The 55,795-nt window shown below is 59.9% G+C and carries 56 protein-coding genes and 1 tRNA gene (2 of these 57 running past the window's edge); 29 read left to right on the top strand and 28 right to left on the bottom strand.

Annotated elements, in window-relative coordinates; translation table 11 throughout:
* The 5 genes from AFIDRAFT_RS18830 to AFIDRAFT_RS18810 all read left to right on the top strand — a co-directional run.
* Positions 1-1,152: the 3' portion of a murein hydrolase activator EnvC family protein gene (locus tag AFIDRAFT_RS18830; RefSeq protein ID WP_009341269.1), read on the top strand. It extends 180 nt beyond the left edge of the window; the window shows 1,152 of its 1,332 coding nt (coding positions 181-1,332); its start codon lies off the left edge, out of view; the stop codon is at positions 1,150-1,152.
* Positions 1,149-2,495 carry a S41 family peptidase gene (locus AFIDRAFT_RS18825; protein WP_009341268.1) on the top strand — a complete coding sequence of 449 codons (1,347 nt, stop codon included), beginning with the start codon at positions 1,149-1,151 and terminating at the stop codon, positions 2,493-2,495. Before AFIDRAFT_RS18830 ends, AFIDRAFT_RS18825 begins: the two co-directional genes overlap by 4 nt.
* A gap of 91 nt (positions 2,496-2,586) precedes the next feature.
* Positions 2,587-3,141 (top strand): sugar O-acetyltransferase, encoded by a 555-nt coding sequence (locus tag AFIDRAFT_RS18820; RefSeq protein WP_009341267.1) that lies wholly within the window; start codon positions 2,587-2,589, stop codon positions 3,139-3,141.
* 73 nt (positions 3,142-3,214) lie between these two features.
* Positions 3,215-4,393, top strand: a complete 1,179-nt coding sequence (locus AFIDRAFT_RS18815) for a divergent polysaccharide deacetylase family protein (RefSeq protein WP_009341266.1) — start codon at positions 3,215-3,217, stop codon at positions 4,391-4,393.
* 63 nt (positions 4,394-4,456) lie between these two features.
* Positions 4,457-4,957 carry an RNA pyrophosphohydrolase gene (locus AFIDRAFT_RS18810; RefSeq protein ID WP_009341265.1) on the top strand — a complete coding sequence of 167 codons (501 nt, stop codon included), beginning with the start codon at positions 4,457-4,459 and terminating at the stop codon, positions 4,955-4,957.
* Positions 4,958-5,028: 71 nt separating this feature from the next.
* Here the strand turns inward: AFIDRAFT_RS18810 and AFIDRAFT_RS18805 are convergent, their stop codons facing one another.
* From AFIDRAFT_RS18805 to AFIDRAFT_RS18780, 6 genes are all read right to left on the bottom strand, one after another.
* On the bottom strand, positions 5,029-5,442 hold the full coding sequence (locus AFIDRAFT_RS18805) for a F0F1 ATP synthase subunit epsilon (RefSeq protein WP_009341264.1): 414 nt from the start codon (positions 5,440-5,442) through the stop codon (positions 5,029-5,031).
* A 5-nt stretch (positions 5,443-5,447) separates the two neighbouring features.
* Positions 5,448-6,878, bottom strand: a complete 1,431-nt coding sequence (gene atpD / locus AFIDRAFT_RS18800; protein WP_009341263.1) for a F0F1 ATP synthase subunit beta — start codon at positions 6,876-6,878, stop codon at positions 5,448-5,450.
* Between the two features lie 21 nt (positions 6,879-6,899).
* Entirely contained in the window at positions 6,900-7,304 is a 405-nt protein-coding gene (locus AFIDRAFT_RS18795; protein ID WP_009341262.1) for an organic hydroperoxide resistance protein, read from the bottom strand.
* An 11-nt stretch (positions 7,305-7,315) separates the two neighbouring features.
* Positions 7,316-8,197, bottom strand: a complete 882-nt coding sequence (locus AFIDRAFT_RS18790; protein ID WP_009341261.1) for a F0F1 ATP synthase subunit gamma — start codon at positions 8,195-8,197, stop codon at positions 7,316-7,318.
* A 97-nt stretch (positions 8,198-8,294) separates the two neighbouring features.
* Positions 8,295-9,827 carry a F0F1 ATP synthase subunit alpha gene (gene atpA, locus AFIDRAFT_RS18785; RefSeq protein ID WP_009341260.1) on the bottom strand — a complete coding sequence of 511 codons (1,533 nt, stop codon included), beginning with the start codon at positions 9,825-9,827 and terminating at the stop codon, positions 8,295-8,297.
* Positions 9,827-10,387, bottom strand: coding sequence for a F0F1 ATP synthase subunit delta (locus AFIDRAFT_RS18780; RefSeq protein ID WP_009341259.1), 561 nt, complete (start codon positions 10,385-10,387; stop codon positions 9,827-9,829). Before AFIDRAFT_RS18780 ends, atpA begins: the two co-directional genes overlap by 1 nt.
* A gap of 621 nt (positions 10,388-11,008) precedes the next feature.
* On the opposite strand from AFIDRAFT_RS18780, the gene AFIDRAFT_RS18775 reads away from it, so the two are divergent.
* Entirely contained in the window at positions 11,009-11,473 is a 465-nt protein-coding gene (locus tag AFIDRAFT_RS18775; protein WP_009341258.1) for a septal ring lytic transglycosylase RlpA family protein, read from the top strand.
* A gap of 156 nt (positions 11,474-11,629) precedes the next feature.
* On the opposite strand, the gene AFIDRAFT_RS18770 is transcribed toward AFIDRAFT_RS18775, so the two are convergent.
* The gene (locus AFIDRAFT_RS18770) at positions 11,630-13,804 is read right to left on the bottom strand and encodes a primosomal protein N' (RefSeq protein WP_009341257.1); all 2,175 of its coding nucleotides are present in this window, start codon (positions 13,802-13,804) and stop codon (positions 11,630-11,632) included.
* A gap of 151 nt (positions 13,805-13,955) precedes the next feature.
* On the opposite strand from AFIDRAFT_RS18770, the gene AFIDRAFT_RS18765 reads away from it, so the two are divergent.
* A complete protein-coding gene (locus AFIDRAFT_RS18765; RefSeq protein ID WP_197083282.1) occupies positions 13,956-14,921 on the top strand; it encodes a tyrosine recombinase XerC in 966 nt (321 codons plus the stop codon).
* A 134-nt stretch (positions 14,922-15,055) separates the two neighbouring features.
* Positions 15,056-15,646, top strand: coding sequence for a DUF4337 domain-containing protein (locus tag AFIDRAFT_RS18760; protein WP_009341255.1), 591 nt, complete (start codon positions 15,056-15,058; stop codon positions 15,644-15,646).
* A 68-nt stretch (positions 15,647-15,714) separates the two neighbouring features.
* On the opposite strand, the gene lpdA is transcribed toward AFIDRAFT_RS18760, so the two are convergent.
* The 7 genes from lpdA to AFIDRAFT_RS18725 form a co-directional block, all read right to left on the bottom strand.
* The gene (lpdA, locus tag AFIDRAFT_RS18755) at positions 15,715-17,115 is read right to left on the bottom strand and encodes a dihydrolipoyl dehydrogenase (protein ID WP_009341254.1); all 1,401 of its coding nucleotides are present in this window, start codon (positions 17,113-17,115) and stop codon (positions 15,715-15,717) included.
* Positions 17,116-17,222: 107 nt separating this feature from the next.
* Complete coding sequence (gene odhB / locus AFIDRAFT_RS18750; RefSeq protein WP_009341253.1) at positions 17,223-18,458, bottom strand: 2-oxoglutarate dehydrogenase complex dihydrolipoyllysine-residue succinyltransferase; 1,236 nt, start codon at positions 18,456-18,458, stop codon at positions 17,223-17,225.
* Positions 18,459-18,552: 94 nt separating this feature from the next.
* The gene (locus tag AFIDRAFT_RS18745; RefSeq protein WP_009341252.1) at positions 18,553-21,495 is read right to left on the bottom strand and encodes a 2-oxoglutarate dehydrogenase E1 component; all 2,943 of its coding nucleotides are present in this window, start codon (positions 21,493-21,495) and stop codon (positions 18,553-18,555) included.
* Between the two features lie 276 nt (positions 21,496-21,771).
* The gene (gene mdh, locus AFIDRAFT_RS18740; RefSeq protein WP_009341251.1) at positions 21,772-22,740 is read right to left on the bottom strand and encodes a malate dehydrogenase; all 969 of its coding nucleotides are present in this window, start codon (positions 22,738-22,740) and stop codon (positions 21,772-21,774) included.
* 120 nt (positions 22,741-22,860) lie between these two features.
* The gene (zapE, locus tag AFIDRAFT_RS18735) at positions 22,861-24,039 is read right to left on the bottom strand and encodes a cell division protein ZapE (RefSeq protein WP_009341250.1); all 1,179 of its coding nucleotides are present in this window, start codon (positions 24,037-24,039) and stop codon (positions 22,861-22,863) included.
* 59 nt (positions 24,040-24,098) lie between these two features.
* Positions 24,099-24,677: an RNA 2',3'-cyclic phosphodiesterase gene (thpR, locus tag AFIDRAFT_RS18730; RefSeq protein WP_009341249.1), complete on the bottom strand. Its 579-nt coding sequence runs from the start codon at positions 24,675-24,677 to the stop codon at positions 24,099-24,101.
* Positions 24,678-24,830: 153 nt separating this feature from the next.
* Positions 24,831-25,604 (bottom strand): arylesterase, encoded by a 774-nt coding sequence (locus tag AFIDRAFT_RS18725; RefSeq protein ID WP_009341248.1) that lies wholly within the window; start codon positions 25,602-25,604, stop codon positions 24,831-24,833.
* On the opposite strand from AFIDRAFT_RS18725, the gene AFIDRAFT_RS18720 reads away from it, so the two are divergent.
* The 4 genes from AFIDRAFT_RS18720 to AFIDRAFT_RS18705 all read left to right on the top strand — a co-directional run bounded on the left by AFIDRAFT_RS18720 (position 25,537) and on the right by AFIDRAFT_RS18705 (position 30,423).
* The gene (locus AFIDRAFT_RS18720; RefSeq protein WP_040298823.1) at positions 25,537-26,244 is read left to right on the top strand and encodes an ABC transporter ATP-binding protein; all 708 of its coding nucleotides are present in this window, start codon (positions 25,537-25,539) and stop codon (positions 26,242-26,244) included. The genes AFIDRAFT_RS18725 and AFIDRAFT_RS18720 overlap by 68 nt on opposite strands.
* On the top strand, positions 26,237-28,774 hold the full coding sequence (locus tag AFIDRAFT_RS18715) for an ABC transporter permease (protein WP_009341246.1): 2,538 nt from the start codon (positions 26,237-26,239) through the stop codon (positions 28,772-28,774). The genes AFIDRAFT_RS18720 and AFIDRAFT_RS18715 overlap by 8 nt, the downstream gene beginning before the upstream one ends.
* Before the next feature lie 205 nt (positions 28,775-28,979).
* Positions 28,980-29,771, top strand: coding sequence for a Bax inhibitor-1/YccA family protein (locus tag AFIDRAFT_RS18710; protein WP_009341245.1), 792 nt, complete (start codon positions 28,980-28,982; stop codon positions 29,769-29,771).
* A gap of 121 nt (positions 29,772-29,892) precedes the next feature.
* Positions 29,893-30,423, top strand: coding sequence for a GNAT family N-acetyltransferase (locus AFIDRAFT_RS18705; protein ID WP_009341244.1), 531 nt, complete (start codon positions 29,893-29,895; stop codon positions 30,421-30,423).
* 17 nt (positions 30,424-30,440) lie between these two features.
* On the opposite strand, the gene AFIDRAFT_RS18700 is transcribed toward AFIDRAFT_RS18705, so the two are convergent.
* The 3 genes from AFIDRAFT_RS18700 to acnA form a co-directional block, all read right to left on the bottom strand.
* Complete coding sequence (locus AFIDRAFT_RS18700; RefSeq protein ID WP_009341243.1) at positions 30,441-30,806, bottom strand: DUF2794 domain-containing protein; 366 nt, start codon at positions 30,804-30,806, stop codon at positions 30,441-30,443.
* Between the two features lie 403 nt (positions 30,807-31,209).
* On the bottom strand, positions 31,210-31,935 hold the full coding sequence (locus AFIDRAFT_RS18695; protein ID WP_433994121.1) for a DUF1223 domain-containing protein: 726 nt from the start codon (positions 31,933-31,935) through the stop codon (positions 31,210-31,212).
* Between the two features lie 172 nt (positions 31,936-32,107).
* A complete protein-coding gene (gene acnA, locus AFIDRAFT_RS18690; protein WP_009341241.1) occupies positions 32,108-34,828 on the bottom strand; it encodes an aconitate hydratase AcnA in 2,721 nt (906 codons plus the stop codon).
* Positions 34,829-35,046: 218 nt separating this feature from the next.
* Here acnA and ccmA point away from each other — a divergent pair, with 218 nt between their 5' ends.
* The 7 genes from ccmA (at position 35,047) to AFIDRAFT_RS18655 (ending at position 38,703) form a co-directional block, all read left to right on the top strand.
* Positions 35,047-35,649 (top strand): heme ABC exporter ATP-binding protein CcmA, encoded by a 603-nt coding sequence (gene ccmA / locus AFIDRAFT_RS18685; protein ID WP_009341240.1) that lies wholly within the window; start codon positions 35,047-35,049, stop codon positions 35,647-35,649.
* Entirely contained in the window at positions 35,646-36,314 is a 669-nt protein-coding gene (gene ccmB / locus AFIDRAFT_RS18680) for a heme exporter protein CcmB (RefSeq protein WP_009341239.1), read from the top strand. Before ccmA ends, ccmB begins: the two co-directional genes overlap by 4 nt.
* Positions 36,315-36,397: 83 nt before the next feature.
* Positions 36,398-37,129, top strand: coding sequence for a heme ABC transporter permease (locus AFIDRAFT_RS18675; RefSeq protein WP_009341238.1), 732 nt, complete (start codon positions 36,398-36,400; stop codon positions 37,127-37,129).
* Positions 37,126-37,305, top strand: a complete 180-nt coding sequence (gene ccmD / locus AFIDRAFT_RS18670; protein WP_009341237.1) for a heme exporter protein CcmD — start codon at positions 37,126-37,128, stop codon at positions 37,303-37,305. The genes AFIDRAFT_RS18675 and ccmD overlap by 4 nt, the downstream gene beginning before the upstream one ends.
* Positions 37,302-37,892, top strand: a complete 591-nt coding sequence (locus AFIDRAFT_RS18665; RefSeq protein ID WP_009341235.1) for a DsbE family thiol:disulfide interchange protein — start codon at positions 37,302-37,304, stop codon at positions 37,890-37,892. The genes ccmD and AFIDRAFT_RS18665 overlap by 4 nt, the downstream gene beginning before the upstream one ends.
* Positions 37,893-38,041: 149 nt before the next feature.
* Positions 38,042-38,407 carry a ComEA family DNA-binding protein gene (locus AFIDRAFT_RS18660; protein WP_009341233.1) on the top strand — a complete coding sequence of 122 codons (366 nt, stop codon included), beginning with the start codon at positions 38,042-38,044 and terminating at the stop codon, positions 38,405-38,407.
* Between the two features lie 206 nt (positions 38,408-38,613).
* Positions 38,614-38,703: transfer RNA gene (locus AFIDRAFT_RS18655), tRNA-Ser, on the top strand.
* Positions 38,704-38,735: 32 nt separating this feature from the next.
* Here AFIDRAFT_RS18655 and AFIDRAFT_RS19910 read toward each other — a convergent pair.
* A complete protein-coding gene (locus AFIDRAFT_RS19910) occupies positions 38,736-39,569 on the bottom strand; it encodes a regulator of G-protein signaling domain-containing protein (protein WP_009341232.1) in 834 nt (277 codons plus the stop codon).
* Between the two features lie 547 nt (positions 39,570-40,116).
* Between AFIDRAFT_RS19910 and AFIDRAFT_RS19905 the strand changes: the two genes are divergently transcribed.
* Positions 40,117-40,656: a hypothetical protein gene (locus AFIDRAFT_RS19905; RefSeq protein ID WP_009341231.1), complete on the top strand. Its 540-nt coding sequence runs from the start codon at positions 40,117-40,119 to the stop codon at positions 40,654-40,656.
* A 181-nt stretch (positions 40,657-40,837) separates the two neighbouring features.
* Positions 40,838-42,100: a HEPN domain-containing protein gene (locus AFIDRAFT_RS18650; protein WP_009341230.1), complete on the top strand. Its 1,263-nt coding sequence runs from the start codon at positions 40,838-40,840 to the stop codon at positions 42,098-42,100.
* A 78-nt stretch (positions 42,101-42,178) separates the two neighbouring features.
* Here the strand turns inward: AFIDRAFT_RS18650 and AFIDRAFT_RS18645 are convergent, their stop codons facing one another.
* Complete coding sequence (locus AFIDRAFT_RS18645; RefSeq protein WP_245258205.1) at positions 42,179-42,655, bottom strand: DUF6641 family protein; 477 nt, start codon at positions 42,653-42,655, stop codon at positions 42,179-42,181.
* 163 nt (positions 42,656-42,818) lie between these two features.
* On the opposite strand from AFIDRAFT_RS18645, the gene AFIDRAFT_RS18640 reads away from it, so the two are divergent.
* From AFIDRAFT_RS18640 to AFIDRAFT_RS18620, 5 genes are all read left to right on the top strand, one after another.
* Positions 42,819-43,337, top strand: coding sequence for a DUF305 domain-containing protein (locus AFIDRAFT_RS18640; RefSeq protein ID WP_083801670.1), 519 nt, complete (start codon positions 42,819-42,821; stop codon positions 43,335-43,337).
* Between the two features lie 10 nt (positions 43,338-43,347).
* Positions 43,348-44,802 carry a YncE family protein gene (locus AFIDRAFT_RS18635; RefSeq protein WP_009341227.1) on the top strand — a complete coding sequence of 485 codons (1,455 nt, stop codon included), beginning with the start codon at positions 43,348-43,350 and terminating at the stop codon, positions 44,800-44,802.
* A gap of 59 nt (positions 44,803-44,861) precedes the next feature.
* A complete protein-coding gene (locus AFIDRAFT_RS18630; protein WP_198007838.1) occupies positions 44,862-45,386 on the top strand; it encodes a sigma-70 family RNA polymerase sigma factor in 525 nt (174 codons plus the stop codon).
* A complete protein-coding gene (locus tag AFIDRAFT_RS18625; protein ID WP_009341224.1) occupies positions 45,383-46,156 on the top strand; it encodes an anti-sigma factor family protein in 774 nt (257 codons plus the stop codon). The genes AFIDRAFT_RS18630 and AFIDRAFT_RS18625 overlap by 4 nt, the downstream gene beginning before the upstream one ends.
* Before the next feature lie 197 nt (positions 46,157-46,353).
* The gene (locus AFIDRAFT_RS18620) at positions 46,354-46,926 is read left to right on the top strand and encodes a recombinase family protein (protein ID WP_009341223.1); all 573 of its coding nucleotides are present in this window, start codon (positions 46,354-46,356) and stop codon (positions 46,924-46,926) included.
* 190 nt (positions 46,927-47,116) lie between these two features.
* Here the strand turns inward: AFIDRAFT_RS18620 and AFIDRAFT_RS18615 are convergent, their stop codons facing one another.
* Together AFIDRAFT_RS18615 and AFIDRAFT_RS18610 are read right to left on the bottom strand one after the other, a co-directional pair.
* Positions 47,117-48,145, bottom strand: a complete 1,029-nt coding sequence (locus AFIDRAFT_RS18615; RefSeq protein WP_009341222.1) for a 3-keto-5-aminohexanoate cleavage protein — start codon at positions 48,143-48,145, stop codon at positions 47,117-47,119.
* A gap of 36 nt (positions 48,146-48,181) precedes the next feature.
* Positions 48,182-49,240, bottom strand: a complete 1,059-nt coding sequence (locus AFIDRAFT_RS18610; protein ID WP_009341221.1) for an ABC transporter substrate-binding protein — start codon at positions 49,238-49,240, stop codon at positions 48,182-48,184.
* Between the two features lie 171 nt (positions 49,241-49,411).
* Here AFIDRAFT_RS18610 and AFIDRAFT_RS18605 point away from each other — a divergent pair, with 171 nt between their 5' ends.
* Positions 49,412-50,176 carry an IclR family transcriptional regulator gene (locus AFIDRAFT_RS18605; protein ID WP_009341220.1) on the top strand — a complete coding sequence of 255 codons (765 nt, stop codon included), beginning with the start codon at positions 49,412-49,414 and terminating at the stop codon, positions 50,174-50,176.
* Positions 50,177-50,309: 133 nt separating this feature from the next.
* Here AFIDRAFT_RS18605 and AFIDRAFT_RS18600 read toward each other — a convergent pair whose 3' ends face one another.
* Positions 50,310-50,663 carry a zinc ribbon domain-containing protein YjdM gene (locus AFIDRAFT_RS18600; protein WP_009341219.1) on the bottom strand — a complete coding sequence of 118 codons (354 nt, stop codon included), beginning with the start codon at positions 50,661-50,663 and terminating at the stop codon, positions 50,310-50,312.
* Between the two features lie 45 nt (positions 50,664-50,708).
* Positions 50,709-50,942 (bottom strand): helix-turn-helix domain-containing protein, encoded by a 234-nt coding sequence (locus AFIDRAFT_RS18595; RefSeq protein WP_040298818.1) that lies wholly within the window; start codon positions 50,940-50,942, stop codon positions 50,709-50,711.
* 189 nt (positions 50,943-51,131) lie between these two features.
* Between AFIDRAFT_RS18595 and AFIDRAFT_RS18590 the strand changes: the two genes are divergently transcribed.
* Together AFIDRAFT_RS18590 and AFIDRAFT_RS18585 are read left to right on the top strand one after the other, a co-directional pair.
* Positions 51,132-51,641, top strand: a complete 510-nt coding sequence (locus tag AFIDRAFT_RS18590; RefSeq protein WP_009341218.1) for a hypothetical protein — start codon at positions 51,132-51,134, stop codon at positions 51,639-51,641.
* A gap of 33 nt (positions 51,642-51,674) precedes the next feature.
* On the top strand, positions 51,675-52,148 hold the full coding sequence (locus AFIDRAFT_RS18585) for a PH domain-containing protein (RefSeq protein WP_009341217.1): 474 nt from the start codon (positions 51,675-51,677) through the stop codon (positions 52,146-52,148).
* A gap of 405 nt (positions 52,149-52,553) precedes the next feature.
* Here the strand turns inward: AFIDRAFT_RS18585 and AFIDRAFT_RS18580 are convergent, their stop codons facing one another.
* The 5 genes from AFIDRAFT_RS18580 to AFIDRAFT_RS18560 all read right to left on the bottom strand — a co-directional run.
* A complete protein-coding gene (locus tag AFIDRAFT_RS18580; RefSeq protein ID WP_009341216.1) occupies positions 52,554-53,273 on the bottom strand; it encodes a DUF3631 domain-containing protein in 720 nt (239 codons plus the stop codon).
* A complete protein-coding gene (locus tag AFIDRAFT_RS18575; protein WP_040298814.1) occupies positions 53,267-54,373 on the bottom strand; it encodes a hypothetical protein in 1,107 nt (368 codons plus the stop codon). The genes AFIDRAFT_RS18580 and AFIDRAFT_RS18575 overlap by 7 nt, the downstream gene beginning before the upstream one ends.
* Positions 54,374-54,494: 121 nt before the next feature.
* Positions 54,495-54,740, bottom strand: a complete 246-nt coding sequence (locus AFIDRAFT_RS18570; RefSeq protein ID WP_009341214.1) for a helix-turn-helix domain-containing protein — start codon at positions 54,738-54,740, stop codon at positions 54,495-54,497.
* 92 nt (positions 54,741-54,832) lie between these two features.
* Complete coding sequence (locus tag AFIDRAFT_RS18565; protein WP_009341213.1) at positions 54,833-55,546, bottom strand: hypothetical protein; 714 nt, start codon at positions 55,544-55,546, stop codon at positions 54,833-54,835.
* Positions 55,543-55,795, bottom strand: partial view of a tyrosine-type recombinase/integrase gene (locus AFIDRAFT_RS18560; protein ID WP_009341212.1) — the end only. Its footprint extends 917 nt past the window's final position; only the last 253 of its 1,170 coding nucleotides appear in the window; its start codon lies off the right edge, out of view; it ends in the stop codon at positions 55,543-55,545. Before AFIDRAFT_RS18560 ends, AFIDRAFT_RS18565 begins: the two co-directional genes overlap by 4 nt.

Genomic DNA, 55,795 nt, shown 5'->3' with positions numbered 1-55,795 from the left:
GAAGCGGCGGACGCGCAGCAACGCCTCAAGGACGAGATCGCCGCGATCGGGCAGGACCGCACCAAGCTCAACCAGCAACTGATCGACACCGCCGCGCGCATCCGCGCCATCGAGGCCAATATCAGCGACAGCGAGGGCCGTATCCGCCCGCTCGACGCGCGCGAAGCGGAGATCAGGCTGTCGCTCGAAACCCGGCGCGACCGGATCGGCGAAGTGCTCGCGGCCCTGCAGCGCGCGGGACGCCGCGCGCCGCCAGCTTTGCTGGTGACGCCAGAGGATTCGCTGCAATCGCTGCACACCGCGATGCTGCTCGGCGCGGCCGTGCCGGAAATGCGCGCCCGCGCACTCAAGCTCGCAAACGACCTCGGCGAGCTCATTCAGGTGCGCAAGAATATCTCGGCAGAACGCGACCGCCTCGCGGCCGAACGCGACAAGCTCACGACCGACAGCACCCGACTCGCAGCCCTCGTCGATGAGCGGCAGAAGAAGCAGTCGGATGCCGAACGTGACATGGCAGCAGAAAAGAGCCGTGCCACTGAATTGGCCAGGCAAGCCGGCAGCCTGCAGGACCTGATTGCCAAAATGGAACAGGACATCAAGAGTGCTGCCCGGGCGGCGGCGGCGGCGGAATTGAAAGGAACCCCCCCCTCCGTCAACGGAAAGCCTAATTTGCGCGGCATGCAGGACCCAGCGCGCCTCAGTCCGGCGATTGCCTTTGCTGCGGCAAAGGGGTTGTTGCCTCTTCCGGTCAACGGCACGAAGATTCGCAATTACGGCGGGCCGGATGGCAATGGCGGGCAGGAAAAGGGCATTTCAATCGCGACGCGCCCCGGCGCACAGGTCACAACTCCGTGTGATGGCTGGGTGGTTTATGCGGGACCGTTCAGGAGCTATGGACAACTCTTGATCCTCAATGCGGGCGGCGGGTATCATGTCCTGATCGCTGGAATGGACCGTATTTCGGTCAATATTGGCCAGTTTGTACTGACGGGGGAGCCGGTGGCGACGATGGGATCACAGTCTCAGGTCGCCTCCATTCTGGCAGCGCCATCGAGCCAACCCGTACTCTATATCGAGTTCCGGAAAGACGGAGCTCCGATCGATCCAGGCCCATGGTGGGCCGCAAAGGAAGGCGAAAAGGTTCGCGGATGATGCGCAAGACTTCTCTCATTCTTCTCAGCGCCGCAGCCGGCGCTGCCGCGACCCTTCTGGTGACCCAGCCCCGAGCTTCGCTGATGGGCACCTCGGCGCGCGCCGCGGCCGCCGACACCTACCGCCAGCTCAATTTGTTCGGCGACGTGTTCGACCGCGTCCGCAGCGACTATGTCGAGAAGCCGGACGACAAGAAGCTGATCGAGAGCGCCATCAGCGGCATGCTGACCGGTCTCGACCCGCACTCCAGCTACATGGACGCGAAGAGCTTCAAGGACATGCAGGTGCAGACCCGCGGCGAATTCGGCGGACTTGGCATCGAAGTCACGATGGAAGACGGCCTCATCAAGGTGGTGTCGCCGATCGACGACACGCCGGCCTCGAAGGCGGGTATCCTCGCCAACGACATCATCACCAATCTCGACGATGAAGCCGTGCAGGGCCTCACCCTCAATCAGGCCGTCGACAAGATGCGTGGCCCAGTCAACACCAAGATCAAGCTGAAGATCATCCGCAAGGGTCAGGACAAGCCGATCGAGGTCACGCTGACACGCGACAACATCCGCGTCCGTGCAGTCCGCGCGAAAGTGGAGGATGGCGATATCGCCTACATCCGCATTACCTCCTTCAACGAGCAGACCACCGAAGGCCTGAAGAAGGAGATGGCCAATCTCCAGCAGCAGATCGGTACCGACAAGGTGAAGGGCTACATCCTCGACCTGCGCAACAATCCTGGCGGCTTGCTTGAAGAAGCTGTCTCCGTATCCGACGCCTTCCTCGATCGCGGCGAGATCGTCTCGACGCGCGGCCGCAACGCCGAGGAAACCCAGCGCCGCACCGCCAAGCCCGGCGACCTCGCCAAGGGCAAGCCGGTGATCGTGCTGATCAACGGCGGCTCCGCTTCCGCTTCCGAAATCGTCGCGGGCGCACTGCAGGACCAGAAGCGTTCGACCACCATCGGCACCCGCTCGTTCGGCAAGGGCTCGGTGCAGACCATCATCCCGCTCGGCTCGGGCAACGGCGCGTTGCGGCTCACCACCGCGCGCTACTTTACCCCGTCGGGCAAGTCGATCCAGGCCAAGGGCATCACCCCCGACATCGAAGTGATGCAAGACGTCCCTGACGATCTGAAGGCCAAGACCGACACCAAGGGCGAAGCCTCGCTGCGCGGCCACCTCAAGGCCGACGGCCAGGAAGAAACCGGTTCGCAGTCCTACGTGCCGCCGGATGAAAAGAATGACAAGGCGCTGCACACCGCCATCGATCTTCTGCATGGCATCAAGCACAACGCCGCCAACACGACGACCCCGCCGCCGGCCGACAAGGCCAAGGCTGCGAACTAAGAAGGCAGCGAACTAAAGTCTTTACCTCACGATCACAAAAGGCGGCCCCTGCGGCCGCCTTTTTTATTTCCGGCGATCCATCGGAGACGTCATGACCAGCGAAAAGCAGAAGATGATCGCGGGCGAATTGTACCTGCCCGGTGATCCCGAGATTCAGGTCGACATCTCCGCCAACCAGCAATGGCTCGCGCGCTACAACGCCATGCTCAGCCAATCCGCCGCCGAGCGGCTCGCGGTGCTGCGCGAGCGGATCGCAGCAGGCGATTCCTGCGACCTGCGGCCGCCATTCCACTGCGATTACGGCTTCAACATCCGCCTCGGGGCCGGCGTGTTCATGAACTTCAACTGCGTCATCCTCGATGTGACCCACGTCACCATCGGCGACCGCACCCAGATTGGCCCCGCGGTGCAGATCTACGCCGCCGACCATCCGCGCGACCCGGTCCAGCGCCGCGATGGGTTCGAGTTCGCGCGGCAGGTGGCGATCGGTTCCGATGTCTGGATCGGCGGCGGCGCGATCATCCTGCCCGGCGTCACCGTTGGCGATAACGCCATCATCGGCGCGGGCAGCGTAGTGACCCGCGACGTTGCCCCGGGCGCCACAGTCGTCGGCAATCCCGCACGGACGACACCCCGGAAGGCCTGAAGGCTGCGGCCGGGCGAGGCTATCCCATCCTGTCATGGTAGGATTCCGCGGATGATTCGCGGGATCCCTTGTCGTGACCGATGACCTGAGCGCGCCGCTGGGGCAGACCACGCCGCGCAAGCGCCGCTTCCGCCTGCCCTTCACCGCGCCGCAGGCGATCGCCACGGTCTGCGGCCTGTTTTTACTGGCGTTCCTGGGCTTCGCCATTTTCGGCCGCGACCCGATGGGCGGCGAACCGGTTGTCGTCGCCAAATACGACCCGGCCAAACTGCCGGGCGCAGACCACTCCGCGATCCCCTCCGCCGCCCCAGTTGCCCCTGCCGCCGCACCGAGCGGCCAGAAGACCGTCACCATCATCGACGGCTCGAGCGGCGAACGGCGCGAAATGAAGGTCGGAGACGACGGCACGCCCGCAGGGCTCGATGCCGACACGCCGGCGATGATGAGCGGCATCAACCAGCGGCTTCTGGAGAATTCCCGCTACGGCATGGTGCCGATCGCAGCCGATGGGCTGAAGCCGTGGCGGGTCTATGCCTCCGGAACCGACCTGCAGCGTGCCCGCGCCGCCACCACGCCGACGATCTCCATCGTGATCGGCGGGCTCGGCGTTGGCGCCGCCAAGACCAACGATGCGATCGTGAAGCTGCCCGCCGCGGTGACGCTGGCCTTCACGCCTTATGGCTCCGATCCCGGCAAGCTCGTCGAGCGCGCCCGCGCCCGGAAGCACGAAGTGCTGCTGCAACTCCCCATGGAGCCTTACGACTATCCGGACAACGATCCCGGCCCGCAGACCCTCCTCGCCACCGCGGGCCCCGAGCAGAACGTAGACCGGCTGATGTGGCTGATGAGCCGCTTCCAGGGTTATGTCGGGCTCACGAATTTCATGGGCTCGCGCTTCCTCGTTACCGATTCCGCGATGCAGCCGATCATCCAGCAGGCGGCCAAGCGCGGCCTCGCCTGGCTTGACGACGGCAGCGTGCCGCGCAGTCTGGCTGGCCAGCTCGCGGGCGCGCAGGGCGTACCTACCGCGACGGCGGATGCCGTGCTCGATCAGGTTCCAACCGCCGCCGAGATCGACAAGAGTCTCATGAAGCTTGAGACGCTGGCACGCGAGCGCGGCAGCGCGGTCGGCATGGCCTCCGCATTGCCGATTTCAATCGAGCGGATCGGGGCATGGGCACAACGCCTTGAGAGCCGGGGCATCCTTTTGGTGCCGTTGACAACGACCCTGATGAAATCAAAATCCAGCTAATCTCCCGATTTGTCGCAGGCTTGCGCGGCAAACCGGCCACGGAACCAACTGAAGGCCTGTACGATGTCGCGTTACGATGATCTGCCCTACCGGAGTTGCGTCGGCATCATGCTTCTGAATGCGAAGGGACTGGTCTTTATCGGGCGGCGCGTCGGCGGTCCCGAGCATGTCGATCAGGCGCATGGCTGGCAAATGCCGCAGGGCGGCATCGATCCCGGCGAGGATCATTGGGAAGCCGCACGTCGCGAGCTTTTTGAGGAGACCAACGCGCGCTCGGTGGAAAAACTCGCCGAGGCCTCCGACTGGCTGACCTACGACATTCCACGCACCATCGCAGGGCGTGCCTGGAAGGGCCGCTTTCGCGGGCAGCGGCAGAAGTGGTTCGCGATCCGCTTCACTGGCGAGGATAGCGAGATCAACGTCGTCTCGCCTGCCGGACACAAGCCCGAATTCATCGACTGGCGCTGGGAGCCGATGGAGAACCTTCCCGGCCTCGTCGTCCCTTTCAAGCGCCCGGTCTATGAGCGCGTGGTGCAGGAATTTTCGCGGTTCGCCGGCAAGTAAGATCCCGGCCATGACAGGGATACAAAAAAGCCCCGCCAAAGCGGGGCTTTTTGATTCTCAAAACGCAAGCCTCAGTGCATTCCGGTCGAGGTGATGCGCTGCTGGATGACCTTGAAGTGGTCGAGCCGCGCAATCGCGCGATCGAGCGCGCTGCCCGGCTCCTTGTCCTTCAGGTTTTCTTCCATCTCCTCGATCTGCTTGGCGAACGCCACGCGATCCAGTTCAGCAAGCGACGTCGCTGTGTCGGCCAGCACCGTCAGGCCCTTGTCGGACACTTCCGCAAGGCCGCCGAGCACGATGATCTTCTCGTTCTTGCCGCCGACGGTCACCGTGAGGATGCCAGGACGAATGCTCGCCACCAGCGGCGAATGACCCGCCAGCACGCCGAAGTCGCCCTCGACGCCCGGAACGTCGACCTGCTCGACTTCGCCGGAGAAGGCGATCTTCTCCGGCGAGACGAGATCGAAGTGGAAGGTGTTGGCCATCGCGATTACGCCGCTTCCGCTGCGAGCTTCTTGCCCTTCTCGACGGCCTCTTCGATGGTGCCGACCATGTAGAAGGCCGCTTCCGGCAGGTGATCGTACTTGCCTTCGCAAAGGCCCTTGAAGCCCTTGATGGTGTCGGCGAGCTCGACGAACTTGCCCGGCGAGCCGGTGAAGATTTCAGCGACATGGAACGGCTGCGACAGGAAGCGCTCGATCTTGCGGGCGCGCGCGACCGTAACCTTGTCGTCTTCCGAAAGCTCGTCCATGCCGAGAATGGCGATGATGTCCTGCAGCGCCTTGTAGCGCTGAAGGATCTGCTGCACCTGACGGGCCACCGCGTAGTGCTCGTCACCAACAACCAGCGGCGACAGCATGCGCGAGGTCGAGTCGAGCGGGTCCACCGCCGGGTAAATGCCCTTTTCAGCGATCGAACGGTTCAGCGTCGTGGTCGCGTCCAAGTGGGCGAACGAGGTGGCCGGCGCAGGGTCGGTCAAGTCGTCGGCCGGGACGTAAATCGCCTGGATCGAGGTGATCGAGCCCTTGGTGGTGGTGGTGATGCGTTCCTGCAGCGCGCCCATGTCGGTCGCGAGCGTCGGCTGATAACCCACGGCCGAAGGAATACGGCCGAGAAGCGCCGACACTTCCGAACCCGCCTGCGTGAAGCGGAAGATGTTGTCGACGAAGAACAGCACGTCCTGGCCCTTGTCGCGGAAATCTTCCGCGATGGTGAGACCGGAGAGAGCGACGCGGGCGCGGGCGCCCGGCGGCTCGTTCATCTGGCCATACACGAGAGCGCACTTCGAGCCTTCGCCGCCGCCCTTCTTGTTGACGCCGGATTCGATGAACTCGTGATAGAGGTCGTTGCCTTCGCGGGTGCGCTCGCCGACGCCGGCGAACACCGAGTAACCGCCGTGGGCCTTCGCGACGTTGTTGATCAGTTCCTGAATGAGCACGGTCTTGCCGACGCCGGCGCCGCCGAACAGGCCGATCTTGCCGCCCTTCGCATACGGAGCCAGCAGGTCGACGACCTTGATGCCGGTGACGAGAATTTCAGCGTCCGTGGACTGCTCGGTGTAGGCCGGCGCTTCCTGATGGATGGCGCGGGTGCCTTCCGCCTTGACCGGACCGCCTTCGTCCACCGGCTCGCCGATGACGTTGATGATGCGGCCGAGCGTGCCCTCGCCGACCGGCACCTTGATCGGTGCGCCGGTATCGGTGACTTCCTGGCCGCGGACCAGACCCTCGGTGGTGTCCATCGCGATCGCGCGCACGGTGGATTCGCCGAGATGCTGCGCGACTTCGAGAACGAGGCGGTTGCCCTGGTTCTTGGTTTCGATCGCATTCAGGATCGCCGGCAGATAGCCGTCGAACTGCACGTCGACGACCGCGCCGATGACCTGCGTGATGCGTCCGACCTGGTTGGCGGGTTGGGCCATGGAAACTCTCTCCTTGATAACTTAGACGGCGGTCAGCTTGACGGGCACGTTGCCCTTGGTCGCCTTCGAATACGGACAAATCGTGTGAGCATCTTCGATCAGGGCCTGAAGCTTGGCCTTGTCGGCGCCCGGCAGGGCGACTTTCAGTTCAGCGGCGAGCGAGAACGCGCCGTCGTTGATGTTAAGAGTCACGTCGCAGGTGACTTTCGCGGCCTGACCGTCGAGGCCATGCTTCTTGGCCAGAACCAGAATGGCCTGGCCGAAACAGGCCGACCAGCCAAGTGCGAACAACTGCTCGGGATTGTGCCCCTCGCCATTGCCGCCGATTTCCTTCGGCAGGGCCATCGCCAAAGCGAGGCCGCCATTATCCAGAACAGCGCGGCCGTTGCGTCCACCGGAAGTCGTAGCCTTTGTCGAATAAGACATTGCTTCTCTCCTCAGATTGCCTCGGCGCCGGAGATGATTTCGATCAGTTCCTTCGTAATCATCGCCTGTCGGGTGCGGTTGTAGATCAGGGTCTGCTTGCGGATCATGTCACCCGCGTTGCGGGTGGCGTTGTCCATCGCGCTCATCTGCGCGCCGTAGAACGAAGCGTTGTTTTCGAGAAGCGCGCGGAAGATCTGGATCGCGAGATTGCGCGGCAGGAGGTCTGCGAGAATCTCGTTCTCTTCCGGCTCGTAATCGTAAACCGCGGAAGCCGACGCAGTCGTTTCCTGCTTGGCCTCGACCACCAACGGGATCACCTGCTGCGCGGTCGGCACCTGCGCGATCACCGACTTGAACTGAGCATAGAACAGCGTGGCGACATCGAACTCGCCCGCCTCAAACATCGTGACGATCTTCTTCGCGATCTCCTCGGCGTTCTTGTAGCCGAGCACCTTCACGGAGCGCAGCTCCATGTGGCCGACGATCTGCTTTTCGAACTGGCGGCGGAGCTGCTCGTAGCCCTTGCGGCCGACGCAGAAGAACTTGACCTCCTTACCCTGGTTCATCAGGGCCAGCGCGCGCTCGCGGGCGAGACGCACGATGGAGGAGTTGAACGCGCCCGACAGGCCACGCTCGCCGGTGCAGACCAGCAGAAGCTGAACCTGATCGCGGCCAGTGCCGGTCAGCAGCAGAGGCGCGCTGTCGGAACCTGCCGCCGCGCTCGCGATGTTGGAGATCACCGCATCCATGCGCTCGGCATAAGGCCGCGCTGCTTCGGCCGCGGTCTGCGCACGGCGCAGCTTCGAGGCCGCGACCATTTGCATGGCCTTGGTGATCTTCTGCGTCGCCTTGGTCGAGGCGATGCGGACACGCATGTCCTTGAGCGAAGCCATTCTTCTATTTCACTCCGACAATCAGACCGTGGATCCGATCGTTTAGACGTCCTGCCACTTCAAAGAATGGCCGGGGCGAGCCCGGCCATAATGGGATTTACGCGAACGACTTGGCGAAGCCGTCGACCACGCTCTTCAGCTTGGCGGCGGAGTCGTCGGACAAATCCTTCGAGTCGCGGATCGCGTTGAGAAGATCGATGTGCTTACCGCGCAGCAGCGACAGCAGGCCGTCTTCGAACGCGCGCACCTTGTTGAGCGGCAGCGCATCGAGATAGCCGTTGGTGCCGGCCCAGATCACAGCGACCTGCTCTTCCATCTTCAGCGGCGAGAACTGCGGCTGCTTCAGGAGCTCGGTCAGGCGCGAACCGCGGTTCAGCAGGCGCTGGGTCGAGGCGTCGAGGTCGGAGCCGAACTGCGCGAACGCCGCCATTTCGCGGTACTGCGCGAGCTCGCCCTTGATCTTGCCGGCAACCTTCTTCATCGCCTTGGTCTGCGCCGACGATCCGACGCGCGACACCGACAGACCGACGTTCACCGCCGGGCGGATGCCCTGGAAGAACAGGTCGGTTTCAAGGAAGATCTGGCCGTCGGTGATCGAGATCACGTTGGTCGGAATGTAGGCCGACACGTCGTTCGCCTGGGTCTCAATGACCGGCAGGGCGGTCAGCGAGCCGGAGCCGAGGCTGTCGTTCAGCTTCGCCGAACGCTCGAGCAGACGGGAGTGCAGGTAGAACACGTCGCCCGGATAGGCTTCGCGGCCCGGCGGGCGGCGCAGCAGCAGCGACATCTGACGGTAGGCGACGGCCTGCTTGGACAGATCGTCATAGATGATGACGGCGTGCATGCCGTTGTCGCGGAAGTATTCGCCCATGGTGCAGCCGGTGAACGGCGCGAGATACTGCATCGGCGCCGGGTCCGAAGCGGTCGCGGCGACGATGATCGAATACTCAAGCGCGCCCTGCTCTTCGAGCACCTTAACGAACTGCGCGACTGTGGAGCGTTTCTGGCCGATCGCGACGTAGACGCAATACAGCTTCTGGCTTTCCGGAGCGCCCGCAACGTTGAGCGGCTTCTGGTTGAGGATGGTGTCGAGCGCGATCGCGGTCTTGCCGGTCTGGCGGTCGCCGATGATCAGCTCGCGCTGGCCGCGGCCGACGGGGATCAGGGCGTCAACAGCCTTGAGGCCGGTTGCCATCGGCTCGCTGACCGACTTGCGCGGAATGATGCCGGGCGCCTTGACGTCGACGCGCTTGCGCTCGGTCGCCTGGATCGGGCCCTTGCCGTCGATCGGGTTGCCGAGAGCGTCAACGACGCGGCCCAAAAGACCCTTGCCGACCGGAGTGTCCACGATGGCGCGGGTGCGCTTGACGGTCTGGCCTTCCTTGATCTCGCGGTCGGCGCCGAAAATAACGATACCGACGTTGTCGCTTTCAAGGTTCAGCGCCATGCCGCGCGTGCCGTTCTCGAACTCGACCATTTCGCCCGCCTGGACGTTGTCGAGACCGTAGACGCGGGCAATGCCGTCGCCGACGGAGAGAACCTGACCCACCTCGGAAACTTCGGCTTCCTGGCCGAAATTCTTGATCTGGTCCTTGAGGATTGCGGAAATTTCCGCGGCCCGGATGTCCATCAGCCTGCCTCTTTCATCGCGTTCTTGATCGAATTGAGTTTGGTGCGAAGCGAACTATCGACCATGCGGCTGCCGAGCTTGACGATAAGCCCGCCGATGATCGAGGGATCGACATTCACGTTGAGATCGACGTCCTTGCCTGTCACTGACTTCAGCGAAGCCTTCAGCGCGTCGAGATTCTTGTCATTGAGCGGTTCGGCGACGGTGACATCGGCCGTGGCTTCGCCACGGAACTTCGCCACCAGCACGCGGAACGCGCGGATCACGTCATTCACCACGAACAGGCGGCGATTGGCGGTCAAAACCCTCAGGAAGTTGGCGGCGATGCCGCCGATGCCGGCCTTGGCAAGCACGGCGTCAAGCGCCTTGCCCTGCTCCTGCGCGGTGAACACAGGGCTGCGCACGAGCCGCGCCAGATCGGCGCTCTCGGCGAGCAGGCCGGCAAATTTGTCGATATCGGCGCGAACCGAATCGATGGATTTCTGGTCCCGGGCCAGTTCGAACAGGGCGGTCGCGTACCGTCCGGCCACGCCTGAAACTGAGGTATCGTCAGTAGCCACGAAATGCTCTTCTGCTGTTGAAGGCCCAAGAAAAATTCCAAGAAAAATCCATCGCCATTGGACAGGCGCCATGAATTCGCGCCGAGCGATGTAAGTCCTTGAGATTCAAGCTGGACTTCGATTTCCGGCCGAACCGATATGTTCAGCATCGTGAAAACGCGCGCTTGCTAACATAGGGCGCTGGCAGGCGCAATATGACCATAACTACCAGTCGAAAATCGAAAGTCGCAGATGCGGCGTCCCTAAAGCTGATCCGGCGGGGTGGCCGAAATCGCAAGCGCAGCGCCCCCTGCCATGCAGAGCGTCCCGCTCAGCTCATGTCGATATGCAAGATTGCTATAACTGAGGCCCTAAATCCCGCTTTGCCGTTTACTGCGCGAGGCCGGATTTTAACTTCGCTATTGAGTATATATTGTCGAATGATCGTATATCTATTGTATAGATAAAGTATTCGTATAGAACTTAGGCTATTCGCCTTGCTTTCTCCCAATATGTGAAAGAGTACGGAACTTAATCAAGCGCCCCGTTTATGCCTTATTGATCGAAGAACCAGCCGTCAGACGAGCAATGGCCATCTATAGCCTGGTCGTCTGATGGATAAACAGGCATAAGGACGACTTGATGTTGAGATTTTCGAGGAAGGCGCCGCGCGCAGCCTCTGCGATTCGGAATACCTCGCTGGCCGCTTTCTCGGTGGTTTGTGTTCTCGGTCTCAGCACGCAGGCAAGCGAAGCCCGTAGCCCCAAGAAGTCCTGGCGCGAAGCCAACGCGTCCCTCGACGTCCCTTCGTCCACGCATCATTCCGGCCGCACATTTTCCGGCATGGCTTCCTATTACGGCAATGAGTCGGGCAGCCGTACCGCGTCCGGCCAGCGTTTCAACCAGAACGCGATGACCGCCGCGCACCGCACCCTGCCCTTCGGCACCCGCCTCAAGGTCACCCATGGCAGCCGCAGCGTCGTCGTCACCGTCAACGATCGCGGCCCGTTCATCCGTGGCCGCGTGCTCGACCTCTCCAAGGGTGCCGCGCATGCCATCGGCCTGACCGGCCGCGGCGTCGGCCGGGTGGTCGCAGAAGTTCAGTAAGCACGAGCATGATGCCGAAAAGTGCGAAGCGGTTTTCGGATCACATCATGCTCAATCAAACGAGTTCGTAGCGTAGCGTTGTTGCGTAAAGTCAGTTGAGTATGAGTAGAGCCGGCGCAAATGCCGGCTCTTTCATTTTGCGGTTCATTTTGCGGCTTACAAAAAACTCTGCGGATCGACATCGACTTCGAGGGTGAGGCTACCCTTGGTCTTCGGCGCCGCCGCGAGCCACGCACGCAGATAGCCCGACAGATCGAACGCCCGCGACGATTTCACCAAGAGGCGAAACCGGTAGCGCCCCTTGATGACAGCGAGCGGCGCCTCCGCCGGTCCCAGCACCACCACATGCTCATCGCGCGGCGCGAGGTTGGCGAGCCTGCGGGCAAAGCCTTCCGCATCCGGCCGGTTCGCTGCCGAGACGATCAGCGCCGCGAGCCGCCCGAACGGCGGATAGGCGGCGCGCTCACGCGCCTCGATCTCGCTGTCGTAGAACGCCTCACGGTTGGAGGCGACCAGCGCCTTCATCACCGGATGTTCCGGCTGGTGCGTTTGCAGATAACCCACACCGCGCCCCTGCTCGCGACCGGCACGCCCGATCACCTGATTGAGCAACTGGAAGGTGCGCTCGGCGGCGCGCGGATCGCCATTGCCGAGCCCGAGATCGGCATCGACCACGCCGACGAGATTGAGACGTGGGAAATTATGTCCCTTCGCCACAAGCTGCGTACCGATGATGATGTCGACACGGCCTTCCGCGATCTCGTTGAGTTCCGACCGCATGGTCTCGATGTCGGTGATGAGATCGCTGGAGAGAACCATGGTACGCGCCTCGGGAAAGAGAGTCGCGGCCTCCTCCTGCAACCGTTCCACGCCGGGGCCGATGGCGGCGAGCGATTCCTCCGCCGCGCATTGCGGGCAGACATGCGGGCGCGGCATCGAGAACCCGCAATGGTGACAAACGAGGCGCTGGCGGAAACGATGATCCACCAGCCACGCATCGCAGATGTTGCACGAAAACCTGTGGCCGCAGGCCCGGCATAATGTCAGCGGCGCATAGCCGCGGCGGTTGAGGAACAACAGCGCCTGTTCCCTGCGCTCCACCGCGAACTTCACGGCCTCCGCGAGCGGCGGCGAGATGAAACGCCCGCGCTGCGGGCCTTCGCGGCGCAAATCGATCGCCTCGATATGCGGCATGTGCTGGCCGCCGAACCGCGATGGCAGCGCGATGCGCCGATAGCGGCCGGTGCGCGCATTTACCTCCGTCTCGACCGACGGCGTCGCCGACGACAGCACCACTGGAACCTTCGCGATGTGCCCGCGCACCACCGCCATGTCGCGCGCATGATAATGCGCGCCGTCGCTCTGCTTGTAGGCCTGGTCGTGCTCCTCATCGACCACGATCAACCCAAGATCCGCGTAGGGCAAGAACAAAGCCGAACGCGCGCCGACCACGACCTGCGCTTCACCATTCGCGACCGCGAGCCAGTTGCGCGCGCGGGTACGCGGCGTCAGTTCCGAATGCCACTCGATCGGCCGCACGCCGAAGCGTTGCGCGAAGCGTTCGAGGAATTGTCCCGTAAGTGCGATTTCCGGCATCAGGATCAGCGCCTGCCGTCCCTTGCGAATGATTTCGGCGACCGCTTCGAAATACACTTCGGTCTTGCCTGAACCCGTCACGCCGTCGATTAGCGCGACGGCGAAGCCATCCTGCGCGGCGAGCTCGCGCATCTTCGCAGCGGCTTCGCTTTGCTCGGGGGAGAAATCCGGTTCGGCAAATGCAGCGTCCGGCGGCTGCATCGGTTTTTCGCGCGGCATTGTTTCGACTGCCAGCGTGCCTTCATCGACAAGCCCGTCGATCACCGAACCGCTGACGCCCGCCTCCTGCGCGGCCTCGGATTTTGCGCGCAACAATCCATCCGAAAGAAGATCGAGCACACGGGCGCGAGCCGCCGTCATGCGCTGCGGCGGCTCACCCACCAGCCGCACGCCAAGGCGCACGCGCTCGGGGCCGAGATGCTCGCCCATCCGCAGCGTCATCCGCATCACCATGCCGCGCGAGGCTAGCGTGTAGTTCGACACCCAGTCGACGAAGCGGCGCAGTTCCTCGCGCAGCGGCGGCACGTCGAGTTTTTCGCTGACATCTTTCAGCCGGTTGTGCAGGCGGGGGGCCGGATTCTGGTTTTCCGCCCAAACCACGCCGATCACTTCGCGCGCACCTAGCGGAACGCTGACCACATCGCCCGGTGCCAGTTCCTCGCCATCGGGCACGCCGTAAGAATAGGCCTGATTGAGCGCCACCGGGACGAGGACATCGACAACTCGTCTGGGCATGAGGGATTTCCGGCGTAGCGATTTAAGAAAGGATAAACGGCCCAGTGTGAGTATCGCAACCGCGCGGCAACTGCCACCCTTGGGGATCAGCCTTGCCGCGGTCCCGGCGCGCGAGTCTCGCCTTTACTTGCACATGTATATGTCAGGCAACATGCCTAAGCCAAAGCGCAACTCAGCCACGATCCTGCCCGCCAACGCCGACATTCAGGCCGAGGCGGCGCGCTGGCTCGCGCATCTGAAAAGCGAGCGGCGGCTGTCACCCAAAACGCTGGAGGCCTATGAGCGCGACCTGCGCCAGTGCCTCATGTTTCTGGCAGAGCATTGGGGCAAACCGGCCTCGCTTAAGGCCTTCGCCGCGATTGAGGCGACGGACGTACGCGCCTTCATGGCGGCGCGGCGTGCCGACGATATCGGCGGGCGTTCGCTGATGCGGGCGCTGGCGGGCTTGCGCTCGTTCGGCCGCTTTCTGGAACGCGAAGGCAAAGGCAAGGTCGGCGCGCTGTCCGCGATCCGCGCGCCGAAGATTTCAAAGACCCTGCCGAAGCCGCTGGCCGTCTCCGCCGCCCGCAATCTGACGGAGGCCGATATCCGCGCTGGCGAGGATCGTCCGCCATGGATCTGGGCGCGCGACGCCGCCGTGATGGCGCTGCTCTACGGCTCCGGCCTGCGCATTTCCGAGGCGCTTGGCCTCAACCGGCGCGACATTCCTGAGCCGGGGCGCGGCGACGTCATCACCGTCACCGGCAAAGGCAACAAGACGCGGATGGTGCCGGTGCTGCAAGGCGTGCTGGAGGCCGTGCAGGATTATATCGCCCAGTGCCCCTACCCGCTTGCGCCCGAGAAGCCCGTGTTCGTCGGCGCGCGCGGCGGGCCGCTGTCGCCCCGCATCATTCAACTGACCATGGAACGGCTGCGCGGCGCCCTCGGCCTGCCCGACAGTGCCACGCCGCACGCGCTGCGCCACTCTTTCGCAACCCACCTTCTGTCGCGCGGCGGCGATTTGCGCGCCATCCAGGAACTGCTCGGCCACGCCTCGCTTTCGACCACCCAGATCTATACCGGGATCGACGCCGAGCGGCTAATGGATGTCTACCAGAGCGCCCACCCGCGGGCCTGACAGCCCTTTTACTGAACCCACGCTGAATAACGTATCGTGCGGGCCTTTCAAAAAACCGGTGTCCATCGCGCGGCAGTCTTGCGCCGGTCACAGCCTTCGTTCAATCGTGGCACATCGACAGCGGAGAATCACCGATGAGCGCCCACGAGAGCATGGAGCACGCCGAGCATGCCGAGCATGCGTCCGGCTCGAACAAGAAGATCGCCCTTCTGATTGCGATCATCGCCTTGTGCCTTGCCCTGTCCGAGACACTCGGCAAGAGCGCGCAGACCGAGGCGATCAGCAAGAACGTCGAGGCCGCGAACCTCTGGGCCTTCTTTCAGGCCAAGAGTATCCGCCGCACTCAGGTGCAGACCGCGATCGAGCAGATGAAGGTCACGACCGACACATCCGCCGACGAGGCGCTCAAGACCGCTGCCGCCAAGCAGATCGAGATCTGGCAGAAGACCGCGGCGCGCTACCGCTCCGAGCCCGAGACCGGCGAAGGCTCCGAACAACTGGCCGCCCGCGCCAAGCATGCCGAGCATGACCGCGATCTCGCGTCCGCCCGCTATCATCATTTCGAACTGGCCTCGGCGGCGTTCCAGATTGGCATCGTGCTGGCGTCGGCCACCATCATCACCGGAATCGTCGCGCTGGCCTGGGGATCGTGTCTTCTGGCGCTGATCGGCATCGCCTTCACCGGGATCGGCCTGCTCGCGCCGCATGCCGTGCATTTGATGTAGAAAAACAAGCGGGCCGCGTCGGGAACCCCCGTCGCGGCCCGTTTCGATTTCAGGCGCTGTTCGCGCGCCTACATATGAATGGCGCGCTTGGCCACCGCCATCGCCGCTTCCTTCACGGCTTCGGAACGGGTCGGGTGTGCGTGACAGGTGCGCGCAAGGTCTTCCGCCGCGCCGCCGAACTCCATCAGCACCGCGCATTCGTGGATCATTTCGCCGGCTTCCGCGCCGATGATGTGCGCGCCTAGCACGCGGTCGGTCTTGGCATCAGCGATGATCTTCACGAAGCCATCGGTGGTCTGGTTGACCTTGGTGCGGCCGTTGGCGGTGAACGGAAACTTGCCGACGTTGTAGGCGACGCCTGCCTGCTTGAGTTCTTCCTCGGTCTTGCCGACGGACGCCACTTCCGGGAAAGTGTAGATCACGCTCGGGATCACATCGTAATTGGTATGACCGGCCTGGCCTGCGAGAATTTCCGCCACCGCCACGCCTTCGTCCTCGGCCTTGTGCGCAAGCATCGGCCCGGCGATGCAGTCGCCGATGGCGTAGATGCCTTTCACATTGGTCGCGAGATGCGCATCGGTCTTGATGCGGCCGCGCTGATCGAGTTCGACGCCCGCTTCTTTCAGGCCGAGGCCATCGGTGTAAGGCACGCGGCCGATCGCCACCAGCACCACGTCGGCCTCGATCGTTTCGCTCTTGCCGCCCGCCGCAGGTTCGATGCTCACCTTCAACGTCTTGCCGGAGGAATCGACGCCGGTGACCTTGCTGCCGAGCTTGAACTCGAAACCCTGCTTCTCGAGGATGCGCTGGAAGGATTTGGCGATCTCGCCATCCATGCCAGGAATGATGCGGTCGAGGAACTCGACCACCGTTACCTTGGCGCCGAGCCGCCGCCACACCGAGCCGAGTTCGAGCCCGATCACGCCGGCGCCGATCACCAGCATCCTTTCAGGTACCTTCTCGAGTTTCAGCGCGCCGGTGGACGACACAATGCGCTTCTCATCGATCTCGACACCCTTCAGCTTGGCGACGTCCGAACCTGTCGCAACGACGATGTTCTTCGTCTCCAGCACTTGCGTCTTGCCGTCCGCGCCCTTGACCTCGACCTTGCCGGGCCCGGCGATGCGGCCGGTGCCGATAAAGGTCTCGATCTTGTTCTTCTTGAACAGGAAGCCGACGCCCTTGACGTTGCCGTCAACGCCGTCGTCCTTGAACTTCATCAATGCGGCCATATCGAGCTTCGGCGCGCCGACGCCGACGCCCATCTTCGGCAGCATGTGGGCCGCTTCCTCGAAACGCTCGGAGGCATGCAGCAGCGCCTTGGACGGAATGCAGCCGATGTTGAGACAGGTGCCGCCGAAGGTCGGGTTCTTCTCAACCACCGCGACCTTCATGCCAAGCTGTGCCGCGCGGATCGCGCAGACGTAACCGCCGGGGCCGGTACCGATAACGACGAGATCGAAAGACATAAGAGATAACTCCGAACGAGCTTTTCATCGTCGGGGCCGGTTCGCCCCAACCATCCGCATCGAGACATGAACGCCCGGCGCGAGGCCGGACGCGATGGAAAAAGCAATTACAGGTCGAGCACGAGCCGCGCGGGATCCTCGAGGTTTTCCTTGACGCGCACGAGGAAGGTCACCGCTTCCTTGCCATCGATGACGCGGTGATCGTAGGACAGCGCCAGATACATCATCGGCCGCACCTCGATCTTGCCGCCGACCACGACCGGCCGCTCCTGGATCTTGTGCATGCCGAGAATGCCGGCCTGCGGCGCGTTGAGGATCGGCGTCGACATCAGCGAACCGTAGATGCCGCCATTGGTGATGGTGAAGGTGCCGCCCTGCATCTCGTCGATCTTGAGCTGGCCGTCGCGCGCGCGCCTGCCGAAATCGGCAATCGTCGTCTCTATCTCGGCGATCGACTTGTGGTCGCACTCACGCACCACCGGCACCACAAGGCCCTTGTCGGTGCCGACCGCGACGCCGACGTGATAGTAGTTCTTGTAGACGAGGTCGGTGCCGTCGATCTCGGCGTTGACGGCGGGGACTTCCTTCAGCGCCTGCACGCAGGCCTTCACGAAGAAGCCCATGAAGCCGAGCTTGGCGTGGTGCTTCTTCTCGAACAAATCCTTGTAGTGCGCGCGCAGCGCCATGACGTTGGTCATGTCGACCTCGTTGAAGGTCGTCAGCATCGCAGCGGTGTTCTGCACGTCCTTGAGGCGGCGCGCGATGGTCTGGCGCAGCCGCGTCATCTTCACCCGCTCCTCGCGCGCAGCATCGTCAGCCGGCGACGGCGCGCGGACCTGCAGCGAGGCCGCGGGCTGGTTGATCGGAGTGGGCGACGCGGCGGCCTTTTCGATCGCGGCCATCATGTCGCCCTTGGTGACGCGGCCATCCTTGCCGCTGCCGGGAACCGTGCCGGCATCGATGCCGCTTTCCGCCGAGAGCTTGCGAACCGACGGCGCCTGCGGTGCATCGGCAGGCGGAGATTTCTGTGCGGGAGCGGGTGCTGCGGCCGCGGCAACCGGCTTCGCCGGGACAGCTTCCGCGGGCTTTGCCGCAGCAGGCTTGCCCGCGCCTTCTGTGATCTGGCCAAGCAGCGCGCCGACCGCGACCGTCTCGCCATCCTTAGCGACGATCTCGCCGAGCGTGCCCGCGGACGGTGCCGGCACCTCGATGGTCACCTTGTCCGTTTCCAGTTCAACGAGCGGTTCGTCGACGGCGACGGCATCGCCGGTCTTCTTGAACCAGCGGCCAATGGTGGCCTCGGTGACGGATTCGCCGAGTGTCGGAACGCGGATTTCAGCCATGTCTTGCCCTTTTTGCGTTTTCGGCGGCGGGTGCCGCCAACGCGATCAAAAAAACGACAAGGCGGCGCCTTGCACGCCGCCTTCAAAAATTATCTCAGCCGAGCGCCTCGTCGAGGAACGCCTTCAACTGCGCGACATGCTTCGACATCAGGCCCGTCGCGGTCGCGGCGGCGGCGGCACGGCCGGCGTAACGCGGACGCTTGCCGGTGGCGCCGATCTGATTGAGCACCCACTCCAGATACGGCTCGATGAAGTGCCACGCGCCCATGTTGCGCGGCTCTTCCTGACACCAGACGAACTCTGCGCCCTTGAAGCGCTCCAACACCTGCACCAGCGTCTTCAGCGGCACCGGGTAAAGCTGTTCGATGCGCAGCAGGTAGACGTCGTCGATGCCGCGCTTCTCACGCTCCTCGAGAAGATCGTAATAGACCTTGCCCGAACACATGATAACGCGACGGATCTTGGCGTCCTCCACCAGCTTGATCTCGCCGCCCATCTCCGCGTCGTCGCGCAGGACGCGATGAAACGAGGTCTCTGGCCCGAAGTCCTCGAGCTTCGATACGGCCCGCTTGTGCCGCAGCAGCGACTTCGGCGTCATCAGGATCAGCGGCTTGCGGAATTCGCGCTTGAGCTGACGACGCAGCACATGGAAATAGTTCGCAGGCGTCGTGAGGTTGGCGACCTGGATGTTGTCTTCCGCGCACATCTGCAGGAAGCGCTCCAGACGTGCCGATGAATGCTCAGGCCCCTGTCCTTCATAGCCGTGCGGCAGCAGGCAGACGAGGCCGGACATGCGCAACCACTTACGCTCGGCCGAGGAGATGAACTGATCGAACACCACCTGCGCGCCGTTGGCGAAATCGCCGAACTGCGCTTCCCACGCCGTCAGCGTGTTCGGCTCGGCCAGCGAGTAGCCATACTCGAACGCGAGCACCGCTTCCTCGGACAGAGCCGAGTTGATGACCTCGTAATTGCCGACCTTGCCGCCAAGATGGTTGAGCGGCGTGTAGCGGCTTTCGTCCTGCTGATCGAACAGCACCGAGTGACGCTGCGAGAACGTGCCGCGCTCCGAATCCTGTCCCGACAGGCGGACATTGTGTCCTTCCCGCATCAGCGAGGAAAACGCCAGCGCCTCGCCGGTCGCCCAGTCGATACCTTCGCCGCTCTCGATCGCCTTGGCGCGGTTTTCGAGGAAACGCTGCACCGTGCGATGCAGGTGGAAGCCATCGGGCGCAACGGTGATCTTCTTGCCGATGTCCCTGAGCTGTTCGAGCGGTACGCCGGTCATCACGCGGCCGGGCTCGACGCCCGCCTCGGACGATTTGAAGCCGGTCCACTTGCCGTCGAGCCAGTCGGCCTTGTTCGGCTTGTAGCCTCCGCCGGCCTCAAGCTCGGCATCGAGGCGCGCGCGCCAGTCGGCCTTGGCCTTGTCGACCTCGCCTTCTGTCACCACGCCATCGGCGATCAGCCGCTTGGAATAGATATCGAGCGTCGACGGATGCGCCGCGATCTTCTGATACATCACCGGCTGGGTGAACGCGGGCTCGTCGCCCTCGTTGTGGCCGTGCCGGCGGTAGCAGAACATGTCGATCACGACCGGCTTGTGGAATTTCTGCCGGAACTCGACCGCGACCTTGGCGGCGAACACCACTGCCTCGGGATCGTCGCCGTTCACATGGAAGATCGGCGCGTCGATCATCTTCGCCACATCCGACGGATATGGCGAGGAGCGTGAATAGCGCGGATAAGTTGTGAAACCGATCTGGTTGTTGACGATGAAGTGCAATGAGCCGCCGGTGCGATAGCCCTTCAGATCCGACAGCGCGAAGCATTCCGCCACCACGCCCTGGCCCGCGAACGCCGCGTCGCCGTGCATCAGCAGCGGCAGCACCGACAGGCGCTCCGGATCGTCATTCTGATCCTGCTTGGCGCGCGTCTTGCCGAGCACCACCGGATCGACGATTTCGAGATGCGACGGGTTCGCCGTCAGCGACAGATGAACCTTGTTATTGTCAAACTCGCGGTCGGATGAGGCGCCAAGGTGATACTTGACGTCGCCCGAGCCTTCGACCTCGTCAGGATTGGCGGAGCCGCCCTTGAATTCATGGAACAGCGCGCGGTGCGGCTTGCCCATCACCTGCGTGAGAATGTTGAGGCGTCCGCGGTGCGGCATGCCGAGCACGATGTCGCGCACGCCGAGATTGCCGCCTCGCTTGATGATCTGTTCGAGTGCAGGAATCAGAGCTTCGCCACCATCGAGGCCGAACCGCTTGGTGCCGGTGAACTTGAGGTCGCAGAACTTCTCGAAGCCTTCAGCCTCGACGAGCTTCATCAGGATCGCGCGACGACCTTCGCGGGTAAAGCTGATTTCCTTGTCCGGCCCTTCGATGCGTTCCTGAATCCACGCCTTCTGCTCCGGGTTGGAGATGTGCATGAATTCGACGCCGAGCGTCTGGCAATAGGTGCGTTCGCAGATCGTGACGATCTCGCGCAACGTGCCGTATTCAAGACCGAGCACATGATCGAGGAAAATCTTGCGATCGTAATCGTCGTCCGTGAAGCCGTAGGAGCGCGGATCGAGCTCCTCGTGACCGATCTGCTCCTGAATTCCGAGCGGATCGAGATTGGCGTGGAAGTGACCGCGCATACGATACGCGCGGATCAGCATCAGGGCGCGAACCGAATCGCGCGTCGCCTGCAAAATGTCCTGCGTGTTGGCCGATGGCACGCCGGCTGCGCGCTTGGCGATCTTGTCGCCCATCACCTTTTCGACCTGCGCCCAATTGCCGTCGAGCGCGGAGGTCAGATCGTCGCTGGGCGACAGCGGCCAGTTCGGCTTTTCCCACGAAGGGCCGCGCGCGTTCTTCTCGACGTCGGCGGGAGCGTCATTGAGGCTTTTGAAGAACGACTGCCATTCGGGATCGAGCGAGGAAGGGTCCGTCTCGTAGCGGGCGTACATCTCGTCGATGTAGGTGGCGTTGGCGCCGTCGAGGAAGGAAGTAAGGGCGAAATTGGCGTTCGCGTCCTGGCGGGACATATCGCGTCCTGATGGGCTGGATGCGTCAAGAAAACTGAACCTTGCGTTCAGTTCTGCAGCATCGATGTGATCAATGCATTCTGTACTCTATTTGAGGCGAAAGTTCGCGAAGAAACGACACAAGGTGTGAATTCGAAATTCGCATTATGCGGTATCTATGTTCTGGTGTTTCAAATACCAGAGGGCAAATTTTCATAACAAAACGGCCGGGCAATGCCCGGCCGTTCGACATTCTGAAAATGCGCGGCGTGTCGCCGCACATCTGCGGTCTGCGACTTATTTTCCGAGCAGATCAGGTGCGATTTTTTTGCAGGCGTCGGTGAGTGTCTGCACGGCCTCGACCGACTTGTCGAAGGCTTCGCGATCCTTACCCGTCAGCTCGATCTCGACAACGCGCTCGACACCCTTGGCACCGATCACCACCGGCACGCCGACATAAGTGTCCTTCACGCCATACTCGCCGTTGAGATAGGCCGCACATGGCACCACGCGCTTCTTGTCGCGCAGATAGCTCTCCGCCATCGCGATGGCCGACGCGGCCGGCGCATAGAAGGCAGAACCGGTCTTGAGCAGGTTGACGATCTCGGCGCCGCCGTTGCGGGTGCGCGTGACGATCTCGTCAATGCGGGCCTGCGAAGTCCAGCCCATCTTCACGAGGTCCGGCAGCGGGATGCCTGCGACGGTGGAATAGCGCGTCAGCGGCACCATGGAATCGCCGTGGCCGCCGAGCACGAAGGCGGTAACGTCCTCGACCGAGACATTGAATTCGTCGGCGAGGAAATAACGGAAGCGCGCAGAATCCAGCACGCCCGCCATGCCGACCACCTTCTTTGCCGGAAGCTTGGAAGCCTTCTGCAGCGCCCAGACCATCGCATCGAGCGGGTTGGTGATGCAGATCACGAAAGCGTCGGGCGCGTATTTCGCGATGCCTGCGCCGACCTGTTCCATCACCTTGAGATTGATGCCCAAGAGATCGTCGCGGCTCATGCCGGGCTTGCGCGGCACGCCGGCGGTGACGATGCAGACATCCGCACCCGCCAGCGCCTCATACGAATTGGTGCCCTTCATTTCGGCATCAAACCCGCTGATCGGCGAGGACTGCGCGATGTCGAGCGATTTACCCTGCGGGATGCCCTCGGCGATGTCGAACATCACAACGTCGCCGAGCTGTTTCAGGCCGACGAGATGGGCAAGGGTGCCGCCGATCTGGCCAGAACCGATCAACGCAATCTTGTTACGTGCCATGAGAATGTCCTTGTGAAGAAGGTGACGGGAAAGTCGCAAACCCGTTAAACCTTTCGGCAGGGCCGTTCAAGTCGACCTTGGGGTCAGACGTTCCGCCGTTTTCCAGCTTTTGAAACGGGATCAGGTTTCGACCAGGCCCGTGCTGGCGCCGCTGGCGGCGGAATCGCTGCGGCCGTGCGGCAGCGCGAGGTATGAATCCGATCCCATCTCGATGATGCGCGACACGGTACGAGCGAACTCGCGCGCCTCGACGCCTTCCTCGGAACGATAGATCGAGGACGGCTCGGCCGCCGCCGAGGCCATCAGTTTCACCTTGTTGTCGTAAAGCGCATCGATCAACGAAATGAAGCGCTTGGCCGGGTTGCGTTCCTCGAACTCCATCACCGGCACATGGTCGATCAGGACCGTGTGGTAGTCGCGCGCGATGCGCAGAAAATCCGGCGGGCCGAGCGGGCGCTCGCACAGATCCTCGAAGGTAAATCGCGCGACGCCATGCGCGGAATGATCGATGTGCAGCACGCGGCCTTTCAGCGCGATATCGCGCGACGGCGCGTCCACGCTGCCGGTGAGCTTGAGCCAGGCGGTGTCGAGTTTCGCCGCGGCCGTCGTATCATCCGGCACCAGCCACATTTTGATCCCGGACAATTTTTCCATCCGGTAGTCGGTGCGCGCATCGAGCCGCAGCACCTCCATGCGCTCCTCGATCTCGGCGATGAAAGGCAGGAACAGCGCGCGGTTGAGGCCGCCTTTGTAGAGATCTTCCGGCGCCACGTTCGAGGTCGCGACGATCACGGTGCCGAGCTCGAACAGCCGTGCGAACAGCCGCCCCAAGATCATCGCGTCGGCGATGTCGGTGACGTGAAACTCGTCGAAGCACAACAGCCACGCTTCCTCGAAAATCGAGTTCGCGGTGAGATGGATCGGATCGGCATCGGCGATCTCGCGTTTGGCGATCCGCTGGCGGAAATTGAAGATGCGGTCGTGCACGTCGCTCATGAATTCGTGGAAGTGCGAGCGTCGCTTGTAGATCACGGTGCTGCTCTGGAAGAACAGATCCATCAGCATGGTCTTGCCGCGGCCCACCTCGCCATGGATATACAGCCCGCGCGGCGGCGGCGTGCCCTCGGCGAACAACCGTCCGAACAGACCCGGCTTGCGCGGCTTGTAGTGATCGAGATGCGCTTCCAGCGTTTCAAGTTTTGAAACGGCCTCGGTCTGCGCGGCATCCGGTTCGATGGCGCGCGAAGCGATGAGCTGCTCGTAACGGACGCGCAGCGGCGGCGGCGAGGAAACATCCATGCCTGCTACCGGCCCCAGCACGGCGAAAAATGCAACCGCTACAGAGGTCGAACGGCGCGTTATGAAACGGAATATCGTCTCTGGAGGCCGCGATCCGTTTCATGAGACGAAAACGCGTAGGAATCCTCGATCACATAAGGTCCGCCGCCGACGGAGGCGCGCGAGGAAAACAGCACAAAGCGGGAGGCGATGAATGTCTTCGCCGGGAAGTAGCCCCGCACCGAGAGATAATCGGCCACATCGCGGCTCGATGCATCGCGCAGCCGCGCCAGCGTGACATGTGGAATAAATTTCCGGCCCTCAGGATCAAGCCCGAAGCGCCGCATCAGCCGTTCGAGCTCCGCCTGCAGTTCCATCAGTGGGCGGCTCGGCTGGATACAGGCAACCACCGCGCGCGGCTTCTTCCCGCCGAAGCTGGAGAGCCCCTGCACCGTGACCTCGAAAGGCTTGCGATCGACACGCTCCAGCGTGTTCGCGATCTCGCGCGCGACGTAATCGTCGATGTCGCCGATGAAGCGCAGAGTGACGTGATAATTTTCGGGATCGATCCAGCGACCGCCGGGCAGGCCACCACGCAGCATCGACAGCGATTGGGAAATGTCGGGCGGGATCTCAAGTCCAGTGAATAAGCGAGGCATCGCACTCCCTCGACGCTGTGCCCCGTGCCGGTCTTTCGCCGCTGCTGGTGAAAGCCGCCGGGCGCGAATCACTCACCCGAATCAACTGTCGCATTTGTAACGCAGCTCCATGACGATGCGAAGCGAACCGGTGGACAGTCTATGGCACTCTCCTCACAACGCTGCTCGCGCGGGAGGCACTTTCTTCACGAATGTCTCCACCGCCGGCAGAATGCGTTGCACGATCGCATCGACTCCTGCCGCCGTGGGATGCAGGCCATCAGCCTGCTTCAACGCCGCATTGTCCGCCACGCCGTCAAGAAAGAACGGATAGAGCGCCACGCCGTATTTTGTCGCGAGGTCTGGATAGATGCTGTTGAAGGCCTTCCCATAGGGCTCACCGAGATTCGGCGCGGCATACATCCCGCACAACAACACGTCGATCCCGCGCGCCTTCAGCCGCTGAATGATCTGGTCGAGCGCGGCACGCGTAACCTTGGGCTCGATGCCGCGCAGCATGTCGTTGGCGCCGAGTTCGACAATCACCGCCTGCGTACCCTGCGGGATCGACCAGTCGATCCGGTCGCGGCCGCCCGACGCGGTGTCGCCCGACACGCCTGCATTGACGATCTCGGCCGCGATGCCCTTCTCCTTCAGCGCCTGTTGCAGACGCACGGGAAACGCCGCCGAAGCCGGCAGGCCGTAACCCGCGGTGAGGGAATCCCCGAGTACGGCGAGCTTCAAGGGCGCAGCATTCGAAGCTTCCGCCATCGCGGCGCCACTCGGGCCCGTAAGGGCAAGTCCCGTAAGTCCCATCAAGAGCAAAAACATCCGCGTGAGCCTCTCGACCCCGGCGATGGAACCCCCATATGGCAAACGCATGGATACTCGCACCACACCCTCACAAACGGTCCTCGCGGACCAACCCGTCATTTCACTCTCCGGCATCGACCTCTCCCTCGGGCGAGGTGCTGCGAAAGTGCACATCCTCAAGGGGATCGATCTCAGCGTCGGGGCCGGCGAGACCGTCGGGCTGATCGGCCCCTCCGGTTCTGGCAAATCGACGCTGCTCATGATCATGGCCGGCTTGGAGCGGCCTGATACGGGAGAGGTGGTGGTTCAGGGCACCTCTTTCAACGGCCTCGATGAAGACGGTCTTGCACGGTTTCGCGGCCGCGAGATCGGCATCGTGTTTCAGTCGTTCCACCTGATCCCGACCATGACCGCGCTGGAGAACGTCGCGGTGCCGCTCGAACTCGCGGGCAAGATGGATGCGACCGAGCGCGCCACGCGCGAATTGCAGGCCGTCGGCCTCGGCGAAAGATTGCATCACTATCCGGCGCAATTGTCCGGTGGCGAGCAGCAGCGCGTTGCATTGGCCCGCGCGCTCGCGCCCGATCCCGCGATCCTGCTCGCGGACGAGCCGACCGGAAATCTGGATGAAGCCACCGGCCAGCAGATCGTCGACCTGTTGTTCGCGATGCACCAGGCCCACGACACCACGCTGGTGCTGGTGACACATGACGCCTCACTGGCGCAGCGCTGTGGGCGCACCGTGAAGCTGCGCTCGGGCCGCATCGATGGGTAACGGTTTTTCTCTCGCGTTGCGCTTTGCGTTGCGCGAATGGCGCGGCGGCCTGCGCGGCTTCCATGTCTTCATCGCCTGCATTGCGCTCGGCGTGTTCGCCCTCGCAGGTATCGGTTCGATCTCCGCAAGCCTGAGTGACGGCTTGAGCCGTCAGGCGCGCGTACTGCTCGGCGGCGACGTTACCTTCGCTTTGTTCCAGCGCGAGGCGACCACTCAGGAACTGTCCTTCCTCCACAAACAGGGCGAAGTGTCGCGCGTCGCGACGCTGCGCGGCATGGCCCGCACGGCCCATGACGACTTCACGCTGATCGACATCAAGGCGGTGGACGGCCGTCACCCGCTGCTCGGCGAACTGACACTCGAACCGCAAATGCCGTTGCCGGATATTTTCGCGCAGCGTGACGGCCACTATGGCGCGGCGGTCGACCCGGTGTTGCTGGCGCGGTTGAACCTCAAGGTCGGCGACACGGTCAGCGTCGGCCAAACCACGTTCCAGATCCGCAGCAGCCTGACCACCGAGCCCGACAAGCTGCTTGGCGGCATCACGATCGGGCCGCGCGTTCTCATCAGCATCGACGCCCTGAACACCACAGGGCTATTGCAGCCCGGCGCGCTGGTGCGCTGGACCTATCGCGTCAAACTCGCCAACCCGCACGAGACGGCGGTGACGCAATTGACCGAACGCGCGCGGCAGCAATTCCCGCAGGCCGGATGGGAAATCCGCAACTCGCTCAACGCATCGCCGCAACTTGAGCGCAACGTCTCGCGCTTCACCCAGTTTCTGACACTGGTCGGGCTTGCCGCATTGCTGATCGGCGGCATCGGCGTCGTCAACGCGGTGCGAAGCCATCTGGAGCGCAAGCGCGACGTGATCGCGACCTACAAGGCGCTCGGCGCAAGCGCGAGAATGGTGTTCGCGATCTATCTGATCCAGGTGCTGCTGCTGGCGCTGCTCGGCTCATTGATCGGCGCCGCGCTGGGTGCCGCGCTGCCTTATGCGGTGCTGGTGCTGTTCGGCCATTTGCTGCCGCTACCGCTCGAAGCCAGCATTTATCCCGCCACGCTCGCGCTGGCGCTCGGCTACGGCATTCTCGCCGCGCTCGCTTTCGCGCTGTGGCCGCTTGGGCGCGTGCGTGACATCCCCGCTGCCGTGCTGTTCCGCGCCGAAGTCTCCGACGAGATGCCGCGCATGAGCCCGCGCCAGCTCGTCACACCTGCGGCTGCCATCGCGCTGCTTGCGGCGGCCGCCGTCCTGCTTGCCTATGACAGGAAAATCGCGGCGATCTTCGTCGGCGTAAGCCTTGTCGTATTCCTGCTGCTGCGCGTCGTCGCGTGGCTCACGATGGCGATCGCGCGGCGTGTGCCGCGCCCAAATAACACCATGCTGCGGCTTGCGCTCACCAACATCTACCGTCCCGGCGCGCTCACGCCATCCGTGGTGCTGTCGCTTGGCCTTGGACTCGCAGCACTCGTCACGGTGACCCAGATCGACGCCAATCTGCGCCGCCAGTTCAGCGCGGCGCTGCCCGAGCGTGCGCCGTCGTTCTACTTCCTCGACATTCCCTCGGCGCAATCGGCCAACTTCAGCCAGTTCGTCGGCACGCTCGCGCCCGACTCCAAGGTGGAAGTGGTTCCGATGCTGCGCGGACGCATCACGGCGGTGAAGGGCATCCCGGCCGAACAGCTCAAGCCGTCATCGGATGCCGAATGGGTTTTGCAGAGCGACCGCGGCATTAGCTACGCCGACAAAGTGCCAGAGGGCTCGAAGATCGTCGCGGGCAATTGGTGGGCCCCGGATTACGACGGCAAGCCGCTGGTGTCGCTGGAACAGAAGATCGCCGACGGGCTGGGTATCGGCATCGGCGACGAGATCACCGTCAATGTGCTCGGGCGCAACATCACCGCGACCGTCGGCAATCTGCGGAGCGTCGACTGGCAGAACCTCGGGATCAATTTCGTCCTGGTGTTCTCGCCCAACACCTTCGCCGGCGCGCCCCATACCGACCTCGCCACCCTGACCGCGAACCTCTCCACCCCGGCTGATGACGCAAATGTTATCCGGGAAGTTGCCCACGCCTTCCCCTCCGTCACCAGCGTCCGGGTGCGCGACGCGCTCAAGAGCATCGGCGACATCGTGACCAACCTCACCCTCGCGATCCGGGGCGCAAGCCTGGTGACCCTCATCGCCGCCCTGCTGGTCCTGGGCGGGGCGCTGGCGGCAGGCCACCGTCACCGGGTCTATGACGCCGTGATCCTGAAAACGCTGGGCGCGGTCCGGCGCCAGCTGATTGGGGCTTATGCCGCAGAATATGCCCTAATTGGGCTCGCCACCGCGGTGTTCGGGGTCGCGGCGGGGTCGGTTGCGGCCTGGCAGATCGTGACCCGGCTGATGCATCTCAGCTTCACTTGGGAGGCTACCACCGCCGCCCTGGTGGCCGCTGCTGCCCTGGCGTTAACCATCGGCCTGGGCCTTATCGGGACGTTCATGGCCCTGCGGTTGAAACCCGCCGCCGTTCTGCGCAATCTCTAGCATCTGCAATGCATTAAAAAGCTGCAATGACAGATATTTTGCGACATTCAGCCGCGCGGAACGACTTGCGTGCTATGTGTTATTCTCCCACATACGGAGCAGGTCCGGATTCGCGATAAAGCGTCGAACGATGCTTCAACGGCCGGAGACAGATTTTCCCGCCGTCACCCTTTCGGGGGCGACGGTCAACCAAGAGGTTTCGACAATGTCGGACTCGGATCGTAACTACGCCTCGCCGTTCGGCCATGTTGCCGGGCGGGTTGACGCGGCTGCCGTAGACGCCGGCCTGCGCGCGTACATGCTCAAGATTTACAACTACATGACGATCGGCCTCGCCATCACCGGCTTCGCCGCGCTCGGCGTGTATATGGGTGCCGTAACCACCGACAGCGCCGCTGCCGTTGGCCGGGTCGGCAACACGATGCTGACCTCGTTCGGCGTCGCGATGTTCGTGAGCCCGCTCAAGTGGGTCTTCATCTTCGCGCCGCTGGTGATGGTGTTCGCCATCTCCTTCGGCATCAACCGCCTGCGGCCTCAGACCGCGCAGATGCTGTTCTGGGCCTTCTCGGCGCTGATGGGCGTCTCGCTGTCGTCGATCTTCCTCGTCTACACGCACACCTCGATCGTGCGCGTGTTCTTTATCACGGCGGCCTCATTCGGTGCGTTGAGCCTCTACGGCTACACCACCAAGCGCGACATGACCGGCATGGGCTCGTTCCTGATCATGGGCCTGTTCGGCGTCATCATCGCGAGCATCGTCAACATCTTCGTGGCGAGCTCGATGCTGCAGTTCGTGGTCTCGATCGTCGGCGTGCTGGTGTTCGCGGGCCTCACCGCCTGGGATACCCAGCGGCTGAAGAACGACTACATCTATGGCTATGGCGCGATGGGCGGCGATATCGCCGAGCGCGCGGCCATCACCGGTGCGCTGTCGCTCTACCTGAACTTCATCAACCTGTTCACGCTGCTGTTGCAGCTTCTTGGACAGCGCGAGTAAGCAAGGCGACAGCCTTCCAGCGATCAAGCCCCGGCCTCGTGCCGGGGCTTTTGTTTTGGCGCTTTTTGAAGCTTTAGTTTTGCCACTTCAATTTTGACTTGCGCGAATTTATGGTCGCGCCATGCGCGATTTCACCATCCGGGCGGCGACCGCCGCCGACATCCCCGCCATTACAGCGATCTACGGCTTCGAGGTGCGGGAGAAGACCGCGAGCTTCGAGATGACGCCGCCAGACGAGGCCGAGATGATGCGCCGTTTTACGGCCATCACCGGCGGCGGCTTTCCCTATCTCGTTGCCGAGGCGGGCGGGCGCATCGCGGGCTACGCCTATGCCGGGCCGTACCGGCCGCGCCCCGCCTATCGCTACACGTTAGAGAATTCGGTCTATCTCGATCCGGCCTATTACCGTCGCGGCATTGGCAGCGCGCTGCTTAAGGAGCTGATCGCGCAATGCACCGCGCGCGGCTACCGCCAGATGATCGCGGTGATCGGAGATTCAGCCAACGCGGCCTCGATCGGCCTGCACCGAAGCGCGGGCTTCGCCATGATCGGCATTCACCCGAATGTCGGATTCAAGTTCGGGCGCTGGCTCGATTCGGTGCAGATGCAGCTTGCGCTCGGCGAAGGCGGCAGCACGACGCCGCAAGAATAGCGAAAGACCAGAAACCGTCAGACCAGCGCGAGCTTGCGGTCGATCACCAAGAGCACGCGCTCAAGTTCGTGACCGCGCCGCAGGATCTGGCCACTCGCCGAGATCACGCTATAGGCGCCCTGCTTGCGCGCGAGGCGAGGGTCCTTTTCGATCCGGTAGATTGGAACTTCCGAGGAACGGCGGAAGATCGAGAACACCGCCCGATCCTTCAGGAAATCGATGGCATAGTCCCGCCACTCACCGTCCGCGACCATGCGTCCATAAAGATTGAGGATGCGGTTGAGCTCAATGCGGTTGAAAGTAACCGTTGCGGGCGGCGCGTTCCAGCCGCGCTCAAGTGGCCGATTATCTTCGCCGTCCAAATCGCCAGAGCCGAGCCCCATTCCCATCTCCGTGTCATCGGCGTTACATGATCGGCCGCGCCGGGCTGCTTCGCAAGCCCCAATTCGCCTCACTTGTCATCTCACCTGGCTCTCACGGCAACGTTAGAAAAAATCATAATGCCGCCCGATTTCCGCCCCCCGGCCGCCGCCAGGGCTTGAGAGGCTCTGCGCATTGGTTGACCCGGTCCTTTCGGCACCGGATTCCTCAGCCCCCAGCCCCCCGGGGTCGTCAGGATCGGGTCTATTTTTCTTGGTTTCTTCCTCACCTGTGATTGGTCTCCGATCCGGGAAACGACTAAAGGGCCGCTCTCCCCGGCCCTTTTATTTTGCCTGAACGAATCGCATAGCCTCTCGCCCGCCTGGCTTCACGCCCGCGCGGCGATGGTCTCACAGTTATGGGAGATCAATTGGTGAGCGAGGTATAGGCCGCGCCGAGCATCGGGCCCGGCCTGTCGCGCGTGCCATCCTGCACATAGGCTGCCGCGGCATCGACGCCTTCACGCGAGATGTTTTCCAGCGGCACCGACCAGGTGTTGGCCGTGCCGTCCCAGTCGCCGACCTTGAGCACGTTGCGGACGACGTTGTGATAGACGATCTGGTGGCCGCTGTTTTCGCCACGGCCGATCGTGATCGGAACCGCTTTCGACACCGCGCAAATCCACACTTCGGCATGATGACCGGCGGATGCCGCCACCGAGACGTTCAGGTAGTGACCTGCCTTGGAGAGCTTCACCGGCACGCTCATGATGCCATGCTCGCCGTGGCTCCTTTCGAGCGCCGCCTCGATGCCCTTGCGGTCGCTGCCGAGCACATGCCTCACGCCATTGACCACCACTTGCGGCGTATAGACGTCGCGGTCGCCGCGCACCGCGGAATAGGCTTTCTGCCGCGCGGAGAAACGCGAGTCCGCCAGCGTGTCCTTCCAGCCGAGATAGTCCCAGTAATCGATCGGCAGGCTGAGTGCGATCAGCGAAGGGTCCTTCGCGAATTCGCCGAGGAGCTTGTCAGCGGGCGGACAGGACGAGCACCCCTGCGAGGTGAACAATTCCACCACGCCCCGAGGATCGCCGGCGTCCGCAGGGGTTGCCATCATCAGCATGCCGAGAACCACCGCGGACCCGGCGCACAATGATGCGCGCCGGAAGGCCAATGTGGCGATGGGCTCGAAAGGCGTCACCTGCAATCCTCAACCGAAGCGGCAATACCGCTGCAAATCCGCCTCGTCTTAGGCTTTCTTGCAGCCGAATCGCCACTCACGTCGCGGTGAGCCACTTCACAGTTCGTTGTGTGCCGTAAAGGCATCACGCCGCAGCGAGATTACGCAGAACGTACTGAAGGATGCCCCCGTTGCGATAATACTCGAGTTCGTCGAGCGTATCGATGCGGCAAAGCAGCGGAACCTCCTGCTTGGAGCCGTTGTTCGAGACGATCTCCGCAATGAGCTTCTGGCGCGGCTTAAGATCGCCCGCAAGGCCGCGGATCGATACTTCCTCGTCGCCCCTGAGGCCGATCGAGGCCCATGATGCGCCATCCTCGAAGGTCAGCGGCAGCACGCCCATGCCGACGAGGTTGGAGCGATGGATGCGCTCGAAGCTCTGGGTAATGACCGCGCGCACGCCGAGGAGGCGCGTGCCCTTCGCAGCCCAGTCGCGCGAGGAGCCGTTGCCGTATTCCGCGCCCGCGAACACCACCAGCGGCACGTTCTCCTGCTGGTACTTCATCGCGGCATCGTAAATCGACATCTGCTCGCCGTCTGGCCAATGCTTGGTCAGGCCGCCTTCCGGAATGTTGCCGTCGGCGCCCTTCAGCATCATGTTCTTGATGCGGATGTTGGCGAAGGTGCCGCGCATCATCACTTCATGGTTGCCGCGGCGCGTGCCGTACTGGTTGAAGTCTGCCGGGCGCACCTGATGCTCGGACAGATACTTGCCGGCAGGCGAGGTCAGCTTGATCGAGCCCGCGGGCGAGATGTGGTCGGTGGTGATCTTGTCGCCGAACATCGCCAAGATGCGTGCGTTGACGATATCGGTGGTCGGCTCCGGCTGCATCTTCATGCCTTCGAAGTAAGGCGGATTCTGCACGTAGGTGGAGCTCATGTTCCAGCGATAGGTGTCGCTCGCCGTGGTCTTGATCTTGCGCCAGTTGGTGTCGCCCTTGAACACGTCGGCGTATTTCTTCTTGAAGATCGTCGAGGTAACGAACTTCTTGATGAAGGCGTTGACCTCTTTCGTGGTCGGCCAGATGTCCTTGAGGTAGACCGGCTTGCCGTCCTTGCCGGTGCCGATCGGATCGACGGCGAGATTCTTGGTCACCGTGCCAGCCAGCGCATGGGCGACAACGAGCGGCGGCGAAGCGAGATAGTTCGCCTGCACGTCCGGCGAGACGCGGCCCTCGAAGTTGCGGTTACCCGACAGCACCGCCGAAGCAATGATGCCGTTGTCGTTGATCGACTTGGAAATATCCTCCGGCAATGGGCCGGAATTGCCGATACAGGTGGTGCAGCCGAAGCCGACGAGATTGAAGCCGACCGCGTCGAGATCCTTCTGCAGACCGGAATTGGCGAGATATTCGGCCACGACCTGGCTGCCCGGCGCGAGCGAGGTCTTCACCCATGGCTTCGCTTTCAGGCCCTTGGCCGCCGCCTTGCGTGCCAGCAGACCCGCCGCCATCAGCACGCTCGGATTCGAGGTGTTGGTGCAGGAGGTGATCGCCGCGATCACTACGTCGCCATGACCGAGATCGAACTTGCGGCCCTCGACCGGGAAACGCGCATCGGCATCCGGCTTCTTGTATTCGTTCGCCATCGCGACGGCGAAACCTTCCGCCACCGCAGGCAACGCAACGCGCCCTTCCGGACGCTTCGGGCCGGCGAGCGAGGGCACCACGTCCTTGAGATCGAGCACGAGCTTCTCGGTAAACACCGGATCTGCTGACGTGGCGGTGCGGAACAGGCCCTGCGCCTTGGCGTATTTCTCAACGAGCGCCACGTGATCGGCCTTGCGGCCCGAGGTCTTGAGATAATCGAGCGCAGCCTTGTCGACCGGGAAAAAGCCGCAGGTCGCGCCATACTCCGGCGCCATGTTGCCGATGGTTGCCTTGTCCGCGACCGAAAGATGATCGAGGCCGGGGCCGTAGAACTCGACAAACTTGCCGACCACGCCCTGCTTGCGCAGCATCTGCGTCACGGTCAGCACGAGATCGGTTGAGGTCACGCCTTCCTTCAGCTTGCCCTTGAGCTTGAAGCCCACGACGTCCGGCAGCAGCATCGACAGCGGCTGGCCGAGCATCGCGGCTTCCGCCTCGATGCCGCCGACACCCCAGCCGAGTACGGCGAGACCGTTGACCATGGTGGTGTGGGAGTCGGTACCAACCAGCGTATCGGGATAGGCGACCTCGAAGGTGCCGGTCTTCTTGCCGATGGTCAGCTTTTCCTTCCGGGTCCAGACCGTCTGCGCCAGATATTCAAGATTGACCTGATGGCAGATGCCGGTGCCGGGCGGCACCACCGAGAAATTCGAGAACGCCTGCTGGCCCCATTTCAGGAATTCGTAGCGTTCCTGGTTCTGCTTGTATTCTTCCTGGACGTTCTTGGCGAAAGCCTTGTTGTCGCCGAAGAAGTTGACGATCACCGAATGGTCGATGACTAGATCGACCGGCACCAGTGGGTTGATCTTCTGCGCATCGCCGCCGAGCGCCTTCATCGCGTTGCGCATCGCCGCGAGATCGACCACGGCGGGCACGCCAGTAAAGTCCTGCATCAGCACGCGCGCGGGGCGGAATGCGATTTCATGCTGGAGGGTTTTCTTTCGCGCCCACTTCGAGAAGGCGACGATGTCGTCTTTCTTGACGCTGCGGCCATCTTCGTTGCGCAACATATTTTCCAAGAGCACCTTCATCGAATAAGGTAATCTGGAAATGCCTTTCAGGCCGTTCTTCTCCGCCGCCGGGAGGCTATAATAAACGTAGGTCTTGCTTCCGACCTTGAGGGTTTTGCGGCTTTTGAAACTGTCGAGGGAGGGCATTAGGCGGGGTCCCGATCTAAAAGGATGACATCACGCAAACACGCTCCGCCGCCTCGGAAGAGGCATCCGCTTTCCACGGTATGGCATTGCGGGCTGCACCAGACGCGGGTTTATAGAATCTTTCCAGATTGCGCGCCACACGACATTGGTCTTTGCCTTATGCAGTTCTGTAATGGCGGCGCGCCAAATCTCCCATATTGTGGAATGGATTGTTTTTGATGGGGCTTTCCGGCCGAGACATATCGTGTACCAGAGGCAGTCGCTCGGTTTTTACCGGCGTCAGTTTTGATATTGCAGCCGGCGAGGCACTCGCCATTACCGGCGCGAACGGTGCGGGCAAATCGTCGCTGCTGCGTATCCTCGCGGGGCTGCTGCCGCTCGCCGGCGGATGCATTCATTATCAGGAAAGCGCTCCCGAAGTAACTCTCGCCGAGCAGGCGCACTATCTCGGCCACCGCGATCCCTTCAAGCCCGCGTTGAGCGCGCGTGAAAATCTCACATTCTGGCAGCACTATCTCGGCAGCCCCGCTATGGATATCGAGCAAGCCTTGATGTCGGTTGGGCTTGGAGCCATCGGCCATTTGCCGGCAGGCTTCCTGTCGGCAGGACAGAAGCGGCGGCTGTCGATTGCGCGTCTCATCGCCGTGAAGCGGCCGATCTGGCTGCTCGACGAGCCCGCGACGGCGCTCGATGCTGCAGGCCAATCGGCTTTTATCACCATCATGCAGTCACATCTCGACAGCGGCGGCCTGATTGCAGCCGCAACCCACGTCCCGCTCGGGATCGCCACACGCGAATTACGGCTGGGAGCACGCGCATGAGCGCCTTCCTCGCTCTGATCCAGCGCGATCTGCGGATTTCATGGCGGCTCGGCGGTGGCGGCCTGCTAGGCGTGCTGTTCTTCCTCAGCGTCGTCGTGCTGATGCCGTTCGCACTCGGCCCCGACGTGCCGCTCTTGAAGCGGATCGGCCCCGCCGTGCTGTGGCTTGGCGCCATGCTCGCGAGCCTGCTCACGCTCGACCGTCTTTTCACCGCCGACCAGGACGACGGCTCGCTCGACCTTTTGCTGATGAGCGAGATGCCGCTCGAGATGAGCTGCCTCGCCAAGGGCCTCGCGCACTGGCTCGCCACCGGCCTGCCGCTGATCGCCGCAACTCCGCTGCTCGGCGTGCTGCTCAATCTCGAACCCGAAACATCCCTGTTCGTGGCGCTGACGCTACTCGCCGGCACCCCCGCCCTCACATTCACCGGCATGATCGGCGCGGCACTCGCCGTGACCATGCGTCGCGGCGGCCTGTTGCTGGCGGTGCTGGTCCTGCCGCTATCGATCCCGGTGTTGATCTTCGGCGTCGCCGCCTCCAACGCCGCCATCGCGGAACAAGGCCGGTTCGGCGCACCTTTCTCTATCCTCTGTGCGCTGACGCTCGCGGGCTTCATTATCGGCCCGCTCGCGGCCGCGGCCAGCCTGCGGCAAGGGCTGGACTAAGTGCTGGATTAAATATGATCCAGATCAAAATGTTATTCATGGACCTCATTGCGCCGCTACCGCCGCATCGCTAAAACGCCGCCATGTTCCTCGCCCGGCTCGCCAATCCCTCGCGTTTTATGGCCTTCACCGCCCGCGTCCTGCCATGGCTCGCGATTGCGACCGCGCTGTTGCTGGCGCTTGGGTTGTACCAGTCATGGACCGCGCCCGATGACTACCAGCAGGGCGCGACCGTGAAGATCATGTTCATCCACGTTCCCAATGCGTGGTTGTCGATGTTCGTCTGGATGGTGATGAGCGTCTCGGCGCTCGGCACGCTGGTGTGGAAGCATCCGCTGGCCGATGTCGCCGCCAAGGCCGCAGCGCCGATCGGCGCATCCTTCACCTTTCTCGCGCTCGCCACCGGCTCGCTCTGGGGCCGGCCGATGTGGGGCACCTACTGGCAGTGGGACGCGCGGCTCACCTCCGTGCTGATCCTGTTTCTGATGTATCTCAGCCTGATCGCGCTGTGGCGCGCGGTGGAAGATCCCACCCGCGCGGCACGCGCCGCCGCCGTGCTGACGCTGGTCGGCGCGATCAACATCCCGATCATCAAGTTTTCCGTGGAGTGGTGGAATACGCTGCATCAGGGCGAATCTGTATTCCGCATGGGCGGACCAACGCTCGACCGCGCCTTCCTCATTCCACTATTCACGATGGCGATTGCCTTCACGCTGCTGTTCATCACGCTGCATCTCGCCGCCATGCGCAACGAGATCCTGCGGCGACGGGTACGAACCCTGCAGATGATGCAGGCCGACGGACGCGCCTCATGAGCGCACTCGGACCCTATGCGGTTTTTATCGGGACCTCCTACGCGCTGGTCGTGCTGGTCGTCGGCGGCCTGATTGCGGCCATTGCCGCGGATTATCGACGCCAGCAAACCGAACTGCGCCGCCTTGAAGCCAGCGGCGTGACGCGGCGATCCGGCAAGGCCTCCGAACAGACATGACATCCGAACTGAACCAGCCTCGTTCACGACGCTCCTGGCTGCTCGCTCTGCCGCTTCTGGTGTTCTGCGGGCTGGCGGTGATGTTCTGGTTCGGTCTCCGCGAAGGCGACCCCTCGCGAATTCCGTCAGCTTTAATCGGCCATCCTGCACCTCTGACGCCTTTGCCGCCGGTGGCGGAATTGGCTCGCGACGGAGTGTCCATTCCCGGACTCGATCCGGCCGCGTTCAAGCAGCGGGTGACGGTGGTGAACGTGTGGGCCTCGTGGTGCGTGCCGTGCCACGACGAAGCGCCGCTGTTGATGAGGCTCGCGCAGGACAAGCGCATCCAGCTCGTCGGCATCAACTACAAGGACGCACCCGACAACGCCCGCCGCTTTCTCGGCCGCTACGGAAATCCGTTCATGGCGGTCGGCAGCGACGGCAACGGGCGCGCGGCGATCGATTGGGGCGTCTACGGCGTGCCGGAAACTTTCGTGATTGACCGCAAGGGCACGATTGCTTTCAAGCTGATCGGCCCGATCACCCCGAACAATCTCGAAACAGTGCTCAAGCCCGAGATCGAGAAGGCACTCAACTCCGGCTCGTAGAGTCTCCGCGCGAGCGCCGCGGATATCCGCACTCTCCCCCGAAAATTATTTTCGCGATTTATCTGCCGTTCATTTCAAGGCCACAGCGCGGCCATGAATCGTCCGCTCACTCGAAGGCGTTACCAACCCCGTCCCGGAGGACGCTTTCGATGCGATACTTCAAGCCTGTTTCCCTGACCGCCGCCCTGCTCGCGCTCGGCCTCTTCGCCACGCCTTCTTTCGCCCAGTCCATGCAGCCTGCACCCGGCACGACGATGGCGCCGAAAACCGCACCCGTCTCCACGCCGAAGTCGGACAAGATGGCGCCGAAGGCCGCCGCCCAGAAAGAGCTCATCGACATCAACTCGGCGAGCGCCGACGAACTCAAGTCGCTGAAGGGCATCGGCGACGCCTATTCGGCCGCGATCATCAAGAACCGTCCCTACAAGGGCAAGGACGACCTCGTGCACAAGAAGGTCATTCCGGAAAAGACCTATGCCGCGATCAAGGGGCAGATCATCGCCAAGCAGAAATAACGGACCGGCCCTTCGCAGGAACAAATCTGGCCGGTTGTCAGAAAATCCGTAAAAGCCGCCCATGGACCTCCATGGGCGGCTTTTATCACGAATCGGACCTCAAATCTCACGGAAAACCTCAAAAACGAGGCAGCCTAACAGCTTGAGTCTCAGACGAACCTCGCCTAAAAGTCGGCCCGACCGACGGCCCCGCGCCGGACAATGCCGGAGAGGTGGCAGAGTGGTCGAATGCACCGCACTCGAAATGCGGCATAGGTGCAAGCCTATCGGGGGTTCGAATCCCTCCCTCTCCGCCAGATTATCACATAAGTATTTGAATTTACATAACTTATCTGATCATCTTGGTATAGTGCCCTAACTTCTGCCCTAACAAAAATCTTTGCTTGCCACGTACGTTGACAGCTTTCGGCGCACAATGGCCGGAGGGGTTTCGTCGGGCTACCGAGGATGCTTTCGACGATGATCTGGCACCCCGTTCTGGCGGGAACACTTGATACATATCACCCCACGCATGGCGATCATCGACTGCTTGGGCACCCTTCGAACAGTAATCGATTAAATTGAAAAGACCCTCATTCGGATCGAAATGATTGATTCGGATGTCGCCAAACTTTTTCAGGTCATCATCGAAACCGTTGAGCATGTGTCGGAGTGGCTGAATACATCGCTGGCCTTCACCTGGTCGTACAGCAACAACAGCATGTATATGAAGACGACCTGATCCAAGCAATGTTGCTCTGGATATTCGCTCGCCTCTATCACGTCGTCCTCGTGATCCTGGAAAATCGATGAACGCATAACTCAGTGGCTGGAAACGTCTCTTTCGAACGAAATTAGGTCCAAACGATTGCGTCAACAGGTATCGATTGAAGCGATCGTATGCGTCCAGATACAGATGAAGTGGTGGATTGGCCTGCCGTTGTCCTATTTGCTGTAATGATCGATTCCAGCCAGCATTCGTTGTTAGTTTAACCTGGAATGGCCTGTTGTGACTTTGATTGACCAAGCCTCGTAAATCAAAATCATTGGATTTCATCGTGACCATGAAGACATTATCGATCAACGCTTGTTCGATATCGTGCTTCGTTGATGGATGGTTTCGATAGATATCAGTGATGTGATCAACGATGCCGTCGATTTGCTGTTTATGAAGATACTGCATTGTGAGGTTGTTCCTCTTATTGTTGTTCTTGGATGAAGTTTCATCGGGGTAATCATCAGGATCAGTTGTGTTGGTTGGTTATCCTCGTTGGTGCAATCGTTCATCGTCTAGTAGCTGGCTTCATTCACGATCCTGATGTTCATTTGAATTCGAGCATACTGACACCAGACCCAAACCAAACACATTCACATACATTCACATTCAGCTCATAGAAGGACTAGCAGCGCGATCTTGCGATCAACGATGTCTTTCCGCATCCCATCAAGACAACTGGCGAACATCAGTATCGCTGCAGCGGCCGACCAAACGCTAATGGGAGAGGCTATGGCGAGAACAGTGCACTTGGTCTGCGCTGCTCCAATGATATTTATAAAGGCCGATGAGAAACTCGCCCGATAAGACAAATTTTTTGCGAAGGCAAAACGTAAGGCCTTTCGGCTGATCGACAAAGATAAGATTTGGCGATCAGAATTCTCGGGAACGTCGCCGTTGACATCACCCTGAAAATCTACGGATACGAGATGGCCTCACTGACGAGAGGTCACCGATGCCTTTGCGCCCGACGCGACGTGGATTTATCGCCGGATCATTACTTCTTCCGTTGACCCAGACAGCCGTCAGGGCTGACAGCGAACTCCCATCTCAACCGCCGAATGAAGAAGTCGCAGTCCTGTTGCGTCGTCGCGATGAACTGCTGGAGCAGCAACGGCAACTAGACGAGCGATGGAAAATCGCATACGCGCAACTGCCTGATTGGTGCAAGCTTGGCCCTAAATATCGCGACATTGAAGGCAATGAATTCGGGCCAAGGGTAGGTTGGCCACCTTTTTCGAAGCCGATCCCGGTCGAAGGTTTAGGGCTTTTAGTCCGGCCATCGCCGGATGATCTGCGACGCCTGTTTGAAGATGAAGTTCAACGCATCGGGCGGACAAAGGCGATCGATAACTATCGCGCGTCAATCACAGACCTCCGAAGCCAATTGTCCAAACGCCGACGTATTGAGCGAATAATGGGACTGCCACGAACGGCCGATTGGCTGCCGATAGACAAAGAGATCGAGAGGATCGAAGGACTACTAGTCTCATGAAGAAATGGATCGGTGGAAAACTGGCCTCGAAGTAACTGGCTTTAGGCTGTCCTCGGCAGTCACACCATGTAAGCTAGCTGCCGCTCTATTTCCGTCATTCTTTCCCAACACTGCGTGTCGTCGCCGGTCTTGTCGGGAGCAAGGATGGTGTATGCCAACGAACAGGAAGTGGCCGACCTGAATGCATATTCAAGGAAAGAAGCATCTAGCGGAAGCCTTACAGGCCCTGTCCGGAATTCCCAAAGAACATGAAGGACGGATAAGTTGGGAGAGTGGCGCTCTTGAGCGGGGCACCTTTGAACTCATCTATAATCTGACATTTACACCTTCCGTCGAGGGTCACATCAAGGACGGTGCAATTTGGCATGCTTTGAATGAGTGCGCTCGCGGCAAAGATTTTTCAGCCAAGTTCTTCATCCAAAAGATTCGAGCGTACCTAAAGGGGTTGCTGAGCAAAGAGCCAAGGTCCTTCATTGCGGTGGCACAGATCAATGCTCAGTTGGGGGCGAAATTGCCAAAGAGGATCGCATCAATCGATGGGACCATTGATATACGGGCGAGCCTGCCACCCTTGTGTGTTAAAGTAATTAGCAAATTGGACGGCTACGAGCGCAGCCGCCTGAACTTACACACTGACTTTAATTATATGACGATTAAAGTAACGAGTACTAGCGAGCGTTCGGCGGTTGATGCCGCGTATCGCAACATGAAGTACGCTCTTGGCGTCATCAATCTTGCTGCCGATGGATACGGCGTTAGTAAACGTTTCGGATTTCCGAATGCACCAATTGGAAAGTTTCTTTCGGCATCCCCGATTTTCATCATCGATACGGTAGCGGCCAAGCTGGGAAACTGGCAATCTGAAAATCACTATCCGTCGCAATGGAAGAGAAATTTTTCAGTCTGGCAATCTCAGCCAACTGACGAGATCGCGATCTGCGCAAAACATATCACATACGATCTTTCGCGCATCGATTTTAAAGAACGCCTCATCCAATCCGTGCTGCAATTTCAGGAGGGGCTGGAGACCAGCCATATTGAAACTGCACTCCTGAAATTCTGGACGGGTATCGAGCTCCTATGCTCGCGGGAAGAGAAGGAGCCGAGCGAGCGCATTGTCGAACGTGCTAGTTCGATATTTGACGATCATCGACACGCAGCGATGCGATTAAACTTCATCCAGGAATTCCGAAACCGGATCGTACATCGAGGCGAAGCAGGAGACCACGCTTTGTTGTGTGCTCAGTACGGCAGCCTTTACCTTGGTACGATGATTCGATTCTTCCTTTGGAACCGCTTTAAGTTTCGCAAACGAGAGACAATCCTAGATTACCTGTCCGCTCCCTTGGATGAGAAAAAGCTCTTGGACATCATTTTTATAAATCGAAAGAGACTGGACGCGCTCAGGCGCAGGAAAGCTCGGATCGCATCACACACAGCTTAACGTGACAGCTAAGTACTGACGAAATTCGGTGAGCAGGAACAAGGGCGCGATAATGTGTTCGCCCTTGTTCCCTAAGAATCAGCGCTTCTTGACTGGTGGTTGACGCGTAGCCTGTGCCAACTGAGCGTCAAGTTCGCCAGTTCGCGTCGCCGCAATCAATGTATCGATTACCGCAGGCAGCTTATCGAGCGACGGCACTGCAATTGCGGCTTTGCCTTTTTCAAATTCGACTGATTTGGAGCCAGATCGAATTGAGAAAAGATACGAGCCATCGATGTGCCGGCGCCACCAAGGCGTGACCCGTTGCTCGTTTTCGACTGACTTGCGTACGCCATCTACCTTCGCAAAGGACCGCACCTTGCGGACGTAGTTTGGATTGGTGAGCAAGAGCTTTTGTTCTTCAAGCCGTGTAATGGTGCGATTGCGCCGTTCGATCGCGGGATTGGTGTCCGTCTTTGGCAGTGCAGCAAAGTTCAGAGATTTCAGTGAAGTCATTTGATCCTCCATCAGGTCTGATTGAGGAAGATCAATAATAAAGCCTGTTTCCGCGATCACATACCGGTCTTTTGTCTGCTATTGATCCCGAGCGGACTTTGCTGGTTTGCCGTGTCGAATGGTGCGGGCGCCAGCAAAGATTAAAAAATCACAATGCCCGGAATAATCCTACACCCGACGAGTCTACCTCCCATGCGTCCACCAGCATGGAGGTCTAGTTTCCGTGAATTTATTCAATACAACGGCAGGAGCGCTTGTCGCAACTACCTGTTTAATCAGCGTTCCAATATTCGCCCGCGCTGAACAACCATCGACGAACCCTGCGCCATCTTCTACCAAATATCCCGAGGAGGTTCCATTCCTCACCGAGAATAATACGGCCATGGACAAGATGATGGCCGGCATGAGCGTGGAACCCACGGGTGACGTTGATGCAGATTTTGCCGCAATGATGATTCCGCATCATCAGGGCGCAATCGACATGGCAATCGCCGAATTGCGTTACGGCAAGAATGAGCAGCTTCGCCGTATTGCTCAAGAAATCATCGTCGAGCAGCAGCAAGAAATCGCAGCGATGAACTTGGCGATAGGCAAGCCATTGCCGCCGTCAAGTGCGGTGCCGACGCAAGTCTCAATAGATGAGCCGCCAATCACGTCGGGCACTGCCTCCAAAGGCAGTCCGCCGAATCCCCATAACAACATGTCGATGTCGCCCATGAACCACATGAAAAACCCGAAGTAGGATCAGAAAGATGCGAATCAATTATCTCTCGGCTCTTCTCGCAACAACATTCCTTGCGGTCGCACCCGTCGCATGGGCGGGACAGGCTCCCTTTGCGGCATCGGATAAGGATATTCCAGTAAGCAGCCACGATCGTGTCTATGCGGCCGAGCAATTCTCCAACACAGTGTCGGTGACAGACCCGGCGACCAACAAGCTTGTCGGTGTCATTCGTCTTGGCGCTCCTCAACCGAGCAATCTCAGTCCGCTGTACAGGGGGCAAGTGCTGGTACATGGCATGGGTTTCTCGCCGGACCGCAAGACCCTCGCCGTAGTCTCGATCGGTTCGAACTCGGTGACGTTTATCGATACCGCGACCAACACCGTAAAGCACACGACTTATCTCGGGCGCTCACCGCACGAAGCTTTTTTCACGCCTGACGGCGGTGAGGTGTGGGTCACTGTGCGTGGTGAAGATTATGTTCAGGTTCTCGATGGCAAAACGTTCGAGGAAAAGACTCGGATTAAAACGCCAAACGGGCCGGGCATGCAGATTTTCTCTCCTGATGGGAAATACGGCTATGTATGCTCATCGTTCAATCCTGAAACGGAAGTGATAAGTGTTGCCGACCATCAGATCATTGCCCGAGTAAAGCAGGCCAGCCCGTTCTGTCCGGACATCGCGGCTACGCCGGATGGGTCGCAGGTCTGGTTCACATTAAAAGACATCGGCAAAACTCAAGTTTTCAACGCGAAGCCGCCATTCAATGTGCTTGCGACACTGGATACCGGCCCGACCACCAACCACGTCAATTTTGCACATAATGCGAACGGCACATTTGCTTATGTGACGATCGGCGGCTTGAATGAAGTGAAGGTGTTCCGCACGGACGATTTCAAGCAGGTCGCCGCGATTCCTGTCGGAAACCTTCCGCACGGTCTCTGGCCTTCCGGCGATGGTAGTCGCATCTATGTGGGACTGGAGAACGCCGATGCGCTGGCAGCGATCGACACGCTTACCAACAAGGTGATTGCCAACGTTCCGATCGGCCAGGCGCCGCAAGCCATTACTTACGTGCCCGGTGCGGTCCCAGAAGGCGATGGAACGGCCAATCTTCAACCTCTCGGCCTCGCCGGACAAATCGCACATTTGTCATTGGCCAAGGGTGGCAAGGATGGAGAAAAGACCGCCACCAATGTGTCATTGTTCGATCAGGGACTGGTTCAGGTACTGCAGGCTTCCGTCACGGGGTTAGAACCAAAGAAGCCTTATGTTCTTGCGCTCGCGGAGAAGGCAGATGGCAAGGGAATGCTGCAGCCATTGGCGTCTTTCATGACCAATCCCGCCGGTTCCGCAATCGTTAATGCCATAGGTCCGATTCGTCAGATCGTGCAAAGTAAGAACAAAAGCGGACGGCGTTATCTCGTGATCACCGAAGGCTCAGTCACACAACCCGGCAATGTTGTGCAGTCTCAGGTGCGCTGACAAAATTGCGGGGTTGCCACCAGTAGCCCCGCAATTTCGATTGGAACAGAAATCCTGTCATGAGCGATATTCTTCAACTGATCGAACCACTGCTGCCCGCCTTGCGCCGCTATGCGCGCGCGCTGCTGCGTGACCAGGTGCGGGCCGACGATCTCGTTCAGGATGCCCTTGAGCGGGTGGTGAGTCATTGGGATCAGCGCCGAACAGATCGCGATACCCGAGCATGGGTATTTGCCATTCTTCATAATCTGGCGATGACGAGTCTGAAGCGGATAAATGCCCCTTCTCATCTATCAATTGACGAGGTTGCGGAAGACGCATTTGCGTCTGCGCCATCGCAGGAAAACGGAATGCGCTACCGAGAGCTTCTGAAAGTGCTCGTGCGCTTACCGGAAGACCAACGTGCGGTTCTTCTCCTTGTCGGCGTGGAAGACCTGTCCTACGCCGATACGGCCCGCGTTCTCGACATTCCGATTGGGACTGTCATGTCCCGTCTTTCGAGAGCTCGCGAACGCCTAGCGAATGAAATGGAGTCTGATGGCGTGTCGCGCCTGGCGAGCGGCCACCTCCGGAGAGTAAAATGAATCGGCCCATCACAGAAGACGACCTTCATGGCTTTGTCGACCACGCGCTTGATGCAAAGCGGCACGCCGAGGTTCATGCCTATCTCGACGCGCACCCCGAAGTTCTTGCGCGGATCACTCGTTATGCAGACCAGCGGGATTGGCTTCGAGCGGCACTGGCGCCGATTGCGGAAGAGCCGATACCCTCGCAATTGAATGTTTTGCGCTTGATCCGTCGACAGCGTCAGCCCTTCCGGATTTCGCATGTCGCAGCGGTTGCCGCCGCGCTGGCATTCATGGCAGTCGGAGGCATCGGTGGGTGGGTGTTCCGAGGGGCCGAATCTTCTATCCCCAAAGGCATCTTTGCGCTCGGACGAGAAGCATCGGAGAGTTATTCGGTCTTCGCGACGGATCACATTCGGCCGGTCGAAATGCGAGCCGGTGAAAGCGCGCAATTGATCAACTGGGTCTCACGCTTCCTTGGCCGCACGCTGACAATTCCTGATCTGTCTAAATCAGGATACGATTATCTTGGAGGGCGTGTGGTAGCGACATCGGAAGGACCGGCAGTTCTCCTTCTTTATGATGACGGCAGAGGATCACGCTTGGCAATGCTGGCGCGGACAATGGCGGATGCACGCGATACGCCGATGGCCGCAGTATCAGGAAAGGGTGCCCAAGGGTACGCCTGGGCTAATCAAGGCATCGGATACAGTCTTGTCGGAGCAAAAACCGAGGAGAGTTTGCATCCCATCGCTGATGAAGCTCGTCGTCAGATCAGTGGGACCTGATTGAATTGTAATACTTGTATGCACAAGTCGATCGATGACGATATCGGTGCAATGCGGTCTTCAATAAAACGTTCGTTTCTTAGAGCCGTCCTGGATTGGCTGCGACCTCCAATTTCATCGGCGAAACTAGCTCTAAAAACTATATCTGGAAATTATTCCTAAAATAACATATACTGGGCACGTTTTTCGGAGCCCTGATGAGCATCATCGGTTACGCGCGCGTCTCCACAGCAGACCAAACGCCCGATCTACAAATTGATGCTCTCAAATCAGCAGGTGCCCATCGGGTTTTCATCGAAACCGCATCTGGCGCGAAGACTGACAGACCTCAATTGGCGGCGGCACTCGATTATCTTCGCCCCGGTGACACTTTGACTGTTTGGAAGCTCGACCGCCTCGCCAGATCAATCCGACAGCTGATCATCACGATTGATAGGCTTGAGCGGTTAGGTTGCGGATTTCGCTCCCTGACCGAGGCAATCGATACAACCACCCCGACAGGAAAACTCGTGTTTCATATCTTTGGCGCGCTGACAGAATTCGAACGAAGTATCATTCGCGAACGAACGATCGCGGGGTTAGCTGCCGCGAAAGCTAGGGGGCGGCGAGGAGGACGACCGCGCGTGATGTCAGAGAATATGATCATTGCGGCAGGGGCCATGATCCGAGACGGGTCGATGACCATTAAGGAAATAGCGGATCAGCTCGGCGTGTCGGACGGAACGCTCTATAAATACATTCCGCATCCACGGGAATCGACAGAATCATAAAACATAAACCAGCGTTTATGTTTTAAAGCGAACTCAACTTCGCTTAACAGCAGGAGAATTTCTGGCTCACCTCCGCTGGTTAAATAGCGATGATGAACCAGAAACCTTCTTTTCCTCGTTAAACTAGTTCTGTTTTGCAAGCTCTAATGAGGGCAGAGGTGGAATGGAGCGTGATTGTAGCATCCTGTCCTTAGACCGATACCTCAGCCACCTTACGCGATCCCATGGGCGAGGTAAGTTTCAGCCCCAAGATCTGCCGAGCCTCGTTCGGGTCCGTCACGACGCGGCGCCCGAGACGTTCCGCGATTTCCCGAACCAGTCTTACCATCTCCGAGTTCTTCCGGATGATTTCATCCTTGTGAGGGTAAACCCAGTAGCAGTCTTCAATGCCGACTCGGATCAGTTGTGTGCCCATCAAGAGGCCCATCACCACGATCGGCAGCCAGTTTCTTCCTCCCGGATAAACTCCGATGATCGAATCAGGTTCGGTCGCCGCCACCATGTTGTAGTTGGTGATCAACTGAAGATATGACCACGGGTCTTTGTGGATCGTGTGAGAGTGATGTTTGCCGAGATGCAGGTTGAAAATAAAAGGCCGCTTTTTCGCAATGCCTTTGTCCAATATTTTGTGCTTGAAGTCCCACATCACATACGTGTCGTAGAGCTGGAAAATCGGCTTGATGTCGTGCTCTTCGAGCCATTTTACGCCATCGATTACATTTTGCGCAGGATGGAAGGTACCCGTAGCGCTGAGATGCCCGGCTCGCAGCACGACACTGCCTTGACAGTATTTGTTGCCGTTCCCCAGTTCGAGAAGCTCCTGCGTCTCACAGACGTAGTCAACCTGCTGGTGCGCTGCCCATGTATGAGACAGCGTGACGAAATCGCCGACCTCGTCAAACACTGCTCCCAGAATTTGGGCCAACAATTTTGGATTGGCCTGCGCATTTCCCGTTTTAGGATCGCGGGGATGCATGTGAACAATCGCAGCGCCTTCACGGATTGAGTCGACTGTCTCGCGAATCTGATCGTCTATGCTGATCGGAACGGCTGGAAACCGGTCCCCACCAATTTGCCAACCAGGACATGCGCTCTCGATGATGACCGGCTTGGCCATCGTCATAATTCTTTCTTCGCTGTCTACAGGGAAGTGCTGCGCCACGCGCTCCGGTGTGAACTCCGAAACGAGTTCCATTCCGGTTAGAGGAGACTTCGTCATGCCATGCTCCGATGGTTATTGGTTGGAGGGAATTGTTTAGCGCTCAGAGCGAGCAGGGGGCTTTTCCGCAAGCATCCTGAACACTTCGGGGAAAAACATATCTTCGGTGGTGGCTTGCCTCTTAAGGACGCCGATGCTGTTCAAGAATTCGGCAAACCGCTCGACGTTGTGAGGCTTCAGAGAGTAATAAAAATCAGGATCCGAGATGATGCGGTGAATCTCGGCAGCCGAGAGCTTTGACTTGGCATACTCGACATATAATTCGGCAGCCGCCAGCTTATCTCTATTCGCGATTTCGATCCCTTCATTGAGGCCAGCCAAAAAGGCTCGATAGAGCTTGGGATTGGCATCGCGGAATTGCGAGGTCGTCCAATATACAGTCGCTGTGATAGGGCCGCCCATGACTTCATATGAAGACAGGATCGTGTGTGCGCCCGGCAGTTTCTGCTCCATCTCCTGATATGGAGATACCGTGAAGTGCCCATTGATTCCCTGATTTGAGGAAATAGCAGCGAAGCCGTCCGGATGAGACAGACTGACCGTGAACCTGTCGAGCCTGGCGTATTCAGTAATTCCGTACATCTTGGCCGCAGCCATTTGCAGGAATCTCGCTTGATCCGAAACCTTGACCGCGGGCAGCGCGATCTTGTCGCCCGATCCCAGATCAGCGATCGTGCGCACCTTCTCATTTCGGATTGTCAGTTTCTCGGGCATCGTGCTCACGGCGGCAGCTAACTTTGCCGCGCCGTTTGTCTTATCCCAGAGAAGCAAAGCGGGTGAGAGGCCGCCTGCAGCAATGTCGAGCGACTGAGACAGGAGCGATGTGTTCATCGCCGAGCCGCCGCCGAGGCTTACGAACTTGACTGAAATCTCCCCGAGACCTTCATTCTGGGCATGCTTTTGAATGAGGTGGCGCCTCTCCGCGATCATCATCGGGATGTAGCCAACGCCGCTTTGTTGGGCGATGACCAGCTCGCTCTTCTCTGCGGCGGCCGCAACAGAACCAAGAACACCAGCGGCCCCTCCGATCAAACAGACCGCGATGAACCTTCCGAAGACAAATCGAACTTTTGACGCTTGCTTCCTATTTCTCATACTCAGATCCTCTCAGAGTAAGGCGGTTCATTAGACGAAACGTTAGGTTCTTCTGTCGAAACAGTGGAAGATCACTTAAAATCTGTCAATAGCCTCCTCTGTGACAATCGGGCTGGCGTTCGTTAGTGAATTTTGATCTGGTTCATCAGGTGAACCTAATGGAGGGGATAATTGGAGACACGTTCAGTAAGACGCGCGGCCGAAATTCTGATCCATATCGGCGGTGAGCCCGAGGGGCTCTCCCTCAGCGAAGCCTCGCGCAGGGTCGGACTCAGCAAAGCAACGACCTACCGGATTTTACAGACTCTGGTGGACTCGCAGTTTGCTCGGCAGGATGAACAATCCACCCGGTATTTCATCGGTGACGGTTTGTTGCGGCTGACTCGGGGAGTTGGGGCCTATGAAGAATTGGTTCGCAATGCACGGCCTGTGATGGAAACGCTCCGCGACAAGACGCGCGAGACTGTCACGCTTGTAGTCCCGAGTGGAGAACACCGTCTCACGATTGAGGTGGCTCTAGGGACGCACGAACTCAAGGCTGCGCCTGAGAAGGGAGGGACAAAGCCGCTTTACGCGGGGGCTGCTGGACGGGTTTTGCTAGCATATCTGCCTTCAGAACAGACTGCGGGCCTATTGAATAAACCTCGTTTGAGGTCCGTCACCCGAGCGACCATTACATCCACCGCCGCGCTATTGCAGAAGATGGAATCCATCCGCAAGACGGGATTGGCGATAAGCATGGAGGAGGCGGTTCTAGGTCAATTTGCGGTCGCTGCACCGATTTTTCGTGATGGGGATACCATCATCGCCGCTCTTAATCTTTGTGGCCCGACCGCCCGGATTACACCTGAAATCGTGGAGCAACTGGCAAAGACTGTGTCAGCCGCTGCGAAGAAAATCTCCCAGAAACTAAGGTCAGCATCTTTTCACAGCTGATCAGTGAATACAGGGGCTGATTGTGATCGGTGTAGAGGCAATGCGCTCCGATTGAGAACCGCCTCCCCGTGGGATTTCGGCATCGCTAGTATAAGGGGCGCAAGCGCTTGGATCGGTTAATCCGCCCTGCGGACTAAACCTTTTTCACGAATTTCGATTTTAGATTCATCGCACCGATGCCCTCGATCTTACAGGCGATATTGTGTCCATCAGACGCATCCGTCAGGCGAATATTCCTGACCTTTGTGCCTCCCTTGATGACCGATGAAGCTCCCTTGACCTTGAGGTCTTTGATTACGATGATGCTATCTCCATCCGCAAGCGCGTTGCCATGTGCATCGCGCACACTCGCTTCAAGTGATGTTTCTGCGCTTGCGCCGCCGTCCTCAACACTCCATTCATGAGCGCATTCCGGGCAAGCCCATAAGCCCCGATCCTGATAGGTATGTCCGGAATTACATTTTGGGCAGTTCATTGCATCGTCCATTATCGGTCTCGCACGCACCAGGCAGCGGATTGTTCAGCGAAACCCCTATTTAGCTGTCTTCCGCTTGCGGCCAATAGGTTGCAGGAAAGCGTCTGGCGGCACGCCCAGGACCCTTGCAAACTTCCCGATTATTTCGAGCCCAACATAGGTAACGCCTCGTTCAATTTTGCTGACATGAGCCCGGTCTACGTCCGCTCCATGGGCTAGATCCTCTTGGGACAGCCCCTTTTCGTGCCGAATACGGCGCAGGTTTGCGGCGAATAGTTGGCGAATATCCATACGCCAACCAACGACTTAACGGCTTTTCTAACCACGGCTTTAAGACCGAAATATTTCGAAAGAGGTAGCGGTCCAATGTCGCCTCCGGCAGCAAAGCCAGGAAACCAAGACTCTGCTTTAAAGCCACAATAGTATTCGCTATAATATATGCCATTGACGTGGACAAATTGATTTTAGGACATCGAGCAGATGATGAAGCGTATGGGGATGCTCGTTCTCGTTATCTTATTTGCGACGCCAGCCACTGCTGACGACCTTTCAAAGCAAATGACGTTTGAGACAGTCGCCCACTATCTTGATTTGAAGGACGCCCTCAATCTGTGCGAAATTGGGAAGTTTCTCATCTACGACGACGCTCAGAGGCGGGATCAGACAGAGTTCTTTCGTGTCGTAGTCCGTGCTGGCCAGAACATGGGAATTGATGTTGAAAACCTGCTCGACCCAAGGCGTCCGGTGAGTCTGGAGTATCGAGAACGAGAGAAGGACCTCTTCTTCGTTGAGACGCCGGGCAAGCCGTCGACCCGGCCCGGTGGCGACAAACAATCGACTCTGAATGAGGCCGAACAGGACGCTACAAAGCAAACCAAGCGAGCTCAGCTGCAACAATGGTGCTCAGGCCTCGATCGGCAGCTTCAAGCGTTAGTCGGCGGCTACATGATCGCCCAAGCGTCATTAGTGTTTAGAAGCCCGACACCCTAGTCGTGGCGCGTTTATCATTTGAAGGGGGAATCCGTGGTCACAGACGACGCTTATGGTTCGGAACAGGAAATCGTCACTCTGAAGCCGAGCACGATCCGCTGGATATTCGGAACGTTTGCGGGTTGGATGAATTTGATGGCGTGTTTCATCTTCCTCGGCTTTCTCAGCATATTCTGTGTCTGGCTAAGGAATATCTGCACGAAGTTCATCATCACGAATCAACGCGTAAAGCTCGAAACCGGCATCATCTTTCGACGGATCGACGAGGTTGAGCTGTATCGGATCAAAGACGTCAAAGTCGATTATTCCCTGCTGAACCAAGCGTTCAATATCGGGACCATCACGTTGAGGTCGAGCGACCCAACCACGCGCGACCATGCTCTGACGATCCCTTACGTCTTTGATGCACGTAAGGTTCGCGAAACACTTCGCAATGCGATTGAGCAGAGCCGTCGCCGGCGTGGCGTTCGCGAAGTGGATATCGAGCCGATGACGTATGTAGTCTAAGTCCGAAAAGGGCTGTCAGACAGATCGTGGCTTTCTCTCATGACATCGGGAGAATTTGGCGGCGATAAAAAGTGTTATCCGGACCACGCCGTATTTCTAATGGCCTTCTTATGGTCTCTGCCACCGTCCACAATGGTGAGAGAATGGCGATCATGGCGGTGACAAACTCACCACCACGTTCACCGTTAAAAATCACTCAACCGGCTGATCGCCCTTCGCTGCTGGTTTTATCCGGCGTGATCGGCCGAAATGTTCGGCAAGTTACTAGCGTCGTGCGACCAAGAGAACGACAGCGCTTACAAACCAGTCCTGGATATGCGGGTCTTGGAGACGGTAGCGCGATCATTGTCGCTTCCACCTCCCGAGCAGATACCCCATCGTGGTCGAGGCAGATGCCGCAGAACATCATTCGATGTCACCTTTGGTGCGTGCAGAAGCCGTCCCATCCGTCCCATCCGTCCCAACGAGTGCGGGAGCGAAGGAACGTTTATGGATAAAGACGTCGAACACCCTCTGGAACTGGTCCCGCGTGTAGCCCTTGCCTTGTGTCGGGGTTCGAACGTTCTTCGGCCGAATACGATACGCCCTGAGCATTTGGGACAGCTTTCGCTGGGGATTGGTCCAATCCGACCACGGCCTGTCAGGAGTTCGCCGCAGATATCGAGCCAGGTCCTCTGACTTGAAGGCGGGCAGCCCAGTGGTGGAAAAAATCTCGTGAATGTCGATGAGCAGCTGCTCGGACGGATGGACATCAAGCATCCTGGACTTTTCGAGTCCGATCGCCGCTATCTGCACCCGGTTTGCCCAATCTGATCCAGCCAGCTGTGCGATCGCGAAAAGCGGCTCCCATTTGTCGATGAGCCTTCCGGTAAATCCAGTCGGGAACGTAGGAACGACCTGGCGCAGAATAGCGGGTGCCTTCGCAGCCCACGCTTGGCACCGCCGGTTCAGAGCAGCCAGCCCTTCATCGTGACGTGATTGAAGCCGCTCGGGTGCCAGATCGGGCGGTGCACGCATCATGTCTATGACGATGCACCTGGATTCGAGCGGATCTTGTTGAATTGCCCCGATTTTCGCAATGACTTTCGGACACCACACACGGTAGGTTTTGTTGCCTCTTAACACAACGGCTCCGTCCCGTTTAACGCCCGCGTTAAAGAGTCAACGGGGGCGTTCGGCCTGTCGAGCAAATACTCAGCTTCGTCGAACAGAATTAGCTTTCCGTCCTCCGCAGCCGAATAAATGCCGGCGGACGAGGCGTTGATCGTCATTATCGATGGCGGTGACAAGCCAGATATCAAGCAAAGCAAGGTCGATTTACCGCATTCGGGCTGCGGCGAGACAGATGCGATAATTGGCGACGAATCTGCGGCTTCGAAGGCCCAGTAATGCAGCACTGACAGGGAGAGCGCTTCGGCCGCTCCCGCACCTAGATAGATGTGCCTGTTGAACCGAGCCATGAGATCATCAAGCAACAGAGCTGTTTCGTTCGCCAACGTCGGGTCGATTCCGGTTGAGGCGGTGTAGCCACTCGGTCCTGGAATAAATGCCGATGCTGTCGGATTAGCCGAAGGAAGCCAGCCGTCCGGCTCATCAAGTTCGGCTTCGCTGGTGTTCTCCGTTCGCATCCGAGATATGTGCGTGGCGAGGACAGCCAGCACCCGTGTCCAGGAGAGCCCGGCTGGCTCGATCAGCCCTTCCAGGGCTTCGCGGTATCTCAGTTTTACGCCTTCCCCTTCCACGATCCGTCGCGCACGCTCGGTCAACGCCCATTTGATCTGATCCGCAATCGACTTGTCTGTCGGGTCAGCCCAGATGCACCGGCTCGCGAGTCGAATGTCGTCGCTAACCGCTCGCGGGTGAGGGGTTGTGAGAATAAAGCCTGAACCAGCGGCGATTTTCGTTCTCACTTCATCGAGAATGTCGGGCACCGAGTCCCGGTTCTCCGCGACTAGGTTGTAGACGGGATGGCCGAGTATCTTGCGAAGCATTTCCGCCGCCGACTCGATGCCAATGTCTCGCGGGCCAGCCAGGATGATATGCGAGGCGCCTTGGCTTATTAGTTCTGGAAGACCGAAAATAAAGTCACCGGGAAGATGCAAGTCCGGGAAGTCCTTCGGCGCGTATTTCAGGGCCAACTCCTCGGCCGTAACAGCCCGGGGCAAAACTGGCTCGGTGCTCGGACTTTGCCGAAGTTCATCAATCTTGCCTTTGGGCGATTTCAAAGCCGTGCCCTTCGTCGAACGTGGCTCGGCCCGATGGCGCACACCACGAGACCTGGGAGCAGTCTTCCGAGCTGACGCACGCTTCGTCGAGTTTTTGGTCGCTACACGCGATTTGGAGGCCTTACTCATTGATAGTCTCCAACGCGTTTGGGTTGCTGTGATCGGTCTTCGTGCGCTCCTGTTCGCTCGTCGTGTCGTCTCCAAGGAAGGGCAGACGGTTGCGCCACAGCTTGGCGTCGTCGGTGTCGATTCGGGTCGCGTACCCGATCTTTCGTGCTCGCAAGCGGCCCGACTTTATCTCTTTATAACAGGTCGTGCGGCTGCATCGCGCCCACGAACAAAACTCCGCTATCGTCATCAACATCATTGTCGTCTCCATGCAGCCGGAATGGCTGTACGGAGAAAGTAGTGAGTACGCACCGACGAACATATCTCGACATGTATGCTTTTTGGCTTGGCTTATCGGCGTTCTTCAAGATACCAAGTCAGGTCGTCTTTGATGGCGGCCAGCTGCTTCCGAAACCACTTCACACGTTCTGTATCGCTTAGATTCTTGTAGTGACGGAGGTCCGTTTCGAAGGTGACCGCGTAAAGTGACCTAAGGGCCAGTGCGGTGGAAGGAGCATGTTTGGCGGTTCGTTGGCGATTATTCGTGAAGAAGTCCAGCCAGCCCTTGATCACCCGTTGCGGATAAAGGCGAACTGATTGTCGGGGATTGCCAGAGGACTTGATCTCACTGATTTCCGCTGCCAGTTCATCATAAACGCGTCGGAGTGGATTTGTTCTTGGCTCTACTTCCTTGAGCACAGCAGCGAGACGCGCGACCGGCAGGCGTTTTAGCCAGATTTCGGTCGAATCGAGCGACTTGCTCCGTCTAGCCCTCATCCGAAATAAATCGTGCGGCCTTTCATCTGCGGCGTGCTCGAATGCTTCCACGACATATCTTACAGGTTGGGTCGCACTCTCGGGAAGACCGAGCTCGTTCAAAAAGATTTCCACGATCCGCATCGTCGGCAAAAGCGTGTGTTTGACGTAATTGAGCTGTTGTCCTCGCTTGGAGGAATCATTGCTTACGACGGGATCAAAGTTTGCCAGCTGACGAAGGCTCGATTTGAGCCAGTTCAGGGGATCCTCGATTGTTTCCGGTTCGTAAATCTGTAGGGGCTCCGTCATAGCTGTCCTCGGCTGCAATATTGACTCCACGCATCCATCACCGCGCGTCGCCGTTCAAGAAGATTGCCACGACGGTACGCGGCTTCGGCTTTGTTACGGATGGTGTGTGCAAGCGCCATCTCGACAAGTTCGTTCGGAAAGTCGGTGGTCTCGGCGGCCCAGTCGCGGAACGTCGAACGGAATCCATGGGTGGTTAGGTCAGCCCGGTCCATCCGCTTCAGCAACGCCAGCATCGACATATTGGAAAGT

Source organism: Afipia sp. 1NLS2 (assembly GCF_000178995.1).
Taxonomy (GTDB): Bacteria; Pseudomonadota; Alphaproteobacteria; order Rhizobiales; family Xanthobacteraceae; genus Afipia.
Note: the sequence above shows the minus strand (reverse complement) of the source record. Positions and strands in the feature narration are given on the sequence as shown.

Bases quoted from the DNA above. Each gene is read 5' to 3' on its own strand.
- AFIDRAFT_RS18825 (WP_009341268.1), top strand. From the start codon at position 1,149: ATGATGCGCAAGACTTCTCTCATTCTTCTCAGCGCCGCAGCCGGCGCT.
- AFIDRAFT_RS18820 (WP_009341267.1), top strand. From the start codon at position 2,587: ATGACCAGCGAAAAGCAGAAGATGATCGCGGGCGAATTGTACCTGCCC.
- AFIDRAFT_RS18810 (WP_009341265.1), top strand. From the start codon at position 4,457: ATGTCGCGTTACGATGATCTGCCCTACCGGAGTTGCGTCGGCATCATG.
- AFIDRAFT_RS18805 (WP_009341264.1), bottom strand. From the start codon at position 5,442: ATGGCCAACACCTTCCACTTCGATCTCGTCTCGCCGGAGAAGATCGCC.
- atpD (WP_009341263.1), bottom strand. From the start codon at position 6,878: ATGGCCCAACCCGCCAACCAGGTCGGACGCATCACGCAGGTCATCGGC.
- AFIDRAFT_RS18795 (WP_009341262.1), bottom strand. From the start codon at position 7,304: ATGTCTTATTCGACAAAGGCTACGACTTCCGGTGGACGCAACGGCCGC.
- AFIDRAFT_RS18790 (WP_009341261.1), bottom strand. From the start codon at position 8,197: ATGGCTTCGCTCAAGGACATGCGTGTCCGCATCGCCTCGACCAAGGCG.
- atpA (WP_009341260.1), bottom strand. From the start codon at position 9,827: ATGGACATCCGGGCCGCGGAAATTTCCGCAATCCTCAAGGACCAGATC.
- AFIDRAFT_RS18775 (WP_009341258.1), top strand. From the start codon at position 11,009: ATGTTGAGATTTTCGAGGAAGGCGCCGCGCGCAGCCTCTGCGATTCGG.
- AFIDRAFT_RS18770 (WP_009341257.1), bottom strand. From the start codon at position 13,804: ATGCCCAGACGAGTTGTCGATGTCCTCGTCCCGGTGGCGCTCAATCAG.
- AFIDRAFT_RS18765 (WP_197083282.1), top strand. From the start codon at position 13,956: ATGCCTAAGCCAAAGCGCAACTCAGCCACGATCCTGCCCGCCAACGCC.
- AFIDRAFT_RS18760 (WP_009341255.1), top strand. From the start codon at position 15,056: ATGAGCGCCCACGAGAGCATGGAGCACGCCGAGCATGCCGAGCATGCG.
- lpdA (WP_009341254.1), bottom strand. From the start codon at position 17,115: ATGTCTTTCGATCTCGTCGTTATCGGTACCGGCCCCGGCGGTTACGTC.
- odhB (WP_009341253.1), bottom strand. From the start codon at position 18,458: ATGGCTGAAATCCGCGTTCCGACACTCGGCGAATCCGTCACCGAGGCC.
- AFIDRAFT_RS18745 (WP_009341252.1), bottom strand. From the start codon at position 21,495: ATGTCCCGCCAGGACGCGAACGCCAATTTCGCCCTTACTTCCTTCCTC.
- mdh (WP_009341251.1), bottom strand. From the start codon at position 22,740: ATGGCACGTAACAAGATTGCGTTGATCGGTTCTGGCCAGATCGGCGGC.
- zapE (WP_009341250.1), bottom strand. From the start codon at position 24,039: ATGGATGTTTCCTCGCCGCCGCCGCTGCGCGTCCGTTACGAGCAGCTC.
- thpR (WP_009341249.1), bottom strand. From the start codon at position 24,677: ATGCCTCGCTTATTCACTGGACTTGAGATCCCGCCCGACATTTCCCAA.
- AFIDRAFT_RS18720 (WP_040298823.1), top strand. From the start codon at position 25,537: ATGGATACTCGCACCACACCCTCACAAACGGTCCTCGCGGACCAACCC.
- AFIDRAFT_RS18725 (WP_009341248.1), bottom strand. From the start codon at position 25,604: ATGCCGGAGAGTGAAATGACGGGTTGGTCCGCGAGGACCGTTTGTGAG.
- AFIDRAFT_RS18715 (WP_009341246.1), top strand. From the start codon at position 26,237: ATGGGTAACGGTTTTTCTCTCGCGTTGCGCTTTGCGTTGCGCGAATGG.
- AFIDRAFT_RS18710 (WP_009341245.1), top strand. From the start codon at position 28,980: ATGTCGGACTCGGATCGTAACTACGCCTCGCCGTTCGGCCATGTTGCC.
- AFIDRAFT_RS18705 (WP_009341244.1), top strand. From the start codon at position 29,893: ATGCGCGATTTCACCATCCGGGCGGCGACCGCCGCCGACATCCCCGCC.
- AFIDRAFT_RS18700 (WP_009341243.1), bottom strand. From the start codon at position 30,806: ATGGGGCTCGGCTCTGGCGATTTGGACGGCGAAGATAATCGGCCACTT.
- acnA (WP_009341241.1), bottom strand. From the start codon at position 34,828: ATGCCCTCCCTCGACAGTTTCAAAAGCCGCAAAACCCTCAAGGTCGGA.
- ccmA (WP_009341240.1), top strand. From the start codon at position 35,047: ATGGGGCTTTCCGGCCGAGACATATCGTGTACCAGAGGCAGTCGCTCG.
- ccmB (WP_009341239.1), top strand. From the start codon at position 35,646: ATGAGCGCCTTCCTCGCTCTGATCCAGCGCGATCTGCGGATTTCATGG.
- AFIDRAFT_RS18675 (WP_009341238.1), top strand. From the start codon at position 36,398: ATGTTCCTCGCCCGGCTCGCCAATCCCTCGCGTTTTATGGCCTTCACC.
- ccmD (WP_009341237.1), top strand. From the start codon at position 37,126: ATGAGCGCACTCGGACCCTATGCGGTTTTTATCGGGACCTCCTACGCG.
- AFIDRAFT_RS18665 (WP_009341235.1), top strand. From the start codon at position 37,302: ATGACATCCGAACTGAACCAGCCTCGTTCACGACGCTCCTGGCTGCTC.
- AFIDRAFT_RS18660 (WP_009341233.1), top strand. From the start codon at position 38,042: ATGCGATACTTCAAGCCTGTTTCCCTGACCGCCGCCCTGCTCGCGCTC.
- AFIDRAFT_RS19910 (WP_009341232.1), bottom strand. From the start codon at position 39,569: ATGCAGTATCTTCATAAACAGCAAATCGACGGCATCGTTGATCACATC.
- AFIDRAFT_RS19905 (WP_009341231.1), top strand. From the start codon at position 40,117: ATGCCTTTGCGCCCGACGCGACGTGGATTTATCGCCGGATCATTACTT.
- AFIDRAFT_RS18650 (WP_009341230.1), top strand. From the start codon at position 40,838: ATGCATATTCAAGGAAAGAAGCATCTAGCGGAAGCCTTACAGGCCCTG.
- AFIDRAFT_RS18635 (WP_009341227.1), top strand. From the start codon at position 43,348: ATGCGAATCAATTATCTCTCGGCTCTTCTCGCAACAACATTCCTTGCG.
- AFIDRAFT_RS18630 (WP_198007838.1), top strand. From the start codon at position 44,862: ATGAGCGATATTCTTCAACTGATCGAACCACTGCTGCCCGCCTTGCGC.
- AFIDRAFT_RS18625 (WP_009341224.1), top strand. From the start codon at position 45,383: ATGAATCGGCCCATCACAGAAGACGACCTTCATGGCTTTGTCGACCAC.
- AFIDRAFT_RS18620 (WP_009341223.1), top strand. From the start codon at position 46,354: ATGAGCATCATCGGTTACGCGCGCGTCTCCACAGCAGACCAAACGCCC.
- AFIDRAFT_RS18615 (WP_009341222.1), bottom strand. From the start codon at position 48,145: ATGACGAAGTCTCCTCTAACCGGAATGGAACTCGTTTCGGAGTTCACA.
- AFIDRAFT_RS18610 (WP_009341221.1), bottom strand. From the start codon at position 49,240: ATGAGAAATAGGAAGCAAGCGTCAAAAGTTCGATTTGTCTTCGGAAGG.
- AFIDRAFT_RS18600 (WP_009341219.1), bottom strand. From the start codon at position 50,663: ATGGACGATGCAATGAACTGCCCAAAATGTAATTCCGGACATACCTAT.
- AFIDRAFT_RS18595 (WP_040298818.1), bottom strand. From the start codon at position 50,942: ATGGATATTCGCCAACTATTCGCCGCAAACCTGCGCCGTATTCGGCAC.
- AFIDRAFT_RS18590 (WP_009341218.1), top strand. From the start codon at position 51,132: ATGATGAAGCGTATGGGGATGCTCGTTCTCGTTATCTTATTTGCGACG.
- AFIDRAFT_RS18570 (WP_009341214.1), bottom strand. From the start codon at position 54,740: ATGATGTTGATGACGATAGCGGAGTTTTGTTCGTGGGCGCGATGCAGC.
- AFIDRAFT_RS18565 (WP_009341213.1), bottom strand. From the start codon at position 55,546: ATGACGGAGCCCCTACAGATTTACGAACCGGAAACAATCGAGGATCCC.